Source organism: Plesiocystis pacifica SIR-1, from assembly GCF_000170895.1.
GTDB lineage: Bacteria > Myxococcota_A > Polyangia > Nannocystales > Nannocystaceae > Plesiocystis > Plesiocystis pacifica.
Map to the genome: position 1 here is coordinate 57,672 of NZ_ABCS01000011.1, position 57,671 is coordinate 115,342.

General features: G+C 71.3%; 33 protein-coding genes, 1 tRNA gene and 1 pseudogene (2 of these 35 cut by a window edge). 15 read left to right on the top strand and 20 right to left on the bottom strand.

Features of this window, described 5'->3' with window-relative positions; all coding sequences use genetic code 11:
• From PPSIR1_RS42100 to PPSIR1_RS07775, 7 genes are all read right to left on the bottom strand, one after another.
• Window positions 1–325: the start of an FHA domain-containing protein gene (locus PPSIR1_RS42100; RefSeq protein WP_157595306.1), read on the bottom strand. Its footprint begins 434 nt before the window's first position; 325 of the gene's 759 nt are visible here — the first part of the coding sequence; its start codon is at window positions 323–325; the stop codon falls past the left edge of the window.
• 247 nt (window positions 326–572) lie between these two features.
• On the bottom strand, window positions 573–3,968 hold the full coding sequence (locus PPSIR1_RS07750; protein ID WP_157595307.1) for a hypothetical protein: 3,396 nt from the start codon (window positions 3,966–3,968) through the stop codon (window positions 573–575).
• 56 nt (window positions 3,969–4,024) lie between these two features.
• Entirely contained in the window at window positions 4,025–5,674 is a 1,650-nt protein-coding gene (locus PPSIR1_RS07755) for a YncE family protein (protein ID WP_006970465.1), read from the bottom strand.
• 99 nt (window positions 5,675–5,773) lie between these two features.
• A complete protein-coding gene (gene recO, locus PPSIR1_RS07760) occupies window positions 5,774–6,580 on the bottom strand; it encodes a DNA repair protein RecO (RefSeq protein ID WP_006970466.1) in 807 nt (268 codons plus the stop codon).
• Window positions 6,581–6,603: 23 nt separating this feature from the next.
• Window positions 6,604–7,959, bottom strand: a complete 1,356-nt coding sequence (mgtE, locus tag PPSIR1_RS07765) for a magnesium transporter (RefSeq protein WP_006970467.1) — start codon at window positions 7,957–7,959, stop codon at window positions 6,604–6,606.
• A gap of 103 nt (window positions 7,960–8,062) precedes the next feature.
• Complete coding sequence (locus tag PPSIR1_RS07770) at window positions 8,063–8,887, bottom strand: helix-turn-helix domain-containing protein (protein WP_086001109.1); 825 nt, start codon at window positions 8,885–8,887, stop codon at window positions 8,063–8,065.
• A gap of 191 nt (window positions 8,888–9,078) precedes the next feature.
• Window positions 9,079–9,969 (bottom strand): tetratricopeptide repeat protein, encoded by an 891-nt coding sequence (locus PPSIR1_RS07775; protein ID WP_006970469.1) that lies wholly within the window; start codon window positions 9,967–9,969, stop codon window positions 9,079–9,081.
• A gap of 268 nt (window positions 9,970–10,237) precedes the next feature.
• Here PPSIR1_RS07775 and PPSIR1_RS47510 point away from each other — a divergent pair, with 268 nt between their 5' ends.
• The 6 genes from PPSIR1_RS47510 (at window position 10,238) to PPSIR1_RS07800 (ending at window position 15,512) form a co-directional block, all read left to right on the top strand.
• Window positions 10,238–11,209, top strand: a complete 972-nt coding sequence (locus tag PPSIR1_RS47510; protein ID WP_006970470.1) for a hypothetical protein — start codon at window positions 10,238–10,240, stop codon at window positions 11,207–11,209.
• A complete protein-coding gene (locus PPSIR1_RS42105; RefSeq protein WP_006970471.1) occupies window positions 11,206–11,757 on the top strand; it encodes a YkgJ family cysteine cluster protein in 552 nt (183 codons plus the stop codon). The genes PPSIR1_RS47510 and PPSIR1_RS42105 overlap by 4 nt, the downstream gene beginning before the upstream one ends.
• Window positions 11,758–12,059: 302 nt before the next feature.
• A tRNA-Met gene (locus tag PPSIR1_RS07790) sits at window positions 12,060–12,133 on the top strand.
• A gap of 207 nt (window positions 12,134–12,340) precedes the next feature.
• A complete protein-coding gene (locus tag PPSIR1_RS45780) occupies window positions 12,341–12,619 on the top strand; it encodes a 2Fe-2S iron-sulfur cluster-binding protein (RefSeq protein ID WP_086001111.1) in 279 nt (92 codons plus the stop codon).
• A gap of 121 nt (window positions 12,620–12,740) precedes the next feature.
• Entirely contained in the window at window positions 12,741–14,663 is a 1,923-nt protein-coding gene (locus PPSIR1_RS07795) for a fatty acyl-AMP ligase (protein ID WP_086001112.1), read from the top strand.
• A 210-nt stretch (window positions 14,664–14,873) separates the two neighbouring features.
• Window positions 14,874–15,512 (top strand): hypothetical protein, encoded by a 639-nt coding sequence (locus PPSIR1_RS07800; protein ID WP_006970474.1) that lies wholly within the window; start codon window positions 14,874–14,876, stop codon window positions 15,510–15,512.
• A 27-nt stretch (window positions 15,513–15,539) separates the two neighbouring features.
• On the opposite strand, the gene PPSIR1_RS07805 is transcribed toward PPSIR1_RS07800, so the two are convergent.
• Window positions 15,540–16,571 (bottom strand): mechanosensitive ion channel family protein, encoded by a 1,032-nt coding sequence (locus PPSIR1_RS07805; protein ID WP_006970475.1) that lies wholly within the window; start codon window positions 16,569–16,571, stop codon window positions 15,540–15,542.
• Complete coding sequence (locus PPSIR1_RS07810; RefSeq protein ID WP_157595309.1) at window positions 16,571–20,518, bottom strand: AAA family ATPase; 3,948 nt, start codon at window positions 20,516–20,518, stop codon at window positions 16,571–16,573. Before PPSIR1_RS07810 ends, PPSIR1_RS07805 begins: the two co-directional genes overlap by 1 nt.
• A 304-nt stretch (window positions 20,519–20,822) precedes the next feature.
• Between PPSIR1_RS07810 and PPSIR1_RS07815 the strand changes: the two genes are divergently transcribed.
• Both PPSIR1_RS07815 and PPSIR1_RS42115 read left to right on the top strand, forming a co-directional pair.
• Window positions 20,823–26,912, top strand: coding sequence for a translocation/assembly module TamB domain-containing protein (locus PPSIR1_RS07815; RefSeq protein WP_045115587.1), 6,090 nt, complete (start codon window positions 20,823–20,825; stop codon window positions 26,910–26,912).
• Between the two features lie 2,171 nt (window positions 26,913–29,083).
• Window positions 29,084–31,039, top strand: a complete 1,956-nt coding sequence (locus PPSIR1_RS42115; RefSeq protein WP_006970479.1) for a BamA/TamA family outer membrane protein — start codon at window positions 29,084–29,086, stop codon at window positions 31,037–31,039.
• Here PPSIR1_RS42115 and PPSIR1_RS07825 read toward each other — a convergent pair.
• Both PPSIR1_RS07825 and PPSIR1_RS51175 read right to left on the bottom strand, forming a co-directional pair.
• Window positions 31,029–31,382, bottom strand: a complete 354-nt coding sequence (locus tag PPSIR1_RS07825; protein ID WP_006970480.1) for a hypothetical protein — start codon at window positions 31,380–31,382, stop codon at window positions 31,029–31,031. The genes PPSIR1_RS42115 and PPSIR1_RS07825 overlap by 11 nt on opposite strands.
• Window positions 31,383–32,144: 762 nt before the next feature.
• Window positions 32,145–32,336 (bottom strand): annotated as a pseudogene (locus PPSIR1_RS51175) (FAD-dependent oxidoreductase); the annotation flags it as partial.
• Between the two features lie 170 nt (window positions 32,337–32,506).
• Here PPSIR1_RS51175 and PPSIR1_RS42120 point away from each other — a divergent pair.
• Complete coding sequence (locus PPSIR1_RS42120; protein WP_006970483.1) at window positions 32,507–33,223, top strand: glutaredoxin domain-containing protein; 717 nt, start codon at window positions 32,507–32,509, stop codon at window positions 33,221–33,223.
• A 42-nt stretch (window positions 33,224–33,265) separates the two neighbouring features.
• On the opposite strand, the gene PPSIR1_RS07835 is transcribed toward PPSIR1_RS42120, so the two are convergent.
• From PPSIR1_RS07835 to PPSIR1_RS07845, 3 genes are all read right to left on the bottom strand, one after another.
• Window positions 33,266–34,732, bottom strand: coding sequence for a DUF1254 domain-containing protein (locus PPSIR1_RS07835; protein WP_006970484.1), 1,467 nt, complete (start codon window positions 34,730–34,732; stop codon window positions 33,266–33,268).
• Between the two features lie 101 nt (window positions 34,733–34,833).
• Window positions 34,834–35,805: an AraC family transcriptional regulator gene (locus tag PPSIR1_RS07840; protein ID WP_006970485.1), complete on the bottom strand. Its 972-nt coding sequence runs from the start codon at window positions 35,803–35,805 to the stop codon at window positions 34,834–34,836.
• A gap of 64 nt (window positions 35,806–35,869) precedes the next feature.
• On the bottom strand, window positions 35,870–39,772 hold the full coding sequence (locus tag PPSIR1_RS07845; protein ID WP_086001115.1) for a serine/threonine-protein kinase: 3,903 nt from the start codon (window positions 39,770–39,772) through the stop codon (window positions 35,870–35,872).
• Between the two features lie 255 nt (window positions 39,773–40,027).
• On the opposite strand from PPSIR1_RS07845, the gene PPSIR1_RS07850 reads away from it, so the two are divergent.
• The 4 genes from PPSIR1_RS07850 (at window position 40,028) to PPSIR1_RS07865 (ending at window position 47,051) form a co-directional block, all read left to right on the top strand.
• Window positions 40,028–41,065, top strand: a complete 1,038-nt coding sequence (locus tag PPSIR1_RS07850; protein WP_006970487.1) for a DUF1365 family protein — start codon at window positions 40,028–40,030, stop codon at window positions 41,063–41,065.
• Between the two features lie 108 nt (window positions 41,066–41,173).
• Window positions 41,174–42,655: a proline-rich domain-containing protein gene (locus PPSIR1_RS07855; protein WP_006970488.1), complete on the top strand. Its 1,482-nt coding sequence runs from the start codon at window positions 41,174–41,176 to the stop codon at window positions 42,653–42,655.
• Between the two features lie 194 nt (window positions 42,656–42,849).
• On the top strand, window positions 42,850–44,571 hold the full coding sequence (locus PPSIR1_RS07860; RefSeq protein WP_006970489.1) for a C45 family autoproteolytic acyltransferase/hydrolase: 1,722 nt from the start codon (window positions 42,850–42,852) through the stop codon (window positions 44,569–44,571).
• A 314-nt stretch (window positions 44,572–44,885) separates the two neighbouring features.
• Window positions 44,886–47,051, top strand: coding sequence for a WD40 repeat domain-containing protein (locus PPSIR1_RS07865; RefSeq protein WP_006970490.1), 2,166 nt, complete (start codon window positions 44,886–44,888; stop codon window positions 47,049–47,051).
• Here PPSIR1_RS07865 and PPSIR1_RS07870 read toward each other — a convergent pair.
• The 3 genes from PPSIR1_RS07870 to PPSIR1_RS07880 are packed head-to-tail and all read right to left on the bottom strand — an operon-like array spanning window position 47,048 to window position 49,669.
• Window positions 47,048–47,314, bottom strand: a complete 267-nt coding sequence (locus tag PPSIR1_RS07870) for a hypothetical protein (RefSeq protein ID WP_006970491.1) — start codon at window positions 47,312–47,314, stop codon at window positions 47,048–47,050. The two genes, PPSIR1_RS07865 and PPSIR1_RS07870, sit on opposite strands and share 4 nt — an antisense overlap.
• A gap of 8 nt (window positions 47,315–47,322) precedes the next feature.
• A complete protein-coding gene (locus PPSIR1_RS07875) occupies window positions 47,323–48,117 on the bottom strand; it encodes a pyridoxine 5'-phosphate synthase (RefSeq protein ID WP_045115590.1) in 795 nt (264 codons plus the stop codon).
• Between the two features lie 10 nt (window positions 48,118–48,127).
• Window positions 48,128–49,669, bottom strand: a complete 1,542-nt coding sequence (locus tag PPSIR1_RS07880) for a replication-associated recombination protein A (protein ID WP_006970493.1) — start codon at window positions 49,667–49,669, stop codon at window positions 48,128–48,130.
• Window positions 49,670–49,807: 138 nt separating this feature from the next.
• Between PPSIR1_RS07880 and PPSIR1_RS07885 the strand changes: the two genes are divergently transcribed.
• Window positions 49,808–50,938: a hypothetical protein gene (locus tag PPSIR1_RS07885; protein ID WP_157595310.1), complete on the top strand. Its 1,131-nt coding sequence runs from the start codon at window positions 49,808–49,810 to the stop codon at window positions 50,936–50,938.
• Window positions 50,939–50,944: 6 nt separating this feature from the next.
• Here the strand turns inward: PPSIR1_RS07885 and PPSIR1_RS07890 are convergent, their stop codons facing one another.
• Window positions 50,945–54,304 (bottom strand): carboxypeptidase regulatory-like domain-containing protein, encoded by a 3,360-nt coding sequence (locus PPSIR1_RS07890; protein WP_006970495.1) that lies wholly within the window; start codon window positions 54,302–54,304, stop codon window positions 50,945–50,947.
• 81 nt (window positions 54,305–54,385) lie between these two features.
• A complete protein-coding gene (alr, locus tag PPSIR1_RS07895; RefSeq protein WP_006970496.1) occupies window positions 54,386–55,594 on the bottom strand; it encodes an alanine racemase in 1,209 nt (402 codons plus the stop codon).
• 184 nt (window positions 55,595–55,778) lie between these two features.
• On the opposite strand from alr, the gene PPSIR1_RS47515 reads away from it, so the two are divergent.
• Entirely contained in the window at window positions 55,779–56,927 is a 1,149-nt protein-coding gene (locus PPSIR1_RS47515) for a hypothetical protein (RefSeq protein WP_006970497.1), read from the top strand.
• A gap of 78 nt (window positions 56,928–57,005) precedes the next feature.
• Here the strand turns inward: PPSIR1_RS47515 and PPSIR1_RS42125 are convergent, their stop codons facing one another.
• Window positions 57,006–57,671, bottom strand: partial view of a Crp/Fnr family transcriptional regulator gene (locus tag PPSIR1_RS42125; RefSeq protein ID WP_157595311.1) — the 3' portion only. 57 nt of this gene lie beyond the right edge of the window; the window shows 666 of its 723 coding nt (coding positions 58–723); its start codon lies off the right edge, out of view; its stop codon occupies window positions 57,006–57,008.

The window sequence follows — 57,671 nt, forward strand, 5'->3', positions numbered from 1 at the left end:
TGGTCCGGCGCAGCTGGTCGACGGTGTCCTCGGTGAGGCTCTTCTCGACGTTCAGGCGCATGCGCTCCTTGCCCATGCGGATCGCATCCCCGTCGGAGAGATCGACCGAGCCGCGGACCTGGCGATCGTTGACGAAGGTGCCGTTGCGGCTGTCGAGGTCCTCGAGCACCACGCCCTCGCTGGTGACGTGAAAGCGAGCGTGCTGCCGGCTGATCTGGTCGTCGTTGAGGGTGAGCCAGCAGTCAGCGCCGCGGCCCACGTCGTGGCTTCCGGGGGACAGCTTGAGGGTCCGCCCCCCAAGCTCCAGGCGATACGACGGACTCACCGACGCCACTATAACCGACCTCTCCAGAACCCGTGAGCGAATCCATGCCCGCTGCCTCGGGGATCCTCGCCTCGAAGGTAGAGCGCGCCGCGACGGAACGAGCGCGTCACTCACCCGCCAGATGACGCCCCCGCGAGCGCGGGCGACCACACGCCCTCCGAGGTACGAACACCATTGCCCACCACGCAAAGCGGAGGAGCGGACAGCGACGAAGCGTCCCCGGTGCAAGCCCCCTGCGGGGGCATCATCACCGCACGCCGTCGAAGCTGATGTCGGGCTCGACGGTTTCGCCCAGCTCGACGCGGATGACCTGGCCGCGGACGTTCAGGGAGCCGCCCTGCCCGCTGCCGTCGACGATGTAGGCGCTGTTGAGCCCAGGGATCGGGACGATGCGCACCGGCAAGATGAGCGGCGCGCCGGCGAGGCCGGGGTTGTCCTCGAAGGGCACGAAGCCCGAGCTGATGCGGAAGGCCTCGCCGTAGCCGCGCGGGATGCGAGCGCGCACGAAGCCCGCCGCCGAGGCGGGCCAGTTGACCACCTCTTCCTCCTCGGGGATCGGCTCGAGCAGGCCCTGGATGCTGGTCAGATCGAGGATCAGCGAGAGCACCGGGTTCGAGAAGCGCAGCGCGCTGACCGACTCACCGAGGTAGGCGTGGTTGTGGTAGAGCGGCGCCTCGTCGCTGCGCGGCACCTCGATGCGGCAGGGGTTGGGGTCCGTGGGCAGGATGGTATTGCCCTCGGGGCACAGCGGGATCGCCGACCAGTCCGGGTCGCTCGGATCGTCGGTGGCCGGGAGCGGGATGCGGTTGGTCAGCAGCTGCGAGATCTCGGGGTCCTGCGTGGGCACGCACTCGAGGTCCGCGGTGACGTCCACGCGGTCACCGGCGAAGCTGACCGGCCCGGCCAAACGAAAGGCGTTGCGCATGTCGATGCGGTAGCGGACGAACTCGCCGAAGCAGGCCGGGCCAGGCAGGCGGCGCAGCAGGCACTCGTCCCCGTCCTCGCACAATCGCCGGCAATTGCCCTCGACGCACATCCAGCGGTCGTCGCGCTCGTCGTCGCTGATGACCCCGTTGTCGTCGAGGTCGTCGCTGAGCAGCTCGACGCACTCGCTGTCCAGGGTGCAGCCGTCGGCGGGCTGCTCGTCCGAGCACAGGAAGGAGCCCGAGACCTCGACGGCGTTGCCCTCGGCGTCCGTGGTCCAGTGCGACATCGGCGGGATGTCCATGCCCTGCAGCCACAGCTCGTCTTGGTAGGCGTGGGTGATGGTGAACTCGCGGTGCGCCTCTCCGCAGGGGTCGGAGATGAAGTTGGCGCAGATCTGGCGCAGCTCGGCGGCCCCGTAGGGCGCGAGGCCCTCGGCGACGGCGGCGTCGTCGAACACCACGCCGGGCACGCAGATGCCCGTGCTGTCCCCGCCCGCGGAGGTCTCGCGCAGGCACCGGCGGCCCTCGCCGCAGTTGCTGTCCTCGGTGCAGCCGACGATGACGAGCTTGTCGCCGGGCAGCACCCCCGCCTCGCAAAAGCTCGCCGACTCGTCGACCAGCCGGGAGTCGCCGGCCTCCGTGACCAGGCAGCTCGCGTCGTTCCAGCCGGGCTGCTCGCAGGCGAAGCGCCCGGTGGTCCGGTCGCCGACGAGGTTGCCCTCCCACTGCAGCTCCCACTGCGAGGGGAACCAGCTGCGGTAGTCCCGGGCGACGACCTTGGCGACGTGCTCGTCGTAGAGCGGGACCGTCGCGTTGGAGTCGAGGTTGAACTTGTAGATGGGGTTGTCGAGGCCGTCGAGGTCGCGCAGCAGGCCGAGGGCCTCGGTGAACCACTCCTTGTCCTCGTCGCCCTCGTCGAGATCGGGGTCGAAGAAGTAGGGCCCGTCGATGCGGCGCAGGGCCGGGCTGAGGAAGGCCGTGGGCCCCGAGTCGGTGGGCACGAGGCGGCTGGGCTCGGCGTCTTCCATCAGCGGCAGGCCTGCCGCGCTCTGGGCGTTGGGGTCGTTCCACAGCGTGTGCGGGCGCAGGGTGACGTCGAGGATGTCGTCGAGCACGTCCTCGGCGTCGGAGGGCACGCCGTCGCGGCCGCTGGCCGGCGTCCAGGCCTCGGTCACCAGCGGGTGGTCCATGGCCACGTAGATGACGTCCGCCCGGGTCGTCACGCCCACGGCGACGACGTTCTCGACGGCGAAGGGCGAGCGGTAGGAGACGTCGCCCGTCATCTCCTCCTCGCCGATCTCGATCTTGTTGAACATCCAGTCGGTGACCTCGCCCTCGGCGGGGCGGATCCCGGGCCCGCGGGCGAGGCCGCGGCGGTCGGCCGGGGGCGCGTCGCTGGGCACCTCGGTGATCGGCACGCAGCCCAGGGGCGAGTCGGTCAGCGAGACGTCGGGGTAGACGCTCGGATCGATCTGCGTGTCGCACTCGAAGCCGATGGTGTCGTCCTGGCCGGGGTACTCGCGGCCGACCACCCGGGTCGAGCCGTCGCCGGCGATGACGTAGATGAAGCGGCTGGTCTCGTTGAGGTCGATGGACAGGTCGACGGTCGGGCTGACGCGGATGCGCTTGATGCCGCTGGCGTCGGCGAGCTCGAGGGTGTTGGTGCCCGTCCACGCGCCCTGCTCGTCCATGCGGATCTCGACCAGCACGTCCGATCCGAGGCCGCCCACGAACAAGCTCCCGAGGCGATCGCTGTTGTCCTCGTTGTCCTCGTCGAGGTCCTCGTAGAGGAACTCGAGGGCCTGGGGGAAGGGCCCGTCGGGGTCGATGCCCTGGGTCGTGGGGATCTCGCCGAGCTCGGTGAACTGGGCCGGGCACTCGACCGGGCACTCGGGCGACACGCCGGTGTCGACGATGTCGAAGCCCCCCACCCCGTCGCTGACGAACTGGCGGCTCTGGAGGATGTAGCCGGTCTGCACGTCGAGCTCGGCGACGAGGTTGCAGCTGGGGAAGCTGACGTAGACGCTGCCGGGCTCGAGGGGGCTGCACAGCTCGCCCTCGGTGACCGTTCCGGGCGGGGCCGGCGGGGCCGTGCTCGCGCCCTCGGGGACGAACACGAGCTCGGACGGCCGCGCGCCCAGGGGCACCCACGCGCCGCTTTGGCTGCCGCCCTCGCCCCCGCCGTCCTCGATGAGGAAGCGCTGGGGGATCACGGTGCTGACCAGGGAGCTGGGCTCGTCGACGAGGGGCGAGAGCTTCTCGCCGTTGTCCTGCTCGAGCACGTAGTGGCTCAGGCCCTGGGCGTCGAGCAGGGTCATGTCGCAGCTGCCGACGTTGGCCGACATCACGCGGCAGCTGTCGGCGCTCGCGCTCAGCTTGGTCGGGAGCACGCCCGTGGGGATGAAGTTGTAGCCGGGGACCTCGGGGTTGAGGTCGACCAGGCCGCCCTCGCAGCGGGCGAACACGGCGATCTCGTTGCGCTCGGAGTTGGCGACGAAGCCGATGGAGTGGTTGCCGCTCGACCCGCAGGAGCCGGACTCGGCGCTGCACGCCGAGGGCGCGAGCATCTCGGCGGTGCAGTCCTCGCCGCAGGTGTCGGGCAAGTTGGCGCAGACCAGGGCCACGTCCGTGGGCCGATCGAGCACGCGGTTGGGGATGTCCTGCTGGTTGTCGTCCTGGCAGCCCGCGCCGAACAGCCCGAAGACCCCTACGACCATGGCGAGGGGGGCGAGGGACAGGGCCCTCCGGGGGGACGCGTTCGTCGGCGAGGTGCTCATTGGGTGTAGGGCTCCGACAGGCCGATGCGCCCGATCTCGGTGAAGCGCGAGGGGCTCGTCCGCGACATGTCGACGACGCTGACGGTCGCGTCGAGGGTGTTGGCCGCGTAGACGACCTCGCGGGCGTAGTCGAGCTCGAGCTGGTCCGGGCCGATGCCCAGGCGGACCACCGCGGCCACGGCCAGGCTGGACAGGTCGACGATGAACAGCTCCGCGCTGCGGTAGCAGGTGATCAGCCCGTACTTGCTCTCGCCGTCCTCGTACAGGCGCAGGGAGGTCGGCTGGCCGCAGACCTCGACCTGGCCCACGGTCACGTTGAGGGGGTCGCCGTCGACATCGAGGGAGGTATCGATGCGCAGCAGCGCCCCGGGCACGGACTGGATGGCGTAGAGCTCCTCGCCCTCGTCGGTGAAGGCGATGTCGGCGAGCACGGGGCTGCCGGTCTGGAGCAGGCCCTGGACGCCGAAGCGGCCGAGGTTCTCCACGCGGTAGTCGCAGATGATGCCGCCGGGGATGTCGAGCTCGTCGGGGCCGACGCAGGTCTGGGAGTAGCCGCCAGCGTCCAGGGGCTCGCGCTCGACGGCCGTGACCACCTGGATGGACTGCTCGTAGCGCAGGCTCGAGTAGATCATGGGCCGGGTGCACTCGAGGGTGGAGGTGGGCGCGTTGCCGGCCTCGGCGTCGCAGGCCCGCTCGGCCAGGCCAAAGCCCCCGGGCAGCGAGCTCGACTGGAAGATGTTGGCCTGGTGGACGATCGCCGGCCGCCCGTCGCCGCCGACGAGCAGACCCTCGAGGTTCATGATCGTCAGGTCGGTGTCGAGGTTGTGGGTGATGTAGGCCAGCGGCGTCGTGGGGTCCGAGCTGACCAGGACGCGGAAGGGCTCGCGGGAGATGCGGTTGGCCTCGGGGTCGTTGCGCAGGAAGCGGAGGCGGTGGAAGTCGCCGCAGTAGCGCCCGCCGTCGACGTCGCCGGCCTGATCGCACTCGAGGGTCGGGGCCCCCGAGCTGCCCTGCCCGCCCGACAGATCGAGGAAGGTGATGCTCGGATCGCCGCGCACGGGGATGAGGATCTTGGCCTCGTCGTCCTCGGTGTCCGGGTCCCAGCCCACGGCCGGCCCGGCGAAGTCGCCGAAGTGGACCGTGCTCCCGGTCGCCACGAAGGGCGCCTCGAGGCACTCGACCGACTGCGGGCGCCCTGCGATGCGTCGGCAGGGCTGGCTGGCGCTGGGGCGGTCGCCCGCGTCGAGCAGCCCGTCGGGGTTGGCGAAGGCGGCCTCCCAGTAGGCGTCGAGGTCAACGGCCATCATCCACCCGGCGTTGTAGCGGCGGTCGCTGTTGGCGTTGGTCACGAACAGCCAGCGCGCCGGCTCGCGGCAAAAGCCGCCGCCGCCGCAGACCTCGTCGGCGCCAGGGCAGTCCGCGTCCTCGAGGCAGGCCTCGCCAGCGGCCGCGGACACCCGCGGATCGAGGAGCACGCCCGAGGGGAAGAGGAAGCTGTCCGAGGGCGGGTCGATGCCCGGCACGCCCTCGCCGCAGGAGCTCGCCGCCAGGCTCAGCGCGCCGAGCAGACCCAGGCTGAACAGGCTCAGACCCCGTCCGAAGATGGACGGGGCGGCGTCGCCGAGGGGCTGGGAGCGCGCACGCATGGACCGGGACCCTATCAATTCCGCGGGGGAATTCCAGAGCGCAAAGCCTCGGGGGTGCGGCCCTTTCACCGGCGGGCCCGGCTTGAGCTCACCCCAGGCTCACTCGGAGACCGGCGGGGTCCGGGGAAGCTGGGCAAAAAAGGCGAGCGATCGCAGGGGCGAGCGCAGCTGGGCCTGGATGAGCTCTGAGCACAGGTCGCGGAGAGATCGCCGAATGGGCGGCTCGGCGTCGGCGTAGCGGGGCGCGCCCTCCCCTCCAGATCCCACGATCGAGGTCGCCAGCAGCCCCTCGGCCAGCTCGAGCACCGCCGGATCGACCCGCCCCGCCCCGCGACCGTGGGCGAGGCACAGCGCGCCGCCTCGACCGGTCGAGAAGGGCACGCCGTCGCGCCCGGCCAGCACGGGGTCACCGCACACCGAGCAAGACGCCAGCGCCGGGAGCAGCCCGAGGCTGTGCAGCAAGCTCAGCTCGAAGCGGCGCAGGGTCCCCGGGTCCCGCGCGTCTGGGTCCAGGGCGGTCTCGATGGCGTCGCACAGCAGCGCGAAGGAGGTCGGGTCGGCCGCGCTCCCGCCGAGCAGGCGATCGCTGAGCTCGCACAGGTAGTTCACGTAGGCGAAGGCCTCGAGGTCCCGGCCCAGGCGGCTGTGCTCGGTGGTCGGCGAGAAGCGATCGAGGGGGGTCAGCGAGCCGCGCCCGCGCCCGAGCACCGCCTCTCCCCTGCCCCCCACGGGCAATCCGCCGGGGAAGCGCTTGTGGCTGCGCCGCGCCGCGCGGGCGAAGGCGTCGACCTTGCCCAGGGTCGGCGTCAGCAGGATCACCACCAGGTCGGCCTCGCGGTAGGCCCGGGTGCGCAGGACCACCGCGGGCGTGACCGCGGCTCCCTGCTCTGAGCGCTCGCTGCCCATGACTCGAGGTTGGGGTCCTGGCTCTAGACGCTGACGTGCAACAGCACCGTCGCCAGCCAGAAGTAGAACATGAGCCCGAGGATGTCGACGGCGGTGGTCACGAAGGGCCCGGTCGACACGGCAGGGTCGATGTCGAGGCGGTCCATGACCAGGGGGATGCAGGTCCCGACGGCGGCCGCGATGGTCATCGAGCCCATCATGCCCAGGGTCAAGACGACCCCGAGGGCGACCAGGCTCTCGACCTCGATGCCCAGCAGCGGCGCGCACAGGGCGATGCCCACGCCGTAGAGCGCGCCCAGGCTCAGGCCCAGACCCACCTCCCGCAGGATCAGCCGGGAGATGCTCGCGGTCTCGACGTAGCCCACGGCCAGGCCGCGGACGACGATGGTCGAGCTCTGGGTGCCGACGTTTCCGCCCATCCCGGCGATCACCGGCATGAACAGGGCCAGGGCGGGGACCGACTCGAGCGCGCCCTCGAAGCCCGAGAGCGCCCCGGCCACGAGCACGCCGCCGCCCGCGGCGGCCGCCAGCCACGGCACCCGGGCCCGGAAGCTCGACCAAAAGGCGCGGTGATCGACGAGCTCTTCGCCGGCGCCGGCCATCTTGAGGATGTCCTCGGTGGCCTCTTCGCGGAGCACGTCGACGATGTCGTCGATGGTCACGATGCCGCACAGCCGGCGCTGGTCGTCGACCACGGGCACGGACACCAGGTCGTAGCGCGAGGCGATGTCCGCGACCTCCTCCTGGTCAGCCTCGCGGTCGACGTACTGGAGCTCGGCGTCCATGACCTCGCGGATCGAGTCGTCCCGGCGCGAGGTCAGCAGCACGCGCAGGGTGACCACGCCGACGAGGCGCTCGTCCTCGTCGACGACATAGACATAGAAGGCTTGATCCGGGGGGTCCTCGACCTCCTGGATGGTCCGCACCGCCTCGGCGACGGTGACGTTGTCGAACACGCGGATGTAGTCCAGCGACATGATGCCGCCGGCGGTGTCGTCGTCGTAGCCGAGGAGCTGCTCGACCTCGTCCGCGTCCTCGGGATCGAGGCGGGTCAGGATCTGGCGCAGCTGGGTCTCTTCGACGCGGCCGAGGATGTCCGCGACGTCGTCGGACTCGAGGTCGTCGAGCAGCACCGCGACCTCTTCCGGGGCCAGCCGGGCGACGATCTCGGCGGCCGTCTCGTCGCGCAGCTCGCCGAACACCCCCGCCCGGCGCTCGACGGACAGGGTCTGGAGGATGCGGTCTTGGTCCTCGGCCAGCAGGTTGTCGAGCTGGCTGGCGATCTGCACCTCGTCGAGGCGCTGCAGCGCGCGGGCGAGGCGGCGGTGCTCGCCCCGACGGACCAGGCGGCTCAGATCGATCTTGATGTTGACTGCCACGCCTCGCTCCCGCGTCGGGCATGGTACGTCAGCAGCGGCGCAGGTCCAGGTCGAGTCCAGCTCGAATCGACTCGAATTCGAATCGAGTTCGAGTCGGTCACGATCACAGCCCGCCGGTGCCGGGGCTCACCCCAGCTGCCTGACCGCTGGCGAGCGAGAAGGCCGCGAGGACGACCAGCGCGACGGCGAGGGCGACCACGACCCACAGCACGATCTGCGCCATGGGCAAGCGCGCGACCCAGTCCACGGCCCACTCCCGGACGCGCCGGCGCAGCCCGTCGAGGCTCTCGGCCAGAGCCGGCGGGAGCAGGGGCAAGTTGGCCACCTGGGCGTCGGCGAGGGAGCGCGGGGGCTTGCTGGCGCTGGGCTTGGGCTCGGCCAGGGCCGCGGGGCCGCGCCGCACGGGACGCTCCTCGGTGCGGGCCGGCCGAGCGAGGCTCGGGGCGCGGAGGCCGGGGCGGACGGGCTCGCTCGCCTTCTTGTTCTTGCTGCGCTCGAGCTTGGCGCGGGCCTGGTAGGCCCGGGGCGCTTTGGCGGCGCGGAGGTTGGACTCGGCGTCGGCGGCCTCGCGCCGGCGCGTCCGCAGCTGCTCGCGCTCTTGGTCGTAGAGCAGACCCTGGACCGTGTCCGGGTCGAGCTCGAGGGAGCGGGCGCAGCAGCGCAGGAAGCCCTTGATGAACACCATCCCGGGGAGCCCGTCGTGGCGGTCCTCCTCGAGCAGCTCGAGCTGGCGCCGGGGGATCTTGGTGGCGACGGCGAGCTGGTCCAGGCTCAGGCCCTGGCGCTTGCGGTGAGCTCGGATGTAGCTCCCGGCCGTGGTCGCATCATCGACGCTTGGCTCGAGCGCAGCTCCAGCGTCGTCGCTGGGCTGGAGGGCGGCCACCGGCTGAGCGGCGACGACCCGAAGACGACCGGTGTCGACTCGCATTGGGCGCAAGTGTGCAGCCACGTCCAGGGGGTGGGCAAGGCGCTGGCTTCGGCGAACGGCGTGAGCCTCCCCTGCGCGCGAACTGCAGGTTCATGGAATGTGAAAAGGCGCGCTGAGTGGCCCTCAGCGGCCCTTGAACGCACCTTCGGGCGCGTGTTTTTCGCGCCCAACGTCCCGGCACGGGGGGATCCTCAGGGCGATCCCGCCCGACTGGTCGTTTGCGCGCCAGCCGCAGCGACCGTTTGGAACTCCCGACAGGCGTCAGCGAGGCAACTGCGCGGGGCCAGGTCGAGGCACGCGCGGAAGCTCTGCCCGGCGGCGTCGCTGTGTCCCATCCGCATCTGCGCGATGCCGGCGACGCGGTGGACGTCCTGGATTGGGCAACGATCGTCGTTGACGACGGTCATCGCCTGCTCGAGGGCGGCCTCGGTCATGTCGTAGTCGAGGTAGACCTGCGCGAGGCGGTAGCGGCCCACGCAGTAGTCCGGGTTGATCAGCACGGCCTGGCGCAGCTCGGTCATCGCGGCGACCAGGTCGCCGGCCTCGTAGTAGGCCCAGCCGAGGTTGGCCAGGGCCGAGTACTTCTCGGTGTAGAACTGCGTGTCGAGGGCGTGCTCGAGCTCGCCCTTGGCCCGCTCGTAGTCGTGGAAGTAGAGCGAGACCACGGCCATGGAGTTGTAGGCCCGGCCCAGGCCCGGATCGTCCTCGGTGTAGGCCTGCGTGGCCAAATCGAAGGACTCGTGGGCCTGACGGTGCAGATCGTCGGCGCGCTCGCGCTGGGCCAGGGCGGCCTCGTCCGTCAGGCACATCTCGGACTCGATGAACTCGACGATGGTCCGCCCCTCGTGGAGCTGGAGCAGCCCCAATAGATAGAGGGAGTCGCCGTGGGTCGGGACGGCGTCGAGGGCCATCTCGATGTGCTTCTTGGCGTCGTCGTACGCGCCGTTTTGAGCCGAGCCCAGGGCGATCTCGTAATGGTCCGTGGCCGTCTCGAGCTGCTCCTCTGGACTCACGCGATCGTGGGCGCAGGCCAGCGTCGAGAGGCAGAGCGCGGTGGCGAGCACGACGATGCGACGATGCATGCCACTGCCATATCAAGGTGCCGTGAGCCGCCCAAAAAAGCGTCTCGACGCCGCCCAGAGGCCGACGAGCTCCTGCGCCGGGGTCGCCGCTGGAGCCTGGAGATCACCCCCTTCGACGCGCGCCCACGGTTCCAGTTTCAGCTTCTGTTCGGGCGCGAGTCCGGTGTAATTTCAAAGCCTTGGCCCTCGAATGGGGGCACCGGCGAAGGGCCTCCCCAGGCTCCCTGGACCCCGGCCTCCAGGCCCCCTACCCTCCCGCTCCTCGACCATGCGCGTCCACGTGCTCCACCATGCCCGCTGCTTCGATGGCGCTGCTTCGGCCGCGCTCTTCGCAGCCTTTGCCCGGGCTCGCCACGGCAAAGAGCGCCTCGACCTGCGCTTTTTGCCCAAGCAGCACCGCCAGGGTGACCCCTTTGACGACGGCGACTTCGAGGGCGCCGACGAGGCGGCGATCGTCGACTTTCGCTACTCCCAGCGCCCCGGGCTGAGCTGGTACTTCGACCACCACCGCTCGGCCTTTCAGCTCCCCGGCGACCGCGAGCACTTCGAGGCCGACACCAGCGGCCAAAAATTCCACGACCCGACCGCGCCGAGCTGCACTGGCTACCTCGCCCGCGTGGTCCACGAACAATTCGGGGTCGACCTGAGCGCCCACGCCGAGCTGATCCGCTGGGGCGAGATCATCGACTCCGCCGACTTCGCCACCCCCGAGGTCGCGGTGCTCTACGAGCAGCCCGCCATGCACCTCGCGGCTTGGATCCAGACGGCCTCGGACCCCGAGGCGATCGCGGGCTTCATCGAGGCCCTGCTGACCACGCCCTTCGAGCGCCTGGCCAAAGCCGACTGGGTCCGCGCCCTCGTCGAGCCCCGCCTCGCCTCCCACCGCGAGGACATCGAGCTGCTCCGGCGCCGGGTCGAAGTGGGCGCCGGGGTCTGCGTCTACGACCTCGTCGACGACGGCCCCCGGGTGCTGAGCCACTTCATCCCCTACTACCTCGACCCGAGCATCCGCTATAGCATCGGGGCGTACGCGCACCCCGACGGCGATCTGCGCCTGTCGGTGGGCTTCAACCCGTGGCTCGCGCCCGAGACCCGGCGCCATGACCTGGCCCAGCTGTGCGAAGCCCACGGCGGCGGCGGGCACCCCTTCGTCGCGGGGGCGGCCTTCGCCCTGAGCCAGCGGGCCGATCTCGATCGGGCCGTGCAGGGGATCGCCTCCGTGCTCCGGGGTCCGGCGTGACCGCCCCAGAGCCGCTCCGCGGGCACCTCGTGCAGCTGCGCGCCCGGGTCGACGCTCACTTCGAGGCGGCCGTGGCTCGAAGCCCCAGCTCGTTTCGCTGCGCCGAGGGCTGCGACGCCTGCTGCCACCAGCGCTTCTCCGTGTTCGAGGTCGAGGCCGCGCCGGTGCGCGAAGCCCTCGCTCGCCTCGCCGTCGACGACCCCGCCCTGCGCCAGCGCGTGGCCGATCAGGGCGCCGACGGGGGGCTCGAACACTGCGCGTTGCTCGTGGATGGGCGCTGCGCCGTCTACGAACAGCGCCCGATGATCTGCCGCTCCCACGGCTTGCCCGTGGCCGTGCCCGACCCCAACCCAGGGCCCGAGGACCCCCCGGGCACCCTCGTCGTCGACCACTGCCCGCTCAACTTCACCGACGCGCCGCCGCCCCGAGACAGCGTCCTGATCCTCGACGCGGTCAATCGGCCCCTGAGTGTCCTGGCCGAGCTGTGGAGTTCTGGGGCACAGCGGGTGGGGCTCGCTGCCCTGGCTCGCGCGACGCCAGAAAAATGAAAGCGATCGCCCCCTTGGTGCGATGTACCCAAGAGAGCCGAGAAGGAAAGCGAGGGTGCCGTGCGAGGAACGAGCTGGAAAATCTGGATGACCGTCGTGATGCTGGGTCTGCTGCAGGTGGTCATCACCGGCTGAGCCCGGCGCGACGAACCCGCGAAAGTCGTCTGCGGAGCTGCCAGCCACCTCGTTGGGGGCTGCGTTTCCCGCAGCGAAAAGAATCAAAAAAAGTCCTTGACCCGGTCGGGGCGACCGCCTAAATACCTGCTCCCACGGCAACGCCGAACGGCAACGCCGACGCTCGATGCGGGGTGGAGCAGCCAGGTAGCTCGCCGGGCTCATAACCCGGAGGCCACAGGTTCAAATCCTGTCCCCGCTACTCTCGAAGACCTTCAGACATCCGTCTGAAGGTCTTCTTCTTTTTGCCGCTCCGGCTGGCAAGGCCCAGGATGAGCTCCGACCGGGCGGGGTCGGGAACTCGGGTTCGGGCCTGATCGATCGCGCGCTCCACAACGCGTGCGCGCCGTCACGATCCGTGGATACTCGGGGGGTGACGCGTCTGCGCTTCGGTCGAGACTTTGGCGTGATGGATGTCCCACGTGGGACGACCCTGCTCGCCGCGGCCAGCCGAGCCGGCGCGCCCCTGGGCAACGCGTGCCGCGGACGCGGGGTGTGCCGAGCCTGCGCCGTCGTGCCGATCACGGGGGCCGAACACTTGAGCGCAGCAACGGACGAGGAACGTCGATTCGGTCTCGAGGCGCCGTGGCGCATGGCGTGCCTGACCCGCGTCGACGGCGACGGCGAGGTGGTGTTGTGGACACCAAACTGGGGCGGTTGGCCGGACGGTGAGGGCGGCCTGGGCTGAACCCCGCGCGGCGAGTTAACACCGCTCCGAATGGGATTGCGCGCACGCGCAGTCCGCTGCGCCCTTGACCTCGGGGACCGGCCTTGGGCATGGAAAGGCCCAGGCGGAGCCGGACTAGCCGATGTCGAGCGCAACCATGATGCAGCGGGATCCCAGCCAGACCCTCTCGAGCCCCAAGCCGACCGTGGCAGGGGACGCGGCCCTTCGGGCCCAGCTCGACGCGGCGACCACCCTCGTCGACGTGCTCCACATCCGGGCCCAGCTGCACCCCGAGACCCCGCTCTACCAGACCTACGTCGACGGGGAGATCCGCGAGACGCTGACCTACGCCGAGGCCGATCGCCGCGCCCGGGCCCTCGCCGTCGAGCTGCGCCGCATCCACCCGCAGCTACAGACCGGCGACCGCGTGCTGCTGCTCTACCCCTTCGGGCTCGAATACCCGGCGGTGTTCCTGGGCTGCCTCTACGCCGGGCTGACCGCGGTGCCGGCCTTTCCCCCGGACAAAAAGCGCGCGGTCAAGACCATGCCGCGGGTCAGCGCGATCATCCGGGACGCCGACGCGAGGCTGATCCTGACCAACCAGGAGCTGATCGAGACCGTCGAGTTCGCCCGCGCCGAGGCTGAAGACCCCGAGGCCCTGCTCATCGACGCGAGCGGCGGCCTCGGTCGCGCAGAGGCCGACGCCGACGCGTGGACCCGCCCCGACGCCCTCGCGGGGGAGCTGGCCTTCCTCCAGTACACCTCGGGCTCGACCGGCACCCCGCGGGGCGTGATGATCGGCCACGACAACCTCCTGGCCCACCAGCGCTTCGCCCACGAGAAGTTCGCCCAACCCGAGGGCTCGGTGACGGTGAGCTGGCTGCCCTTCTATCACGACATGGGGCTGATCGGCTCGCTGCTCTACCCGCTCTACTGCGGCGGGACCACGGCCCTGATGTCGCCCACGGCCTTCCTGCGCCGGCCCATGGCCTGGCTCGACGCCATCTCCAAGCTGCGCGCGCGGGTCAGCACCGGCCCCAACTTCGCCTACGAGCTGTGCGTGCAGCGGGTCGAGGAGGCCGACATCGAGGGCCTGGACCTGAGCCACTGGGAGCTGACGATCTCGGGCGCCGAGCCCCTGCGCCCCGCGACGATCCAGCGCTTTTGCGAGCGCTTCGCCCCGGCGGGCTTCAACCCCCAGACCTTCATGCCCTGCTTCGGCATGGCCGAGACCACGCTGATGGTCAGCGGCGCGCCCAAGCACGCCCTGCCCCGCTACGAGCGCTTCGACAAGGCCCAGCTGCTCGGGGGCCAGGCCGTGCTCGCCGCGGACGGGGCCCTGGAAGCCGACAGCCGCGTCTACGTGTCCTGCGGCACCCCGATGAGCGAGCACGAGGTCGCGATCGTCGACCCCGAGACCCACGCGCGCCGGCCCGAGGGGCGCCAGGGCGAGATCTGGGTCCGCGGCCCCTCCGTGGGTCGCGGCTACTGGGGCGACCCCGAGACCAGCACGCGCCGCTTCGCCGGGCGCATCCGCGGCGAGGAGCCCAGCCCCAGCTGGCCGTGGTTTCGCACCGACGACACCGGCTTCGTCCACGACGGCGAGCTCTACGGGACCGGGCGCCTCGCCGATCTGCTCGTCTCGGGCGGTCAGGTCCACCAGCCCCACGACCTCGAGCGCGACGTCAGCGAAGGCGACGCGCCCCTGGCCAAGGACGCCGTGGCCTTCATGGCGCGGGGCGAGCGGGGCGAGCCGCTGGTCTGCCTGGCCGCGACGGGGCGGCGCAGCATGGCCGCCCGCGACCGCGAGGCCGTGTGCGAGGCCATCTTCGAGCGCATCTTGGCCGAGCACGGCCTGGCCCTCGACCGGGTCCTGCTGATTCCGCCGCGGACCGTGGCCAAGACCACCAGCGGCAAGCTCCGGCGCTACCGCTACCGCCAGGCCATGAGCGAGGGCGAGCTCGAGCTGCTGTGCCTGCGCGAGCGCGGCCCGGCTCGAGGCAAGGGGGCTGATCCCCGCAGCAAAACGCTGAGTCAATGCGATCGAAAAAATGATCGACGCTGATCACCCGCCGCCAATCTTTACATGCACCGTCCCTGTTCGCAGCGTGTGTCGTAGCGTGCTACACGCGAGCGCGTGACCTCATCACGCATCCCATTTCTTCTTGCACTGCTGACGACTCTCGGCTGTGGGGAGACCTCTCCCGAAGCGTACCTGGACTCCAACCGCGACGCGCTCCAGCAGCGCGTCGACACGCTCGAGAAGATCGGCGAGATGGCGCGCGCGGCCGATCCGGTCGTGTCCTCGTCGAAGGGGGCCGAGCCCGGCTCGGGTCCGATCGCGCTATGCCCGTTCAACGGCAGCGGGATCACCGGGGGCTGCAACACCATCGTCGTCTACACCGACACCCTCACCACGCCCGAGGACTGGCGGGAGTACAGCAACCGATCCTCCGTGGGCATGGTTCGCTTCCGCCACTCCGGCGCGGTCGTCCGGCCCGCGCAGCTGCTGGCTCACGGGGCCTTCATGAGAGAGTCGATCGACACCCGAGACCTCGACGCGATCACCGTCGTCGAGAGCAAGGCGAAGCCCGCGCTCGATCAGATCAAGCAGGCCCAGCGCGATCTCGAGGCGGTGAAGTACGTCGTGGCGGTGCGGCCCAACAAGCCTGCGAGTCGCACGACGCAGCGGCTGTTCGACGTGGACCTGTTCGTCTACGAGGTCTCATCGAGCGCGCTGCTGGCCTCGATGCACATCGAGCACACCTGCACGGACGTCGACTACGTCTACGCCAGCGGCCCGCACGAGGGCGCCTACCACTCGACAGCCGACTGCCTCGACCAGGTGGTGAAGAACCAGATCGGTGCTGGGCTGATGACGCTCTTTCCGGGCATCAGCCTGGGGGCGTACTGAGCGCGATCTGCGGCTACGACTCGGTGCCTAGCCAGGCGGTCTCAGGCCGGACGAGACGGGCTGGGGCCGCGGGCCGCCCAGACCGAGCCCGAAGCCGCCCTTCCCCGCCGTCCGCGGCTGGGGGTGGAGGTCGGCGAGCTGGCGGTGGAGCACGGCCGGCGGCATGATCCCGCGCTCGCGGAAGGCCCCGAGCACGCGCAGGTTCACGTCGGTCTCGAAGGCCTTCTCGTACTTGGTGTCGAGCACGTAGGCCTTGAGGCGCAGGCGCACGGCGACGTAGCTGTCGGCGATGACCTGGCCGACGAGCACGACCACGGGCTCGGGCAGGTAGATGTAGCGGCTGGTCACCGCGGCCTCGTTGACGATGCTCCGGGCCAAGAGCACGTCCTGGTCGACGCCGATGTGGAAGTCCATCACGACCTGCATGTAGAGGGCGCCGTAGTTGCCGCAGGAGGTGATGTCGCTCAGGAATTTGTTGTTGGGGATGGTGACGACGTTGTCGTCGAGGGTGGTCATGCGCACCGATCGCAGGCCGATGGCCGTGATGTCGCCGTACTGGCCGCCGAAGGAGATGCGATCGCCGACCTGGAAGGGGCGGTCGACCATGATCATGATGCCGGCGATGAAGGACGCGACGACGTCCTTGACCGCGAAGCCCACGGACACCGCGACCGTGCCGCCGATGACCGCGAGGACCTTCTCGTCGACGCGGAAGCTGAGCAGGATCACCGCAAGGCCCGTGCTCACGTAGACGAAGAACTGGAAGAAGGTCTCGAACTTCTTGAACAGCAGGCGCCGGCTGGCGAACTGCTTGCCCAGGCGCTCGACGAGGTCGCGGGTGAAGCGGATCAGCAGCCACGCGCCGAACAAGACGGCGATGGAGGTCGCCACCCCGCTCCAGCGGATCATCCGGGCGAACTGGCCCATGACCTCGGCGTCCGCGACCGCGTCCTCGGGCCCGGCGAGGGCCCAGGCGGGCCACAGCGCCGCCCACAGGCCCGCGAGGACCGGCGCGGCTGCGGCGAGGATAGAGCGAGGGCGGGGCGCTTGCATGGGCATCACATGGTCAGCAGGTGCTGGCGGCGGAGCACGTTGGTGATGGCGCGGTACCAGTGCCAGGTCACGCGGTAGTAGCCCTCGAACTCCTCGACCCAGCCCTGCGCGAGGGCAAAGCGGATGGTGTCGGCGACCTCGGCGGGGGGCAGCTGGGTGCAGTCGACGACGGCGGGCTCGTCGGCGAGGGCGAGCTGGACGATGGCCCGGAGCACGAAGTGGACGTTGGCGCCGACCTCGTCCAGCTCCCGGGTGGGCGGCTCGCGGAACAGCCGGACCCGGACGGGGAGCGCGGCTTCGCCCTCGGCCTCGTCCGGGTCGTCGGCCCGGCGCGGGCCGAAGGTCTGGTGCGGGACCAGGGACTCGCGCCAGCACTGCAGGGCGATGGCCGGGTTGCCTTCGGTATAGTTGCGCAGCACTCGGTAGTAGCCCAGCTCGGCCCGCTCGAGCTCGCTGAGCTGGCGGTCGCCCTCCCCCACCCCGACCGTGGCCACGTCGAACTGCCGCGGGATCACGACCTCGTCGAACATCGGGGCGACCTTGGCGCTCTCGCAGCGGCGCTGGATCAGCTCGCCGATCTGCTCCTCGGTCCACGGCGCGAGCTCGCAGACCCGGTCGAAGAACACCCGCTCGCCCCGCGCCCGGGAGATGAAGCGCCACGAGGCCGCGCCCAGGCTGGCGACCCAAGAAGCGTGGCTGCGGACCTCGCGGGTGAACTCGGCCAGGCGATCGAGGTCCCCGAGGCCGCCGATCGCCGGCCGCACGAGGCGGTGGGCGTCATCGATGAGGAACACGACCGGGCGTTGGTCGGCGATGGCCTCGACCACGGCCGCGCGCGACGAACGGGGCGGCAGCCCGAGGGCCTCACCGAGGGCGCCCTCGAGAGCCGAGAAGCCCCCCGCCGGGCAGCGCAGGCGACGCACCGTCAACCGGCCGTACTCGGCGTGGGTCGGCGCGGACCCGTCGCTTTCGCGCGCGTCGGGGGGCAGCGGGGGCCCCTCGTCGGCGTGGGCCTCGAGGGCCTCCCCCACTCGAGTCAAGAACGCGCTCTTGCCCGCCCCGCGCTCACCGATGATGGCGCTGAGGCTGCCCTGGCGGGACAGGTTGAGGCCGACGATCGACTCGAGCGCGGCGCTGGCGATGGTGTCGAGGCGGACCTCTTCGGGGCCCTCGCGCCCCTTGGGCTCGAAGCGCGCGAAGATCGCGGGGTCGAGCACGGCGGTGTCGACGTCCTCGCGCCCCCGGGCGCTGGCCTGGCGCTCGACCTCGCGGCGGAACAGCCAGCCCTGGAGGTGGCGCGTGACCTCGAGGGCCTGGGCCTGGCGCAGGCCCCAGCGCCACAGCCCGCGGGTGAGCATGTAGCTCGCGCCCACGGCCGCGGCCGGGAAGCTCGTCCAGCCCTCGGTGTTGTTGCGGACCCAGCGGACCAGGACGTTGGCCGGGACGTCGCGCTCGTCGCCCACGCGCTTGAACACCGGCTCCCGCCACCAGCGGATCAAGACCACGAAGATCAGCACCGCGACCGCCCAGATCGAGCTGCCGACCCAGTAGAAGATGGCCCCGCGGCCGACGAGCTCCACCGTGAGGGAGAGGACGAGCCCCGCGGTGGCGGCGGTCATGCCGACCAGGCGCAGGGAGCGAAGGCGGAGCTCCGCGAGGGTCTTGGTCCGGGTCCGCTGGCGCTCGGCGTTGTCTCGGGTGGCGACGGCGTCGATGGTCAGGATCGCCGTGAGCCCGAGCAGCACCCACAGCGCGACCAACCACAGGATCTCGAACTCCTGGACTTCGCGCTCGGCGAGCAGCGCGAAGTAGACGAAGGCGATCAGCAGCAGCCACTCGAGCGGCCGCCGGATCCGGCCCAGGTACCACAGGCTCGCGTAGTAGAGGCCGCTCGCGTCGCGGCTCCCCTCCCGCGCGGCGGCCTCGACCTGCTCCTGGGCGTTGCGCAGCAAGGCCTCGGTGAGCTCGTCGCCGCGCCGCCGCCAGCTCCGGAACAGGGTCAGGGCGACGGCGACCTTGAGCAGGTCGAAGAGCACCGACATGGGCGCCCGCTCGAACTCCTCGAGCAGGTCCCGGCCGATGCGGGGCAGGCTGAGCAGGCGAAAGCGGAGCTCGAGGCCGATCTGGTCGATCTCCTTGCGGACCTGGGCGACCCCGTCGGCGCCGAAGCCGGTCATCCTCGCCCGGAGCTCGCGGCTGCCCATCTCGAGCAGCTCGAGGCGCGCGTCGTTGAGGCGCACGATGTCGTCGCGCTGCTCCTTGGCCGCGGACCACAGGGTCTCGCTCTCGAGCTCGCGCAGCTCCTCGACGGTGGCGACGAGCTCGCCGCGGAGCTCGTCGAGGTCGCCGAGCTCGACCCCCTCGGGCAGACCGTCGAGGGGGGCGCCGACGTCCTCGACCCCCGAGCGGCCATCACCGATGCGATCGAGGCTCGCGCGCAGGTCGTCCCGGGCCTCGACCAGGGCCTCGCGCAGCTCGCCGTAGAGCGGGTCGACCTCGGCGGCCAGGCCCTCGCGGTCGGCGGGGTCCGGGCTGCGGTAGCGCACCCCGAGGGCGTTGACCCGGCCGTCGAGCTCGAGCGCCACGTCGTGGGCCGCGATGGCCTCGAGCCGCTCGCGGTTGAGCTCGGCCCGGAACAGGGCGTGGGACTCCTTGATGCGCAGCAAGCGGGCGCGCTCGGAGGTCACCCTGCGCACGGCCTCGGAGCGCGCCTGCTCGGCCGCGGCCTCGGCCTGCTCCCGGGCGAGGCGCAGCTCGGCGGCCTCGCGCTCGGCCTCGCTGATCTCGTCCTCGACGGTCTCGGTCTCGACGTCGACGTCCGCGATGAGATCGGCCACCTCCGCGGCCTTCTCGGCTTCTTCTTTGCGGCGCAGGTGACTCTCGAGCCGCGCCCGACGGCCCTCGGGGCCGAGGTCCCAAAAGGCGAGGCGCTGGCGATCGAGCTCGGCGGCGGCCTGCTCGAGCTCGGCGGCGAGCTCCGGCTCCGGCGTCCACGCAGGCGGCTCCGCGGGCTCCGGCTCCGGCTCCGGCTGCTTTTTCTTGCTCTTGCGGCCCTTTTTCTCGGGCGCCGGCTCCGGCTCGGGAGGCGGGTCTGGGATCCCCAGGGCTTGACGCAGGCGCCGATCGTCCCCGGCGATCTCGCTGGGGTCGGCGAGGTTGATGCGCAGCAGCGCCGTCGGGTCGATGGCGACGTCGAGCTCCTCGTTGATCAACGCCTCGAGCTGCTCGGCCTGGGTCTTCATCCGCTCGAGGCGGGTGCGGGCGTTGGCCTCGGCCGCGCGGCCCTTGGACCAGCGGGCGCGGGCGGCTCGATGTTCGGCGACGCGGGCCGCTCGCTGGTCCGCGGGGAGGCTCAGGAAGTCGCGGTAGGCTCGCTCGAGCCGGGCCTCGGCCGCGACGAGGGCCGCGCGGGCGGCCTCCTCGGCGGACGGCGCTTCAGCAGGCTCGGGCTCCTGCTCCGGCGCTGCCGCAGGCTCCGTGGGCTCTCGCGTCGACTCCCCCTCGGGCGCGCCTTCCTCGGCGTTTGGCTCGGGCCGCGCGACGGCGTCGCTGAGCAAGCTGCGCAGATCGGGCCCCGCGTCGTCCTGGGACAGGTCGAGGACAAAGAGCGCGTCCAGGTCCCGGCTGGGGTCGAGCTGCCCGCGCATGAGCGCCTCGATGCCCTCGGCCCGCTCGCTCAGGGCCTTGGTCCGGGCGCGGAGCACCTCGGTGATCTCGAGGGTCGCGCCAGGGATCGGGTCTACCGCTTCGGCGGGACCGGGCTCTTGGTCGGAGCCCGGCGCGGGGTCGGGCCCCTCGGGCGTGCCTTCAGCCTCCTCCCCATCGACGGATCCCGACTCCGGCGAGTCCGCCTGCTCCCCGCCCGTCTCCGCGCCAGCGTCGCCCTCGCCGTCGAGCTCTGCGGGCGGCGGCCCAGCCAGGACCGGCACCCCCGCGAGGACCACGAAGACCACCAGCGCGAGCCCAGCCATCATAGCCGCCAACACCGCGACGCTCCGTGTCCGCGACGACGCCCTCTCGGCGCCCCCTCGGAGCGCGACGCGTAGGCCTCGGAGTCCGCCGAGCATGCTCCGCGAGTGTACCCTCCCCGCGGGGCAGGGAGGGCGTGGCGTCCACGACGGCTAAATAGTGCGTGTGTTCAGGTCTGGGGGTCCGGGTGACCGGGGAGATCCACCCGCGTGACCCCCGTGGCGATGCCCAGGGCCAGCGCCCGGCCCCGGTGCTACCCTCCCGTGCAGCGTCGAAGCGCGAGCCCTCGTGACCTCGAAGGACCTACAAGACGCCGTCTTGGCCAATTGGCAGGCCGAGGCGGACCTCCTCGCCGAGGGCCGGGAGGCCCTCGAGGGCATGTGCTCGACGACCCGCTACCGGCACCTGTTCCCGGAGGGTCCAAACCTCGCCCTGCTGTTCCGGGCCTACCAAGATCTCGAGCGCTGGCGGACGGTCACCCGCGCCGTCCGAGACACGCCCCGGGCCCGCCGCCGCTCCCGTCGACGCTTCCGCAAGCGGCTCAAAGCCTTGGTTCGCGAGGACGCCCTGGCGCGGGACCGCCGGCTGGTCTGGAACCATCCCCTGCCCCGGCCCCAGCGCCTGTCCGTGTCGCCGCCGCCCCTGGTGCTCGAGGCCCTGCTCGAGATCGATCCGGACACCCGGGCCGAGGTCGCGGCCCTGGTCCACGGCCGGCCCCTGCCCGCGCCGAGCACCGACCCCTCCCTGAGCTCGAGCACCAGCACGGCCGTCGGCGCCCGCTCGAGCCGCATCGAGGGCATCCAGCACCGCGGCCTCGAGCAGTTCCGCCACGCGCTGATCAACGCCGCCCTCGGCCACCCGCGCCAGGTCAGCCGCCTGCACCCCCAGTACCTCCAGTTCATGGCCTCGCCCATGCCCACGCGGAGGCGCTACCCCATCGCCACGGCGCTGTTCGTCAAGCTGCCGGTGCAGCTGCTGATGTTCCTCGTGCTGGTGTTCAACGTCGTCTACATGTCGGCGTACTACCTGCTCAACGACGAGCGCCTCGGGGGCCTGGTCACCGACGGCATCAGCGGAATGATCGACGGCGAGCTGGCGATCGAGAGCCTGCACTGGTCGCCGTGGCTGATCTTCGACCTGCTCACGGGCCAGCCCCACGAGGTCGTCGCCCACGAGGTCAGCGTCTACGAGCCCTTCAAGGTCGACGGCCAGCCCCGGGGGCGGCGCACGGCCTACGCCGAGCACCTCGAGGCCGAGCTGGTGCTCCACGAGGTCATCCCCTGGAACCGCCTGCACCTGCTGCCCAAGCTCGTCGAGATTCCCTGGGTGCTGCACTTTAGCGAGGTGCGCAACCGCGGCGACCTGTGGGTCGACGTGCGCGCCTACGAAAACGAGCACCGCGACGGCGAGTGGATGCTCAGCCTCATCGACGCCTTCGACGCCTTCGAGGAATTCCACCCGCCCCCCGACCTCAAGCGCATGTCCTACCGCATCGACGACGCCGACTTCGGCGGCTTGGTGCTGACCATCGACATGGAGAAGCGCTCGGGCTGGGCGACGCAGCTGATCCTCGACGAGGTCGAGGTCCACATGGACTTCGAGAACTGGGCGCCCCAGGACGGCCGCCCCGAGGTCTTCCCCCTGGCCTACTCCGTCGAGGCCGACGCGGGCTCGGGCACCTTCACCATCGCCCCGCTGCACGACGGGCCCATGGACATCCAGTCGATCCGCCACCTCGAGCTGGCCTCGGGGATGAACTACCGGCCGCTGGGCGATCTGTGGGTGGCCGGCGACGCCGACCTGGCCGGATCCCCGAGCGTGTTCCAGGGTCGCTTGCTCGACGTGTTCGGCGACCTGGGCTTCGACTTTCAGCTCGGGACCACGGATCTCGGGCCGCTGGCGAGCGAGCTGTGGCCGGCGGAGCCCGACGATCGCGGCGTGCCCCGCTCGATGATCTCGGGCCCGGGCGCTCCGGCGCGCATGGAGGTCAAAGGACCCCTCGACGAGATCGTGCTCGAGGCCGTGGGCCAGGGCCTGACCCTCGATCTCTTCCCCGATCCCGCCTGGGCCCTCGACGACGTCGACGTGTCCCTGGCGCTGGCCAGCGATCCGCTGCCCGAGATGTGGGGGGAGCTGACCCAGCACCCGGCCAACGTCGAGGCGGCCAAGCGCCGCTTGTGGCAAGACGCGATGGCTGCTCGGCTTCGCCAGCAGGCCGAAGCCGAGGCCAAGGCGGGCGGCCCTCCGCCCGCGGCCAAGGACGACGAGCCCCCGGCCCCCGAGTTCGACGACGAGCGCTGGATCCTCTACCTCGACACCTTCCGCGGCTCGGCCTTCGACGGCAGCGTGCGCCTGCACCGACGCGGCGGCGAGGACCACGTGGTGCTCCCGCGCGAGGGCGAGCCGCTGCTCGTGTCCATCTACCTCGACATGCTCGGGGTCAACCTCGGCCAGCTCGACGCGTCCAACGACAGCCTCCGCGACATGCTCGCTGGCGAGACCCGGGGCGGCCTGCAGGTCCACGAGGTGGTCATCCAAGACGGGGTCCAGCGCGTCGAGGCCGAGCTCCACCGGGTCACCATCGCCCGCGACCGCGGCCCCGAGGACGACAACCTGCCCCGGCGCATCGAGGCCGCCGGCGAGGCCATCTGGGACGCCCAGGAGGGCCTCGATCTCCGCGGCCTGCGGATCGGGGTCGACGGGGGATCGCTGCGGGTCAGCGGGGGCGTCGACGCAACCTTCACCGAGCTCGACCCGACCAGCGCGAGCGTGCGCGTGGACGACGGCGAGGCCTTCCTGGCTGCGTTTGGGCTCCCGCGCTGGTTCGACCGCCTCGGCGCGGGCTTCACCCTCGCCGGCCCCCTGAGCAACCCGACGGGCTCGGGCTCCCTCGACATCGCCGGCGCCGGCACGGGAGCCCTGGCCATCGACGACATCCAGGGCGCCAAGCTGAAGTTCGAGCGGGGGGCCCTGTCCGTGCGCAGCGAAGACGTCGGCATGCTCGGCGGCCACGGGCCCCTGGACCTCGAGCTCGGGCTGATGTCGCGGGGCAAGGCCCTCGACGATCCGCGCCTGCGCCTGGCCGTGCGCCTCGAGGACATCGACCGCGACGACATCCTCGGCAGCGGCATCGGGGCCCAGGGCGCGGCCATCGAGCTCAAGATCGACGACGGCGCGGGCAAGCCCGTGCGCCTGTCCAAGCTCCAGGCCCGCGGGGGCGCCTACGCGGACACCCTGCGCCTGGCCGGGGTCGACTACCGCGACGCCGAGGCCAGCTTCGCGTTCACCCGCGAGGGCCTCCAGATCGATCACATGACCCTCGCCTACCACCGCCCGATCAGCCCCGCGCTGATGGCCGGGGTCAGCGTCCCCGTGGGCCGGCTCCAGGCCAGCGGCACCGTCGGCTTCCAGGACGACCCCAAGCTCGATCTCGAGGTCGAGGCGCGCAACGTCCCGCTCTCGGCCCTGGCCCAGAGCGCGAGCCAGGACCTACCTTTGCGCGGTAAGATCGCCCGGGGCAGCAAGCTCGAGGTCACGGGCAGCCTGCGCCGGCCTCAGGTGGAAGGGGTGCTCAAGCTCCAGGGCCTCGGCGCCGCCGGGGTCCCCCTGGGCGCGGGCGAGCTGAACTTCACCAGCGAGGACGTCGGGGCCGCGCCGGCCGAGCTCGAGCTGGGCCGGGCCGCCACCATCAAGCACCGCCAGATCCGGGTCCGCGGCGCCCTCGAGGGGCCCCGGGGCCAGACCGCGGCCGAGGGCCAGCTCGACTGGAAGGTCGACGCGACCGTGGCCTTCGGCGGCGGGCCGACCAACCCCATCGAGGCCGCCGTCGACCTGCGCTTCGACACCCTGCCCCTCGACAACCTGCTGAGCCACCCCAGCCGCGAGCAGTGGCGCACGCACCTCGTCGGCGGCCTGCACGAGCTGGCCCTCGAGGCCCGCTACTGCCCCAGCCACGACGACGCGCTCAGCTCGGGCAAGGCCGGCAAGCCGATGCTCGAGCAGTGCGCCAAGATCGACCCCGACGATCCCCGCCACCTCGCCGGCGAGCCCGTGCGCATCGACCTGTCCCTGGCCAAGGTCTGGTACCGCGGGCGTCGGCCCAAGGACGCGTCCGTGGGCGGGGCCGACCCCTGCCTCGAGCCCGACACGACCTGCTCGATCACTCCCCTGCAGGCCCGCCTCGAAGGCACGACCTTGAGCCTGACCGACGCCTGGACCTTGCGCTCGGGGGGCAAGGGCGGGGCCGAGCTGACCATCGACGGGACCTTCGACCTGTCGAGCGCCGAGACCGACGAGGCCCGCCTCGCCGAGGCCGCCGACGCCGACGGGGGCAAGCGCTGCGTCCCGGGCATCCCCGACAACGCCAGCTTGCCCCCGGGCGAGACCTCGGCCCAGGTCACCGGCGACCTCGACCTGAGCGCCCTCGGCCCCCTGCTCAGCCCCTACGGCATCGCCAGCCCCGAGGGCCGCCTCGAGATCGGCCTCGACATCACCGGCGTGGTCAGCCGCCCGACGCTGATCGGCTACCTGCGCCTGCCCGAGGGCGAGCCCCTGGCGCTCAGCGTCGCCGGCCCCGACCCCGGCGAGGGCCGCCGCGCCCGGCCCATCCCCATCGAGCTCGGTAAGCTCGACCTCGAGATGCGCGGCGGCACCCTCTACATCGACGACGCCGCCATCGAGGTCTTCGACGAGGTCGTGCGCATCGGCGAGATCGCCAACCGCTCGACCTTCCTCGACCTCGCCGGCCCCTGCTCCGGGCGCTTCGCCGTCAACGCGGCCGGCTCCCTCGACGGCGCGCTCATCCAGCGGGTGCTGCCCTCCATGGTCGAGGCCTCCGGCGGGGCCGCGGAGGTCCAGCGCTTCCACGTCAGCGGCGACCTCGCTCGCTTCGCCGGCGAAGGCGGCGACAAAGAGGGCGAGCCCTCGGAGCCGGCCCCGCCCCTGCTCGACGGCCTCAGCGGGACCATCAGCTTTGGCCGCAAGAGCGTGCGCATGGGCGTCTACGGCCTCGGCGACGTGCGCGTGGCCTCGGGCCTCATCGAGCTGCGCCAGTGCACCCCGGCCCGCCCCTGCCGCGGCGTCGGGGGGGGCAAGCGGCGGAGCCGGCGGACCCGCGGGATCGCGCTGTGGGTCGGCGGGCAGCGGGTCGCCCTGTCGACCCTCCAGCCCTCGGACGCCCTCAACCTGCGCGTCGCCGACCGCGGCCAGGCGGCGCTGTGGGGCGAGGTCATCCTCGACGACACCTTCGCCGGCCTCGAGCGCGCCCGGCTCACGGCCTCGGCCGACATGTTCCCCCTCGAGCTGACCGACAACTCCGGCCGGCCCGAGCTCGAGGCCGCGCTCAGCTCCCGGGGCATCGCCTTCGAGACCGACGGCTCGACCGGGCGGATCTCCGGCAAGATCCTCGTCGAGCGCTCGAGCTGGCTCCGCGACGCTCGCCAGGGCGTGGCCGTGCTGTCCTTTGCAGATCCGGGCGCCGCCCCGCCCTCGCAGCTGCCCGCGTTCATCCGCAACCTCGAGCTCGACATGGAGCTCGAGACCGGCGCGCCCTTCCGCGTCGACAACAACATCGCCAAGCGCCTCGAGGCCAGCGCGGACCTGCGCCTGGGCGGGACCGTCGGCGATCCCGAGCTCGCCGGGACCATCGAGGTCGAGCGCGGGGTCGTCGACGTCGACATCCTCGGCGGGGCCTACGACGTCCAGGGCGGCAAGGTCGAGCTGGCCGAGAGCCTCGCCGACAGCGAGCTCGCCCTGCTCGCCACGCGCCAGGACCCGATCAAGATCAACAACCAGCTGCTGACCCTCAACCTGCGCCTGAGCGGGACCCTCGGGGCCATCCAGTGGGAGTGCAGCGCCCCCGGGGACACCTCGGGCGCCCTGGCGACCACCCGCGGCTGCGTCGACTACCTGATCTTCGACGCCGGCAATACGGACCTGGCCGGCTCGGACATCCGCGACAACCGCAACAACGACAACAACCTGCTGGGCACGCGCTTTTTGCCCCTGGCGGGCCGGCTGACCCAGGTCGAGGTCAACGAGGTGCTCGAGAAGGAGATCCCGCGGGTCGAGGCCTACCTGCCCTACGTGCGCTTCCGCGTCGATCAGCTCGGCGTGCTCATCGAGGCCGAGACGCGGCCGGAGTGGCTGGCGTGGGGTTGGGGCCGGCTGGGGCTCAACTTCAGCTACCTGCGCGGGTACCCTGGGATGGTGATCCGCGACAGCCGCTCGGTCTCTGGCATGCTCGAGATCCTCGAGAACACCGGCATCGAGGCCACCTTCGGCAACCGCAACTACTCCCGCCGCGTGTTCATCCTCGATCCGCCCAACTACCAGTCTCTGCAGTTCATCCAGCACTTCGAGCTGCCGAGCCTGCGCTGAGAGCTCGTGACGCCCCCCTCGCAGCAGCGCCTTTTTGGGACGAGCGCGTGGCCTCTGCTGGCGCTCGTGCTCGTGCTGCTGTGGCCGCTGTCGCGCCCGGCCGCCTCGGGCCCGCCGGGCGCCGAGGCGGACGCGGAGGCCAGCGCAGAGGCCACCGCGCCCGCGCCCGAGCCCGCTGTCGAGCCCGCTGTTGAGACCGATCCCGAGCCCGCGGCTCCCCTGGGGGTCGAGGTCGAAGGCGCCGGCCTCTCCGAGTCCGCCGGCGCCGACGGACCTGCCCCGGCGGCGAGCGGGGAGTCCAGGCGTCGCCGAGGTCGTCGGGGCCCCCGGCGCGACCTGGAGCTCGGCTCCCAGTCCGCCGACCTCCAGACCTTCGACTGCTCGATCGAAAACCCCGGCGATCCCCTGGCCCCGGCGATCGCGGTCCTCGACGCCCTCGACGGCGACGGCCTCGAGGTCGAGGGGTGCCGCCAGGTGTCGAGCTCCATGGGCCCGCGCCTGCTCGAGGCGACGGTGCGCGGCCGGGATCAGGCCCTGGTCCTGTACCGCCTCGAGGGCCTGGCCGCCGACGGCTTCGAGGTCTTCGTGGCCCCCCAGGGCACCCACGAGGTCCTGCTGGGCATCCGCCCGGCGATCGTCGGCGCGAGCGTCTACTACCTCAACGTCGACGCCATCAGCCTCCACGGCAGCTTCATGGACGGCGACGACCGGGCCCGGCTCGAGCTCGTCATCGGCCTGCAGCCGGGTAATTTTTACCCCTTCGAGTACGCCAGCCGCCTCGCCGAGCTGGGCTACCGCGCCGAGTTCCTGCCCGTGCGGGCCGGCGAGGTCGTCATCGAGGTCCGCCCCGGCCGCGCCATTCGACGGGTCCGGGTCCGCGGCCACGTGCCCCTGGCCAAGCGCGACGTGACCCGCCAGCTGAGCGTGCAGGCCCAGCCTGGGGCGCTGGCCCGGGGCGAGTGCATCGAGCCCTCGCGGCTGCGCGAGGCCCTGCGCGAGCGCGGCCGCGAGGCCAAGGCCAACGCGGGCGACCCTCTGCCCGACATCTGCGGATCCCAGGACAAGGCCTGCCAGGAGTGGCGCGACGACGAGGTCGAGCGCATCGACGCCTTCTTGTTCGACAGTGGTTACTTCAAGGGCCACGCCTCCCTCGCTCTGGTCTGCGGCCGCGAAGTCGGCGAGGCCGACCTCCACGTCATCCTCGACAAGGGCCCTGGCTTTCGCGTCGCGCGGCGCCGGGATGACAAGGAGCGCAGCCGCGGCGTCGTGGTCGAAGAGTTCGGCCTCGGCGACGGCCAGGAGCCCCTGGCCGAGGCCCGCGACCAGCGCTGGATCCGTCGCCAGTTCGTGCCCAAGATCCTCGGCCTGTTCCGCACCCGCATCACCCGCGAGTTCATGGACAAGGCCGTCGAGCGAGTCGAGCGGGCCTACGCCGAGCCGCGCTCGACCTGGGCGCGTTTTGGACCGAGGGCTCGCTCCCCTACCCCGAGGTCCAGGTCCGCTCGAGCTACGACGAGCTCACCCCCGAGACCGACTTTCGCGGCGAGCGGACCATCCCCGTCGACGTCGCCATCACCCGCGGGCCCGGGGTCCAGACCGAGTTCCGGGCCCAGCTGCCCACGCGCCCGAGCCGGGCCGCGGACGACGAAGGCGGCCGCGGCGAGGGCCTCGAGGCGCAGGCCGACCCGAGCGCCTCCGAGACCCCCAAGCTGCGCTTTAGCGACGCCCAGCTCCGCGCCCAGCTCCAGCTCTTCAACCGCCGCGAGCCCGCGACCCCGGCCGCGGCCCGGCGCGAGTCGGCCAACCTGCGCGCCTTTTACCAGAGCAAGGGCTACCTGTTCGCCTCCGTCGAGGGCTCCTACCTCGACTTCAAGAGCATCGACAAGCTGCGCTTCGACATCCGCGAGGGCCCCAAGGTCAAGGTCGCCGACCTCGAGCTCATCCGCCCGGCGCAGCTGCTCCCCGCCGCCGCCAAGCGCATCGAGAAGCGCTGGGACGACGAGCGGGCCCTGCGTCGGAGCGGGCGCTTCACCGAGGCCGACGCCCTCGCCGACATCCAGGCGCTGGTCGGGGCCTACAACGCCGAGGGCTACCTATGCGCCCGAGTCGAGATCGAGCTGGCCTTTTGGAAGGAGGCCCTCGACGCCAAGCCCGAGGAGCAGGTCAAGGCCGTGCTCAACGTGGCCAGCTTGCTCGACAACGGCGGCAGCCCGAGCTGGCTCGACGACTTCGACGCGGCCGGCCTCCAGGGCATCCTGGCCGAGGACAGCGCCAAGGTCTGGGTCCGCTTCCGCGTGCGCCCGGGCCCCCGCGTGGTCACCAGCGCGACCGAAGAGGTCCGCTACCTCGACCAGCGCATCCCCTTCTCGCGCAACGTCGAAGGCCTCGACCGCCGCGACCTCGAGTCCCAGGAGGTGTTCTGGGGGGCGCCGCGAATACTCCGCGGCGGGCCCCTGCGCCGCCCTGGAGACGAAAAGCCCGGCGGCGTCTCGGTCACCCCCAGCCTCGACCGCGAGGCTCGCAACGCCATCGTCCGCGGCTACCGCAACAGCGGCTTCGCGGTCGCCGACGCCGAGCTGACCTGGGGCTACACCGACCGCCGGGGCAACCGCTACGAGATCCGCGGCGCCCGCAACTTGCCCGCGCAGGTGTGCTCCGATCGCTCCCGCGACTCCGTGGCGACCGTCGATCCCATCGTCAACGTCTACGAGGGCCGCAAGGGCGAGTTCGGGGACATCCTGTTCCGCGGCAACTTCAAGACCCAGCCCTACGTGCTGCGCCGGGAGCTGAAGTTCGAGACCGGCCAGGCCTACAGCCAGGATCTCGCCGATCGCTCGGCCGCGTCCATCGAGGCCACCGGCGTCGCCCGGACGGTGACCATCACGCCCTACCCGGTCGGCTGCCACTGGGACGAGGCCGCGCCTTGCCAGGTCCACCAGCTCATCGCCATCGAGGAGGCCAAGGACGTGACCATGGCCGTCGACTTTGGCTTTGGCGCGGCGACCCTCAACCCCTTTTACGTGTTCGCCGAGCCCAGCTTCCCGAACATCGCGGGCACGGCCTGGGACCTCAACCTCGAGGGCCGCTACGGCTTCGACATCTCCGAGGGCATCGGCGACCTGTGCTCGGGGCAGGACTGCTACGAGCGCCTCGGCGCCGGCACCTTGACCCGCCGCCACGTGTTCGACACCGCGCTGGACCTGGACATCAACGGCCGCTTCCAGCAGCGCGCGACCCCGGCCCGCGGCGTGGTCTCGAGCATCGTCGGCTCGATCCGCCTGAGCCGCAGCTTCCAGGACTGGACCTTCTACGCCGGCTACCTCATCCAGTACGCCAACGTCAGCAAGGATCTGGTCAAGCCGCTCGCGGGCAGCAACGCCGGGTGGATCAACCGCGGCGGCGGCATCGTCTCCGACCTGACCGGTCTGATCGACACCGGCGTCGTGCTCCAGCGCGTCGACAACCCCTTCAACCCCTACGAGGGCTTCATGGCCACCATGGACATCAAGCTCGCCTCGCCCTGGCTCGGCGGCGACGACTGGTGGACGCGCATCGACCTGAGCTGGCAGCACTTCATCCCCATCCCGCGCACCCAAGAGCGGCTGAACTTCCGCTACACCCTGCGCTACGGCCAGCTCGTGCCCTTCTCCGGCCCCGGCTTTGGCGGCGAGACCGTCAACACCAAGACCGTGCCCGACGTGTGGCGCTACTACGCCGGCGGCACCACCGATCTGGGCCTGCGCGGCATCCTCCCGGAGACCATGCTCGTCGACCTCGAGGAGGTCGCCCTGCCCTACGGCGGCACGGTCATCCGCCCCCGGGCCCAGGGCGGCCACATCCGGGCGATCGGCTCCATCGCCCTGCAGGTCACCTCGGTCAAGGACATCTTCGGCGGCGCCCTGGCCCACTCGGTGTTCTACGACTTCGGCGTGCTGACGCAGTTTTGGGACAAGTTCGACCTGCGCCGGGACTTCCGGCACTCGGTCGGCGTCAACGCGATCAAGCTGGACATCAACATCGTGACGATGGCGCTGGGCTACGCCGTGCTGATCCCTGGCGTCTACAACGTGGGGCCCACCGATGACCGCAACGGCCGCTTCGTGTTCGACGTGGGGGTCACCTTTTAGCGCGCCGCTCCAGGCGATCCGCGAGGCCGGCGACGACGGCGTCGAAGCCCGGGTCGCGCATGCCCTGGTGGTCCAGCCCCTGGTCGAAGTAGTCTAGGTAGGTCACCGCCGCGGGCTCGGACACGCCCTCGGGCCACCGCTCGCGGGCCTCGGCCGCGCTGATCGTCCCCGCGATCAGCTCGCGCAGCAAGCTCGCCGCGCGCTGGTCGGGGCTGCCCAAGCCCGCTCCCGCTCCCCGACGCTCAGCGCTCGCGCGGGCGCGCCCGCGGTGTTGAAAGTAGGCGATGACGCCCCAGAGCACGGCTGCGGTGAACATCATGGCGATGGCGAATTCTGCGCGCATGGCAGGCACAGGATACCGTCCCGCGACCTGGACATCACGACCCTCGCTGACGCGGCCCTCGAGCTCCGACTGCTCGCGCCGTGCCCATTGACCGCAACATGACGAGCATTGCGGCAAGGATGTCCCCATTGAACGCGATGATGTGGCGGACTGAGTCCGATTGATATGTGCTCGTGCGATGTCAGTCGAGGCTGAGCGAGCATGACGATGTGAGGGGTGAGCGCCCGAATCGCTGCCTGTAGGCCGCGTTCACGCCTCCACGGATGGGCGGCAGGGTGCTTTTTAAAAGGCAACACATCATTAAAAGTGATTGCATTTAAACTGCGGGCGACTAGAGTGCTCTGCGAACCTAGAAGGAAGAAACCATGCCACAGTACAGCTGTGTGTTCTGCGCACGCTTTTGGTACTACCCCTGCCCGCTGTGCTCGGGCTTGGGGCTGTGTACCGTGGATCCCGACGACTTTCGGACCTCGCTCGCGGCCCGTGCGAAGGACAGAGGTGGGAGCGAGGCGCTCGGAGAAGAAGAGCGCCTGCAGGCCTACCTGCGCGTCGCCAAAGGATTAGGCCCAGCCCTCGAGGCCCGGAATGAGGATCTGGCCGACGCCGAGTCGCTTGGCCTCGCGGATGCCGCTGAGCATGACGCCGTGGACGGTCATGGGGTGGCCCTCGTGGGTGTGCTCGCCGACAAAGCCGATGCGCCCGACGGGGGCGGCGAGGGCCGCTAGCTCGGCGGCGCCGGTTCCAGGCGTGAAGCTGGCGCGGGCCCTCGCTCGCCCAAAACGCGGCCTCGAACACGAGCGCGACCTTCTCGAGGTTGCCCACGCCCATGGCCTCGATGGCCTCGCGCTTGGCCCGGGGCAGCGGCGGCTCGAAGGCGATGGTGCCGGCCTCGAGCACGCCCAGGGGCGCGGTGAGGATCAGGTGGGTCGCCGTCCGCGGGCCCTGGTTGGTTGCCGCCGCCGTACTCGTCGTCGCCGACGATGTAGCCGGCGATCCCCGTGTCCTTCGCCGGGCTGGCCCTGGTCGGGCGGATCGCCGCCAAGCACGGTGGCGAGCTGCGGGTCCGCCCCGTCGTCGCGCTCCGCTTGCCGCGAGCGCCGAACTAGCGCCATACTCCCTCGTTGATGCGACCCACGAGCCTCCGACTGCTCGCGCCCTTCGCCTTCGCCTTGTCCTGCGCCCTGGCCTGCGGCCCCGAGAAGCCTCCCCAGGCCTCCGAGGACGCCCCCAAGCCCGCCGATCGCCTGCTCGGAGAGGCCGAGCCCGCCGCCGACGACTCCCCCGCCTTCGACCCCGGCGCCGACCAGTTCGTGCTCACCTACGCCGGCGACCGGGGCGTGTTCGCCGACTGCAGCGCCGTCGAGGAGGTCCCCGAGAACGCCCGGGGCCTGGTCGCGGTCAACGTGTTCGGCCGCCGGGCGCCCGCGGGCAAGGTCTGGCTGTGCAACCTGTCCAAGCCCGACGGCGAGGGCAAGTTCGCCCTCGAGGCCGTGCCCCGCGAGCGCTTCGAGGAGCTCATCCTCGGCGACGGCCGCTCGTCCAAGGTCGAGCTGCCCGGCGATCTCGAGCTCCCCGACGTCCAGCCGGCGCCCAAGGGCGAGGTCATCCTCTACAAGACCGAGTGGTGCGGCGTCTGCTCCAAGGCCCAGGCCTACTTCGAGCGCGAGGGCATCGAGTACGTCGCCAAGGACATCGAGAAGGACCCGGGCGCCCAGGCCGAGCTCGCCGCGAAGGCCAAGGCCGCGGGGGTGCCGATGGGCTCGGTGCCCATGATCGACGTCGGCGGCGAGCTGCTGCGCGGCTTCGACATCAAACGCATCGAGGCGCTGCTGGGCAGCTGAGCTCTACCTTGCCCCCGCTGGCACAGGCGCGAGTACCCAGCGTCATGGGAGCGGCAGGACCGTGGGCGGCGTCCACGACCCGTCGATGATCGCCTCCGACGGCCAGTACGCGCGCAGCGTGAGCTCGAAGGGCCCCTCGGGCGCCGGCAGCCAGTTCGACGCGGCCGCGTCGAGGGGCGCCGTCGCCTGAATGCGGATGTCCAACGATCCGTCGGGGCCGAGCTCGAGGGCCTCGTGCGAGCCGACGACGTAGCGGTCGATCGGGTTGTCGACGAAGTAGCCCTCCGAGTCGTACATGGAGATGGACCAAAACGCGCCGACTGGCGGCAGCTCGCCGGGCTCGAAGTGGATCGAGTATTCGCGCTTCGAAGCGTCGAGTTGCCCGCCCAGCGGCCCCCGCGAGGCGTTGAAGTAGACGGCGTCCTCGCGGCGGTTCGCGCCCAGCCCGATCTGCGCGACCACGGCCCGGGTGAGGTACTCGGTCCCGTAGTCGCCGAGCGGGACGTCCGCCGAGGGGCTCCAGGGGCTGCCTGGCAGCCCCACGTCGGCCTTTGCCAGGTCGATGATGTTCTGCCCGGTCGGGAGCCCCTCCGCGAGCCCTTCGCGGATGTGTGGCGGGAGCGCGTCGTAGTCGAAGCCCCCGGGCTCGATGCCGATGGCGCGCAGCTCTTCCAGCAGGGGGGCGTCGTCGACGGACGGGCGCTGCGCGGCGAGGAGCTCGGCGAGCTCGCCGAAGAACTCCCTCGCGCTCATCGAGAGCACCTGCTCGAGGGGGGGCGTCTCCCGATCGATGGCGTCGTCAGGCACCCCCGGAGCCGGCGTGTACCCTCCGCCGTAGGCGCTGAGCGGCCGCAGGTCGATCTCGGCCTGGATGTCCGCCACGTTGGCCATGTCCAACTCGGAGAAGACCTCGATCCGGCCGATCATCCACACCAGGTCCGTCGGGGCGCGGATGGGGGTGAGCTCGTCGGGGATCGGGCCGTCGTAGTCGGGACCGACGATGGCGTAGGTCGTCGCCTGATTGTCGTTGGTGCGCGTCCCTGGGGCCGCGAAGGCGTTGGTCCACGCGTCGAGCATGGCGAAGAGCGTGAAGCGATCACCCTCGACGTCGGGGACGCTCAAGACCAGGGGCTCTGCCGAAAGGTCCAAATACGCCGAAGAGTAGACCGTGTCGCGGTTCGGCCGGACCACGGTCCGGAAGCTGGCGTCGGGGAGCCCAACGGCGTGAGAGAGCTGGTTCATCGGCGCGCCGTCTGGGCTCGGCTCGGGCACCGCGGTGAAGACCTGTCGCGTCCGCTCGTTCAAGACGAGCGGGAAGCCGTATACGTAGGCCTTGGCGGCGATGATCCGCGCCTGGGCGCGGGTCCCGACGAGGACCTCGCGCTCGTCCTCTTCACAGCTCGACGAGGGCTCCTCGTCGCCGGGCAGGCAGGGATCACAAGCGCTCAGGCCGAGCCCCGCGACGAGGTAGGCGGCGGCCGAGAGCGGGATACGAATGTTGATGGGCATCGTCTGATTCCTTTCGCGCCTCGTGGCGCTGAGGTCAGACTAGGGAGCCGATCGGGTCGCGGCATTGTGACAGCCGGCCAAGAAATTGACCGGACTGGCCATCATGGATTTCGTCGCTTGCGAAAGCGTCCGGGGGGCTCGCCGACCCAGCGCGCGAAGGCCCGGGAGAACGAGGGGCTGTCCGCGAAGCCCAGCCGTTCGGCGATGTCCGAGAGGCTGATCTCCGGCTGCTCGAGCAGCGCGATCGCCCGGCGCCGGAGCGCCGCGTCTCGCTGCTCCCGGAACGAGGTGCCCGCCTCGGCGAGTCGCCTCCGGAGCGCGCGCTCGGACACCCCGAGGGCTCTCGCCAGCTGCGCCGCGCTGCGCAGTCGGGGCTCGTCCTCGAGCAGCCTGCGCGAGCGCTCGGCCAACGACTGGCCCTCGGGGAGGCGCGCGAGCTGCTCTCGCACCTGCCCGACGATGAGGCGGTTGGCCACCGGCTCGGCCGAGACGACGGGGCGCTCCAGGTCCTCGGTGCGGAACACGACGCGGTGTTCGGGCGCGTCGAAGGTGCACCGCATGCCCTCGGGGAGCCCAACCTCCCGCCAGCCCTCGGGAGCCGCGACCGCGAGCTCGCCGACGATCGGGACGACGCGGCCGGTGAGGTGCGACGCGACCCCTTGGACTCCGACGATGCTCGCCACGAGCGCGATGTCCTGGCACCGCCCAAAGTCCCCCGGTACCGACAGGTAGAGCGTGGCCTGGCCCTCGCCGGAGACGAAGTCCAGGCGAAAGGCGTCGCTTTGGGCGGGCAACAGCTCGACCAACTGCCGGAGCGCGTCGCCCAGCGTCGCCGACGTCATCAGCGCGAAGCCCATGAGCCCGAGGATGGGGACCGGCGCCCGCGCGCCGAGCCGGATGCCGAGGCCGGGGTCCTTGGTCAGCTCGACCGCCCGCGCGAGCAGCTCTCCGGCCTGGGCGGCGGTGAGCCGGGCGCTCGGCGTCGCCAGTGCGTCGAGGGTCCACCCGAGCGGCCCAAACAGCTCCCCGGCTGCGATCCCATATTCGTCGTCGAGCAGCTGCCCGAGGCTCACCGCGTGCGCGGCTCGAATCGATGTTTCGCCCGCCTTCGCCATCGCCCGTTGTCACACGACCGAGCTATTTTTTAGTCAGCTTCGTCATCCGAGCTGGCGCGACGACGTTGAGGAAGCCGTCGAGCTTGTGCTCGTCGACCATGTCCTGGCTGTCGAAGTAGGCCGCGGCCTGGGCGAGCAGGCGCGGGCCGTCGCCCTGCTCGCCCAGCACCTGGGCCCGGCGCATGCGCGTGGCAGCGACGTGGCCGGCCATCTGGTGGCTCTCGAATAGCTTGGAGGCCTCGGACCAGCGCGCCATGGCCTCGTCCTGGTTGCCGCTCATGGACGCCAGCCCGGCCTCGATGTTGGCCACGTGGGCCGTGAGCACCGGGTTGTTGACGGCGCGCAGCTTGCCCGCCAGGCGCTTGCACTTGCGGGCGTAGGTGGAGCTGTTGCGCAGCAGCGCGCCGACGAGCAGGGCCCGGCAGTAGAGCTCCTGGACGTTGGTCCGGCACAGGGCGTTTTGGTCCAGGAAGGTCTTCTTCATCTGGGCCAGGGTGGTCGTCGACAGCTCGATGGCCTCCTCGGGCTCGCCGTCGAGCATGAGCGCGCGGACCTTGCCGTAGTAGGCCCACACGTCGCCAAACAGGTAGCGGCCCGGGTTCCAGTCGCGCATCGACTCGGCCAAGATGGCGTGGGCGCCCTCGGAGTCCCCCGTCAGCACCCGGACGATGGACTCGAAGGAGGACACCTCGATCATCGCCTGCATGTCGCCGGACTCGCGGGCGGCCTCGATGATGCCCCGCGAGCGCGCGCGGAACTCCTTGAACTCGCCCTTCATCACCATGGTGTAGAGGTGATGGATGGTCGCGGTGCGTCGCTGCCAGGCGGTCCCGGGCATGCCCTCGGAGCTCTCGAGCACCTTGGTGTGGAGCCGGGTGCTCATGGGGTAGCGGCGCTCGAACCAGTGCACGCTGGCCTCGCACACGTCGATGAAGGCGGTCAGCGAGGGGTCGTCGATGTTGGCGGCGAGGCGGCGGGCGACGGTCAGGTGCTCCTCGACCAGGCGCCAGTCTCGGCCGGCGACCTCGATGACGCACTGGTAGGCCAGCGCCCGCGCGACGCGGCTGGGCTCGCCCGTGTTGAGCGAGAGCCGGAGCATGCGCAGGTGGAACATCACGCTGAGCAGCACCTCCTGCGTGGACAGGCCGTTGACCACGGCCCAGCAGGTGTCGATCTGGTCGAGGGTGCGCGCGTCGACCTCGGCGGCGGACTTTTGGTTGAAGTCGAAGCCGCGCATCTTGACCCGGGTCTGCTCCCAGACCAGGCCCGAGATGGCCGCGGCCTTGCCCACGGGCATGCGCATGCCGACGGTGCGCAGCAGCGCGTCGAGCTCTTGCAGGCCCTCGTCGACGTGGCCGGTCTTGATGAGCTGGTCGGCCGCGACGCGCCGGAACTCGCGGGCCCGGGCGGGCTCCTCGCGCTCGGTGTGCTCGGCCAGGGTCAGCAGCAGCTGCGAGGCCTCGTGGGCCCGCCCGACGTTGATGAGCTGGTCGGCCAGGCCCTCGCGCAGGTCGGTGATGCGGTCCATCCCGCCGTCTTGCGCGGCGAGGCCCTCGGCCTCGAACAGCTCGACGGTCTTGCGGAACAAGCTGACGGCGCGCTCGAAGGCCAGAGAGTTCGCGGCCTGCTCGGCGGCGCGCTCGTAGTAGTCGACGGCCTTGGCCCGGGCGCCGCCGGCGTCGAAGTGGCCCGCGAGGCTCTCCGCGTCGGCGCCCGCGCGCTCGAGGGCCTGGGCCAGGCGCAGGTGAATCTCGCGCAGGCGGTCCGGATCGAGCTCGCCGACGGTCGCCTCGCGGATGCGGTCGTGGGCCGTCTCGAGCTTGGCCCGGCCGGCCGTGGACGAGCCGCGCATGCGCAGCAGCTCGGCGTCGCGCAGGGCCGGGAGGAGCTGGGCCGCGTTGGGGATGTCGGCGGCCTCGAACAGCACCGCGCGGGGCACCGGGCCGCCCGCGACGGCGACGAACTCGAGCAGCCGGCGGCTGTCCGCGTCGAGCTTGAGGATGCGGCGGACGACGAGCTGGTCGAGCTGCTCGGGGCTCGTGCCGTCGGCCGAGACCCCGTAGATCATCTGCTCGAAGTAGAACGGGTTGTTGGCCGAGCCCGCGGCGTAGGCCCGGGCCCGCTCCTCGTCGTAGTCCTCGCCCATGAGGGCGCGGGCGAGGTGCAGCGTGTCCTCCTCGGACATCGGCCCGATGAAGACTTCGCGGACGTCTCGACCCCACAGCGCGGTCGGGGCGTTGAGGGCCTGGAGGGTGTCGCTGGTCTGGAGCTCGTCGCGGTAGGAGACGATCATCAAGACCGGGGGGCCGCCCGGCGGGCGCAGGATCTCGTTGAGGAGCTTGGCGCTGTCGACGTTGCCCCAGTGGAAGTCGTCGATGAAGACGATGGTCGGGCGGCGCCGGCCCAGACCCGAGAACAGCTCGCGCAGCGCCGCAAAGGCCCGGTGGCGCAGCTCGTGGGGCTCGAGGCCCACGGTCCGCCCGTGGTCCGCGGCCCACAGGTCGCCGAGCACCGGGAACAGGCGCACGAGGGCCGCCGGGTGCTGGGGCTGGAGCTCGATGAGCGCCTCGCGGGGGAGCTGGCGCAGGTGCACGCTGAGCGCGTCGACCACGGCGTCCACGCCCTTGTAGGGCACGGACTCGCGCTCGAGGCAGCGCCCGCGCAAGAGCACGGCGGCGCTCCCCTCCTTATGGCGCACCTGGCTCATGAAGTGGCGGATGAGCGCCGACTTGCCGTAGCCGCTGCGGCCGCGGACGTGCACCGTGACGAGCTGGCTGTTGACCTTGCAGTCGGCCCAGGCCGTCCGCAGCATGGTCATCTCCGCCTTGCGCCCGACGAACTGGGTCTTGCCGAGCATGCTGCTCGACAGGCTCGCCGAGATGCTCATCGACATGCTCATCGACATGCTCGGGTCGAGCGCCTCGGGGTCGGCCCCGTCGAGGATGGCGAGGATCTCGGCGCCCCGGGGGCGGTCCTCGGGGAAGCGCGAGAGCAGCCGCCGGCACAGATCGGCGAGGTCCTCGGGGACCTCCTTGACGACCTCGGTGACGTCCGGCGGATCGAACTCGCGCTTGGCGAACAAGAGGTGCGTGAGCGTGCCGCGGAACGGTCGCTTGCCCGACAGGCACTCGAACAGCATCACGCCGACGGCGTAGTAGTCGGCCGCAGGGCCGGCGCGCTCGAGCCCCGCCTGCTCGGGGGACATGTAGGCCGGCGTCCCCATGATCTGGTCGTCGGGGTCGTCGGATTGCGCCTCCGAGTGATCCTGGACCAGGCCAAAGTCGAGGACGACCACCCGCCCGTCGGGGGTGACCAGCACGTTCGAGGGCTTGAGGTCCCGGTGGATGCACTCGTTTTGATGCAGGTGGCGCACGCCCAGCACCAGCTGGCGCAGCGCCCGGCGCAGGCGGGAGAGGTTGGGCAGCTCCCCGATCGGCGTCTTCCCGCGGACGTAGTCATCGAAGGACACGCCGTCGACGAGCTCCATGGTGAAGAAGGTCGCGCTGTCTGGGAGCACGACCAGCTCGCCGAGCTCGACCAGGTTCTGGTGCTGGACCCCGGCCAGCGCCCGGAATTCCTGCTTGAAGCGGTACAGCATGCTCGCGCTGGTCCGCTCGAGGTACTTCAGCGCGACGAGGTCGTGGGTCTCGAGGTTGATCGCGGCGAACACCTGGCCCATGCCGCCCGCGCCGAGCTGGCGCTCGACCCGGAATTTCCCCAGCGTCTCACCTGGAGACAGGGCGGGCTCGTCGGACATCCCGTGTGCCGCGATGGTGTCGAGCCCGGCCGGCGTCACGGGGCTGTTGGTGCGCAGCTGTCCCCCGAGCGCTCCCCGCGTGATCGTGAGCGTGTCCTGACGCAGAGCGTCACCCGTGTCGACCAGGTGGTGGTCGTCTGCCGCATCCGGGCCCCGAGCAGGCGCCATGGGGAGCACACTAACACGCCGACGGGCCACCCACCTCTGGTTTGGGGACGATGTTCCTCCCCCGGATCGACGGGCGCTCGCCTGGAGACACCGCGGCGGGCAGGCCAGGCCGGTGCAACTTGGTGGATCAAAGCTGCGAATGACGCATGCAACGGTGCCGCTGAGGCGGTCGCTATCGCCCCCTCATGGGCTTTCCTGCTAATGTTCCGCGCCGTGTCCGACCGATCATCCCTCCCGCCTGGACATCCAAGCGCCATGGGCGATCTCGTGGCCGAGCTCGTCGATGACGTCGGCCGATTCAAGAAGGTCCTCGATCGCGCCTTCCCGGGCGAACAGATCGACGAGGCCGATCTCGAGGCCCGCCGCGAAAAGATGCGTCGCAGCCGGGCCAAGGCCCGCTCGGACGAGGCCCGAGCCAAGGGCGATCAGCCCGTCGAGGCCGACTCGAAGGCCCTCGTCCCGACCGACGCCGAGACCGAGGTCGCGCGCCTGCAAGAGGAAGCCCGGGGCAAGCACACGCTCTACGCCGTGACCGCCCGGCACAACCGGACCAAGCCCTTCAGCTCGGACTTCGTCGGCCACGCTCAAGCGGTGCGCGTGACCTTGCCGCCCACCCTCGAGGCCGCGCAGCCCATCTGGACCCACTACGGCGTGGTCAAGAAGGACGACCACCTCGCCTTCTCGATCGAGGAGATCGTCGCCGGCCACGCCGAGCGCTTTGGCCGGCGGCCCAAGGTCGAGCGCGTCGACCTGATCACCGGCGCGCGCCACCACGACCTCGATCGCTTCGCGCCGCTGTCAGTGTTCCTCGCCTACGAGCACGCCGACGATGACGTGCCCATCTTCTACGTCTACGAGAGCGGCAGCGCCCAGGGCAACCCGGCCAAGCTCTACTGGGCCGAGGCCCTCGACGCGACCATCATCGACACGGCGGGGTTTTTGTTCACCCCCTTCGCCCGGGTGAACAACATCTACAAGGGCCGGCTGATCATGAACCGGGCCAAGACCGAGCCCAGCTTGCTGTCGATCAACATCGCCCTCGATGAGGACTTCGAGAAGCACTACATCCAGATCACGGCGAGCTACGCCGTGGTCGAGCCGGGGCCCGTCTACTGGCCGATCACCACGCAGATCGAGGCGGCCATGCGGGTGTTCGCCATCGCGCAAGGCATGGGCTGCGAGCTCGAGCTGTGGGAGCGGGGCTTCGCCCAGCTCGGGCGCTCGACCCTCGACTGGATCACCGAGCCGCCGCACCGAGGCAAGCCCCAGGGCTACTCGGGCTGCTCCCAGTAGCTCCAAATCCCCGGGAGAGAAGTAGCCGGGCGGTCACGCCGACGATAACGCTGCGCGTACACTCGAGCCTGCTCGGTGTGCGCGTTTTGCGATAAAACCGTCGGGACGATGGCTACCGAGCTCGACCTCACCGATCCCGAACACCTCGCGCTCTTGCTGCGCCACGCCCTGCCCGGCTTCGAGGACACGACGGCCGCCGAGGTGGCGCCGCACATCGACGCCCTGCGCCAGAGTGACAACGACGCCTTCTCGCACGTCGGCGTGGGCAAGAAGGTCGAGGAGAAGTCGCCCTGGGACGACCCGCAGATTCCGGACCCGAACCAGGACCCTGCTCAGAACCCCAAGCAGGACGAGCCCAGCCCGGACGAGCCCGTTCAAAACGACCCCGTCGAAGACAAACCGCTCCCTGGGGTCCCGCCCAAGCAAGAACAAGAGCAGCAGGACGACCCCTTCCAGGGCGACCCGCCCAAGCAAGAGCAAGCGCAGCAGGACGACCCCTTCCAGGGCGACCCGCCCAAGCAAGAGCCGCTCGAGAAGACCGACGAGGAGGCCAGCAAGCTCGACGCGGAGAGCATCAAGGCCAAGCTGAAGGCGCCCAAGCTCACCCCCTCCAAGCTCGAAGCCCCCGGCAAAGAGGCCACAGACCTGCCCCTCGATCTGGGCGGCGTCGGCGAGCTGCTCCAAGAGCCCTGGGAAGTCACCACCGAGTCCGCGGGGCCGCCGATCCTCGCCCGGCGCGGCTGGACCGAGATCGATCGCTGGCACGCCAAGGGCAAGCACGTCATCTACGCCATCGAGGCGGAGCACGACCGCACCGAGCCGATCCACTCGAAGTTCACCGGCCGCTGCCAGGCCGTGCGCGTGACCCTGCCGCAGCGCAAGCCGAGCGCTTCGGCCTTCATCGGCACCTGGCTGGGCACCATCGAGGCCAAGGACCACCTGCTGTTCTCCGTGGAGGAGGTGGTCAACGCCTACGATGACGAGTTCGGCAGCGAGCCCACGGTCGGGCACGTCGAGCTGATTAGCGGAGCGCGCTTTCGCGGCCGCCGCTTCGTGCCCGTGGCCATCTTCCTGGCCTACGAGCACGCGGGCGACCAAAAGCCGCTGTTTTACATCCTCGAAGGCGGCAGCGCCCAGGGCCAGCCCAAGGCCCTCTACGTCTCGCGGGCCATGGACGCCGAGATCCAGCACACCGCGGACTTTTCGTTCACGCCCTTCGCCTGCAAGTCCAACTGGTACGACGGCGGCCTGGCCATGGACAGCTCCGGGAGCGAGCCGGCGTGCGTGTACCTGACCGTCGCCCAGCAACGGGACGGGCGCTACGGCTACCTGCGGCTGTCGGCCCAGTACGCCCGGGACGACAAGCTGCGCCGGGTCATCCACCCCTTCGAGGTGCAGATCGAGGCGGCCATGCGGGTCCTGGCCATCGCCGAGGTCATCGGCTGCGCGCTGCGGACCAAAGCTGGCGCCGATTTGACGCCGGTGCTCGGGCCCGTGACCAAGGCCCTGCTGCCCTGGGACGAGCGCCCCAACGGCGACGCGAACTCCCTCGATCGCGCGCGCTACTGCGGCTGCCCGAAGACCCGCTAGAGCCCGCGGATTCGCAGCTCGCGCAAGCGCCGTGGGACACGCCCGCGCCGCAGACGACTCGAGCGCTGGCCCGGATGACCATCATCACGGGCGAGCGCGAACATCCCGTCGCGCTCACCCGTAGGGCGCTCTAGAGAGGCTCCCCTGCCCCGCCCCTTCGCCGCCTCGCCCCCAGAGGCTATAACTCGCCGCCGATGGCTACCCGCCCATCCTTCAGTCAGGCCTCCGAGGGCCGCAGCGTGCTCGCGCTGCTGCGGGTCCTGGTCGTGGTTGGGGGCATCTTCTCGATCATCGCCGCCCTCGCCTACTCGGGCTACGTCGGCTACACGGACCTCGAGCCCGCGGAGATCGAGCTGCAAGAGCAGGAGCTGGTCGTCGACGAGACCGGGCGCCGGGTCGACTACGGGCGCTCGTGGCTGGCCCGTCGCGGCGGGTTGTGGGTGCTGCACCTCGAGGGCTCCCCGGAGGACATGGGCGACGCCCACGGGCGCCTCGCCGGGAGGCTGTTTCGGGCCATCGACGACCGCGTGCGCGGGACCCTCGACGGGCGCTACCACGGGTGGATCGAGAGCTGGGCCGAGCTCATGCTGCTGCGCTGGGACTACCGCGGCGCCGACGCGGCCCTGCCCCACCGCACGCGCACGGAGCTCTCGGCCCTCGCCGCCGCCCTGCCCGAGGACGAGGACAGCGAGCTCGAGCCCTACCACCGCCTGTTCCTCTACCAGTGCTTCTTCGACCTGACCCAGCGCCTCCAGGACGTGGTCGTCGAGGGCAGCATGTTCGCCGTCACCCCCCGGGCGACCAACTCCGGGGTCGAGGCCGGCAACCTGGTCATCGGGCGCACGCTGAGCGTCGACTTTGGCCCGGACTTCGAGCCCGACCGGGTCGTCGCCTTCCACTACCCCGACGGCAAGTACCCCTTCGTGTCCGTGGGCTGGGCGGGCCTGGTCGGGGTGGTCACGGGCATCAACGCCCGCGGGGTGTTCGTCGCCGCCAACCCGGCGCGCACCGACGACGCCAGCGAGGCCAACTCCGTGCCCCTGCCCCTGGTCCTGCGCCAGGTCCTCGAAGAGGCCGACACCCTCGAGCAGGCCGTCACCATCCTCGAGGAGGCCGAGCTGCGCACCGCGGGCATCGTGCTCATCGGCGACGGGGTCCAGCGCAAGGCGGTCATCCTCGAGGCCTCGGCCCGGGCCGAGCGCGACGAGGCGCGGGTGCTCCGGGGCGACGACGAGCAGGCCATCTGGGCCACGGACCACATGATCCGCGAGGTCTTCGAGGCCGACGCGCACAACGACCGGATCCGGCGCACGACCTCGAGCGGCTACCGCTTCGAGCGGCTGACCGAGCTGCTCAAGGCCCCGGGCACCTTCGAGCCCGAGGACGCCGTGTCGATCCTCCGCGACCGCCGGGGCCTCGACAACGCCGAGCTCGGCCTGGGCAACCGCAACGCCCTCGAGAACCTGCACACCACCCAGTCGGTGGTCGTCGACGCCACCTCCATGGTCCTGTGGGTCGCCGAGGGGCCGTCCAACCTCGGGCGCTACCGGGCCTTCGACCTGCGCCACCTGCTCGCGCGCCAGGGCAGCCGGCCCGCCGCGCTCGCGGACTTTGGCGCCGACCGCCTGCTCTACTCCGAGGAGTACCGCGACTACGGCGAGGCCCTCGAGGGCATCGACTACGCCCGCGAGCTCCTCGGCCTGGGCCGGCCCGAGGAGGCCCTCGCCGCGGCCCAGGTGTCTTTGGCCCTGGCCCCGGACATCGGCGAGCTGCATCGTTTGTTGGGCGACATCGAGCGCGAGCTCGAGCACCCCGACGAGGCCAAGGTCCACTACCGCCGCTACCTCGAGCTCGTCCCCGGGCGCCAGCGGGACCAAGAGCGCGTCAAGGGCATCATCGACGAGCTGGGCGGCTGAGCGCTGCTTTGCCCCCGCGGGCGTCTCGGACCGGGGGCGCTTCGTCGCTCCGCTCCTCCGCTTTGGCTTGGTCGGCAATGGGGTTCGTGCCTCTGCGGGGGCTTTCTTCGCCCCCTGAAGGGGGCGAGGGGTCGTTCACAGCCCTGGAGTCGGGGGGGCGTGGGGAGGAAGCACTGCGCGCTCCTTGTCGGCGGCTATCATGGGTCGTGAGCCGCAATCGACTGGCACTGCTCGCTGGCCTCGGCCTGGTCGCGTGCGCGACGAAGCCGGCACGGTCCACGCCTGAACCTGCCCCTGCCGACACCTCGAACGAGGTGAGCGCGGAGGACGAGGGCGAGATCACCGACACCCCCGCGAGCACCGAGGGCGTCGTCCACTACGCCCACCCCGAATTCGGCGCGAAGGTCGAGACCTGGCTGGCCCTCGGCGAGGGCGCCCCCGGCGAGGCGCCCCTCGTGGTCGCCTACGCCGACGGCTCCGTGCGTTTGTGGGACGTCGCTGCCGCCCGAGCCTCCGACCCGGTCGAGCCTTTCCCGGGCGCCAGCCCCTTCATGGCGACCTCTGTCAGCGCCATGTGCGAGAGCGCCGCGGGCGTCGTCGTGGCCAGCTACGACGGCGCGCTCACCCGGCTGCGCGTCGACGGGGACAGCCTCGCCCTCGAAGCCCCGCGGATCGCCAACGATTGGTGCGGGGAGGAGGCGTGCGAGATCGACGAGCTGGTCTGCAACCGGGGCTCCGAGCGCGTCGCCGTGCTGCTCTACGAGGGCGGCGCGCGGGTCTTCGACGGCCTCGAGCGCGTCGAGGATGCGCGCAGCGTGGACGATGTTGGCGGCGTGGCGCTCTCGCCCACCCGAGACGAGCTCGTCCTCGCTCGCAGGCGGAAAGGAGACGACGACCACGCCTACGACTTCGTGCGCGTCGCCGCGCCCATGGACCCCAAGACCGCCCTCGCCCGCGACGGCCAGCGCCTCGACTGCGAGCTGTCCGACGCCGTCTACGGCGGGGCCGTGCTGGCCTTTTCGAGCGACGGGGCCCAGCTCGTCGTGGGCCGCAATACGGACGGCTTCCCGGGCAAGCTGTGCGCCTTTGGCTTCGACGGCGCGGGCAAGCTGACGAAGCGGCGCGAGCTCGCGGTCAGCATCCCCGACGCCGACTGCGACTACTGCTCGTTCACCACGATCGACGCCCTGCGCTTCGTCGACGGGCCCAAAGGCGCTCCCGCGCTCGAGGCGGAGGTCGACGGCGGCTGGTCGGGCAAGGACGACTACGTCGAGTACGAGGGCGTGCTGACCTGGCGACTCGACGCCGCGGGGACGACCAAGGCGCCCCTCGAGCCCGCGCTGCGCGAGGCCGAGGACGCCCACCCTTCCCCCTACGTCAGCGAGGGCTCGCGCGTCCTGGTCACGCCCAAGGGCGCGTCGACGCAGAGCCTCCCGAACTGGGGGTCCGAGGACGCGCGAGCCTACTCCTGGATCCACGCGATGAGCCTGAGCGAGGGCGCCGAGGGTCCCGTCCTCTACCTCAGCCGCGGCGCGGACGAGCTCGTCGAGTACGGCGCCAGCGACCCCAAGCCGCGCCAACGCTGGGCCTTCGACTACGGCACCGAGCTCGCCCCGGACGCCCTGGCCGTGTCCAGCGACGGCGCCCACGCGCTGATCGGCGTCCCGCCTCTGTTCGAAGAAGGCCACGACGAGTGCGGGCCCCACGACGCCGCCCCCGGGGCCTTCTTCCACGCGCGCCTGAGCCCCGAGTCCGAGCTGCGCGAGCTCGACCGGCACCTCGAGCGTGGACACGTCCCGCTGGCTTTTGTCCCCGACACCCACACCGCCGTGGTCTGCTCCGCCACCTACGACCTGAGCGAGCACTGGTCCAACTGCAGCGATCCTTCGCCGCCGCGGACCAGCGAGCTCGCGTACATGGACCTCGACGAAGGCACCCGCGAGCTGCTCCCGGTCCGCCTCGGCACCTGCCCCCACCGCAACGCCCTCGCCCTCGACGCTGGCGAGAGCGGCCCCCGGCTCGCCGTGCTCCACCTGAGCGACGACGACGAGGACCACGACTGGGGGTGGGGGCCGTTCTCGGTCGAGGTCGTGGCCATCGACACGGGCGCGCCGATCTACCGTCAGGACCCCAAGGACGCCCGCGAGCTCGACGACTACGCCCTGTCCGAGGACGGCCGCCGCCTCGCCCTGCTCAGCGATGGGCGCGTGACGGTGATCGAGGTCGACACGGGCGAGAGCCTCGGGGTCATCGAGCCCGGGGGCTTCCGCGTCCTGGGCGTGTCCGTGGCCCCCGACGGTTCGCGGATCCTTGGCAGCGGTCCGGGCGGACTACTGCTCCAGGCCACCGTCGGCGAGGCGAGCTTTGGCGCGCCCGCGAAGCTGCACCGAGGTACGGTCCTCGACACGCGCTTCGCCTCAGACGGCAGCTACTTCGCCGCGAGCAGGGACCGATCGGCCTCACACTGGCCGGCGCCCTAGCAGTAGTGCTCTGGGTAGTGAATCGAGAAGTCGTCGCCGAAGATGACCGCCCGCGGCAGGTAGGTGCCGGCGTAACTGAAGCCGCCCTCCCACACCTGCGCCGTCGCGTAGGGGCTGGACGTCCCCGAAAGATCGATCGAGACGGCCTGGTTTCGCTTGGGCGCCAGCGCGGTCAACAGCGCCTCGAAGGCAGGCAGCGAGGCCTGCAGTTCGGTCTGGACCGCGCCGTAGGGCGCGTCGCTCGGATAGTAAACGCGGGCCATGGCCGTGCCTACCTTGAGCCGTCGTGGACGACGCCACGCCCTCCCTGCCCCACGTCCACGACTCCGCGCCCTTCGAGGATCGCCAGGTACTCGCGGACGACGGGGTCGAGGCCCTCGAAGATCGCCCGGGAGATCAGCGCGTGGCCGATCGAGACCTCGTCGAGGTGCGGCAGCGTGGCGAACAGGCCGAGGTTGGCCAGGTCGAGGTCGTGGCCCGCGTTGACCCCCAGCCCCCGCTGGTGGGCGTGCTCGGCCGCGCGCACGTAGCGGGCGAAGCTGGCCCTGGCCGCCTCTTCGCCGGCCTCGAAGGCGCGGGCGTAGGGCTCGGTGTAGAGCTCGACGCGGTCAGCCCCGAGCTCGGCGGCCCAGTCGATGGCGGCGCTCTCGGCCTCGACGAACAGGCTCACGCGGATGCCCGCGCCCTTGAGCTGGGCGATGACCGGCTCGAGCAGCTCGCGGTCGCGCTGGGGGATCCAGCCGGCCTCGCTGGTGATCTCGCCGGGGCGCACCGGGACCAGCGTGCACTGGTCGGGCTCGACCTCGAGCACCCGCTTCATGAGCGCCGGCCGGGGGTCGCCCTCGATGTTGAACTCGACGCGGTCGCGGTGCGGCGCGAGGAAGCTGGCGACGTCGCCGATGTCCGCGGCGGTGATGTGGCGCTCGTCTTCCCGCGGGTGGATCGTGATGCCCGGCGCGCCCGCTTCGACGCACACCCGGCAGGCTTCGACCACGCTTGGCACGCTTCCTCCCCGGGAATTGCGGACGGTAGCGACCTTGTTGACGTTGACGCTCAGGCGAACCACGAGGGACTTCTTACCCGCTCTCGGCCTCGCCGTCATCGCCACGCCCGGGCTGCGATTGCGGTGTGTTCGAGTTGTCCGGTTCGGACTGGGGAGTCTCGACTTCGGGCTTGGGAGTCTCGACTTCGGGCTCGGGCCTCGCCTTGGGGTCGACTCCGCTGTCACCGGGGGGCGGCTCGCCGCGGAGCCGGGCCAGGCGCTGCTCCGCCCGCCCCTCCCAGCCGTAGCGCGTCGAGTGGACGTAGCGGCGGCCGTCACCCCGCCCCAGGTGATCGCGGAGCCGCTCGGGCAAGTGGCTGCGGTGGCGCGGATCGACGTTGCCCTCGAGGTCGTGGGGGTAGCGGTAGCCGCTGCCGTAGCCAGCCTGCTTCATCAGCTTGGTGACCGCGTTGCGGATCTCCATGGGCACGGGCAGCGGCCCCCGGCGGCGGACCTCCTTGCGCGCGGCGAAGTAGGCCTTGATGGTCGCGTTGCTCTTGGGCGCGAGCGAGAGGAATACGGCCGCCTGGCTCAGGGGCAAGACGGCCTCGGGCATGCCGACGAAGCGGGCCGCGTCGGCGCAGGACTGGGCGACGACGATGGCCTGGGGCTCGGCGTTGCCGACGTCCTCGGCCGCGAAGATCACCAGGCGGCGGGCGACGAACTCGAGGGGCTCGCCGGCCTCGAGCATGCGCGCCATCCAGTACACGGCCGCGTCGGGATCGCTGGCGCGCATGCTCTTGATGAACGCAGACGCAATGTTGTAGTGCTCCTCGCCGTCCCGGTCGTAGCGCAGGTGCGACTGGCCGAGGGCCTCGGCGACGAGCTCGGGGCTCAGCTCCCGGGCGGTCCCTTCCTCCCCTTCCCCAGCGTCTGGGTCGGCGTCCGGGACCAGATCGACGGCGAGCTCGAGGCTGTTGAGGGCCCGCCGCGCGTCGCCCTGAGACGCCAGCGCGATGGCCCCGAGCAAGCGGTCGCTGGCCTGGACCTGGCGCCGGCCGAGGCCGCGCTCGTCGTGCTCGAGGGCCGCCCGCAAGATGTCCACGAGCTGCGGGATGCCCAGAGCGCGCAGCTGCACGACCCGCGCGCGGCTGAGCAAGGCCGCGTTGACCTCGAAGCTCGGGTTCTCCGTGGTCGCGCCGATCAGCGTGCACACGCCGGCCTCGACGTGGGGCAGCAGGGCGTCTTGCTGGGCTTTGTTAAAGCGGTGGATCTCATCGACGAAGAGCAGGGTCGCCCGGCCCTGGTAGTCCCGGCGCTCGCGGGCTCGCTCGACGGCCTTGCGCAGGTCCTTGACCCCCGCGTCGGTGGCCGAGAGGGTGTCGAAGTGGGCGCCGGTGCGCGACGCGATGATCCGCGCCAGCGTCGTCTTGCCCGTGCCCGGCGGGCCCCAGAAGATCATGCTCGGGATGCGGTCGCTCTCGACGACGCGTCGGAGCAGGCGCCCGGGTCCCGTGAGGTGCTCTTGGCCCACGTAGCCGTCGAGGTCCCGGGGCCGCATGCGCTCGGCCAGGGGCACCAGCGCCGGGTCGCTGCGGCGGGCGTGGCTGAACAGGTCCTCGTCGCGGGCGGACATCGGCGCCCGGAGGCTACTCTGCGCGCTGGGAGGGAGCCAAGTGAGCGACAACGGGGCGCGAAGAGCCCGCTTTCAGACCTGCCTCACGCACCCCAGACGCGCTTGTAAGCGCCCAGTTGCGCCGCTACGCTGCGCGCCATGCTCCGCTCTCGCCTCCTCCGGGGTCTTCGTCTCGCGCTCCCCATGGCCGCTCTGTTGTTCGTGGCCCCCCCGATGTCCGGGTGCAAGAAGGCCAACCTCGTCGAGCTCGAGGTCCCCGCCAGCGGCGTCGAGCTGCGCTACGACCTCCAGCCCGGGGCCACCTTCGACGGCAAGATCCTGCGGCGGGAGACCCTCTCGTCTCGCGGCCAGCAGCTCAACCGCTCCCTGAGCTTCACGGTCCAGCTGGTCGTCCGCGGCCTCGACGAGAAGGGCAACGCCCTGGTCGCGGCGACCATCGCCAACATCGACATCGACTGGGTCGTGCCCGGCATGCCGATGTCCATGGACGAGTTCGCCCAAAAGTCCAAGCAGCGCCTCGAGGGGGCGACGATCCGCTTCTTCGTCGAGCCCAGCGGCCGCGTGTTCGACGTGCCCTCCGCCCCTCCGGAGCTGTCCGACCCCGAGGCCCAGGTGCTCGACTCCGTGCTCGAGGGCCTGACCTCTGCGTTTTTTGTCGTCCCGGAGGAGAAGCTCGCCGGCGGCGGCACCTGGGAGAACAGCGACACCCGCGGGCGCGAGGGCAAGCTCGGCAAGTACATCGTCGAGACCAACCGCGGCGCCCTCGAGGGCATGTTCGAGGACACCGAGGCCAACTTCTCCTTCGCCCAGCTGGGCATCGAGCGCGACCGCACCGAGACGACCACGACCAAGGACGGGTCCAGCGAGATCCGCGTGCGCGAGACGACCACGGTGCAGTTCGACACCGGCGCCAACTACCTGCGCTCGCTCGAGAGCAAGATGACCCGGACCCAGGGTCCCACGGTGACCACGGTGCGCTTCCAGGCCGACTGGGAGCGCGGAGCCTCCTCGCCGGTGGCCGCGGACATGGGCGGCGGCGACGCGCCCCCGGCCGACGCGGGTGCGGGGGACGCCGCGGCCAACGGCGACGCCAGCGTCCAGCGCATCGACGACCCCTGCAGCGACGACTACGTCGGCCCCGACGACTGCCTGGACCCCTGCAGCGTCAACTACATGGGCGAAGAGGCGTGCGAGAAGGCCGAGGACGGAGCCGGCGAGGCGCCTGCCGAGGGAGCCCCGGCCGAAGACGCCGCGGCGCCGGCCGAGTAGCCCTCGCTAGCCCTGCTCGCCTTCGGGAGCCGCCTCTGCGGCTCCCTTTTTTTCGTCCTTGGCCCGGGCCTTCACGCTCAGATCGAGGCGCTCGCCGTCCCGGCGCAGCTCCAGGCGGACGCTCTGCCCCGCGCGCACGCGGCTGTTCGAGAGCTTCTGGGCCGCCGTGCCGGCGCCGAGGCTGGCCACGGACTCGCCGTCGATGGTCAGGACCTCGTCCCCGGGCACGACCCCGGCGTCCTCGGCCGCGCCGCCCACGTCGATGGAGCGGACCCACAGACGCACCGGCGCGGGCTTGCCCGGCTCGGCCGGCTCCGGATCGGGCTCCTCGTCGCTCGCCTCGAGGTCCGTCCCCGGCGGCCGCGGGCGCTCGTCCCAGGTCGCCGTGGTCACGCGCATGCCCAGGTCGCCGCGCTCGTCCCGGGGCACGGACTCGGTCTGCGTGCCCTTGACGGTGCCCAGGTCGAGGGTCTCCCCAGGCTCGAGCTCGAAGTCGACGACGGCCACGGCCGCGGCGCTGCCCAGGTCGATGTCCGGGTCCATGAAGGTCAGCGTGCCCTTGCCCGGCGGCACCTCGTCGATGACGAAGCGCCCGTCGTAGCCGGTCTTGGGCCCCTGCCCCGTCAGCAGGCCCATGCCCCCCTGCCCCCGCGAGGCGTTGCTCTCGGTGGTCATCAGCACGGCCATGCCGCGCAGGGCCTCGCCGTCGGCGGCGTTGATGAGCTCGCCCTCGAGGCTGCCCCAGGCGTCGAGCTGGAGCTCCACGCGCTCCCGGGAGCTCTCGCCGAGCTCGACCAGTGTCGTGGCCGAGCCGCCGTCGGCGGTGACGACGATCTCGTACTTGCCCGGGTCGAGGCGGTCGAAGCTGAACTCGCCCGAAGGATCGTTGACCCGGGTCGTGCGCGAGACCGAGCCGCTGAGCGCGACGGTGTACTTGGGCACGGCCTTGCCCTTGGCGAGCACCTTGCCGTCGAGGCCGCCGAGGGTCTCGAGGGTCAGGGTCACCCGCGTGCCCACGCCGACGCCGGGCGAGACCCCGTCCTGCGTGGCCCGGGCGCCGCCCCGCTCGCCCTCGGCGACGAGGTTGTAGGCGCGATCGCGGCGCAGCTCGGTGATCACGAAGAAGCCGTTTTCGTCGGTCAGCACCGGCGGCTCGGCGAAGTAGGCCGACTGCGTCCAGTCCCGGCGATCGGCCCGCTCCTTCTCGGGGGTCACGCCCTCGACGGTCTCGGTCTCCTCTTGGCCCGGGCGCATGGCGGCCATGAAGGCGTCGGAGCTGACGTCGAGGGCCGCGGTCACGAAGGCGTCGGGCACCGGGACGCCGTCGGCGTCGACGACCTGGCCCTCGATGAGCCCGTCCCGGGGCGACACGCGCAGCTCGAGGAAGGTGTCGTTGACGGTGTCCTCGATGTTCAGCTCGAGGGGCTGGACCTCCTCGTCCTCGCCGCTGCCCTTGGGCTCGGGGCCGGCCCCGGGCGCCCAGCTCATCGCCCGGCCCTTGCTGTCCTTGACGATGACCAGGTGCTTGCCCGGGTCGAGGCCGCGCACGGAGTAGCGCCCGTCCTCGCCCGTGGGCGCAGCGCCCGTCTCCGGACCGCCGAAGTTCATCTGGATGTCGCCGGGGCCCTCGGGGTCCGCCGGGGTCACCGAGACCGTCACGCCGGCCTGGGGCGCGCCGGTGGAGTCGAGCACCGTCCCGGCCACCGTGGCGCCCTTTTCCATGGCCACGGTCACGCCCTCGAGGTCCTCGCCGCCGAGTTTGACCTCGAGCTCGCCCTTGTAGCCGTCGTCGCTCTCGGCGGTCAGGGTCAGGGGGCGGCCGCCGCTGAGGCCCCCGCCCGGGGTCAGCGGCCCGAGCTCGAACTCGCCGTTTTCGTCGGCGATGGCCCAGGCCATGCCGTCGGCCATCATCCCGCCGAGGTTGCCCAAGCTGGCCTCCTCGGGGTTGGGGCGCAACGCGATGCGGGCCTGCCGAGGCGGCTCCACACGACCCCGGATGCGCACGCCGGTGTCGAGCTCGATGAGCAGATCGGTGATGTCCGAGTCCTGGACCACGGCCGTCGCCCCGGTCAGGGTCAGCAGGTTCTCCTCCCCGACCGCGCCGACTTGGAAGGTGCCCGTGGGCACGCCGAGGATCTCGAAGTAGCCGTCGCTGCTCGTCGGCGCCGTGGCCACGAGCAGCGCGGGCGGCTGGAGCTGCCACGCCCCCACGAGCACGCCCTCGATGGCGCCCTCGGGGTCGCCATCGGGGACCACGAAGCCCGAGAGGGTGTAGGCGCGGTCGACCCACAGCTCGACGCCGGACACGGGCTCGCCGATGCCCACGGCGACCTCGACGGGGCTGGTCGTCGCGTAGCCGGCCGCCGCCGCCGAGATCTTGACCACCCCCGAGCGCAGGCCCCGGAGGCGGAAGCGGCCGGCGTCGTCGGTCACGACCACCGAGCCGTCGAGGCTGATGTTGGTCGTGAACCCGCCCATGCCGCCCATGCGCGAGTCGGCGAAGGTCACCCGCGCGCCGGCGACGGGCTTGCCCCCTTCGGCGCCCTCGGCCCGGGCGAGCACGACCCCCTCGATGGTCCCGCCGGGGACCAGGCGGAAGTCCTCGGTCCGCGCGGCGTCGAGGACCTCCGTCAGCCGGACGTCGCCGACATAGTCCGCGTGCAGCGTGGACATGGCGTAGCGGCCGTTGGCCACGGACACGGAGTAGCGCCCCTCCTCGTCGCTGATGACGGCCAGGGGCACCTGGCGAAAGCCAAAGTTGGCCCCGCCGGCCTCTTGGATCTGCACGAGCACGCCCTCGATGGGGCCGCCGTCGATGTCCGAGATGGTCCCCGAGATCGGGTTGCCGCCCGCGCGCAGGGCCAGGTCGAAGGTGCGCGCGGCGTCCTTGGCCTTGGGCCCGAACACCTGCACGTCCGCGCGCTGTCCGGGCAGGAAGCCGTCAGCCGTGGCAGAGAGCAGGTAGCGCCCGGGCAGCACGGCGTCGAGCTGCCAGCCGCCGTTGGCGTCCGTCACGACCATGAGCGGCTGCGAGGGCTCACCGGCCTCGGGCGCCTGGCCGCGGAACACCCCCTTGCGCGAGAGCAGGACCACCGCGCCCTCGATGCCCTCGCCGTCGTCGGCCCGGGTCACGCGGCCGCCGATGCTCGCTGGCGCCTCGAAGTCGAGGCCATCGGCGGACGAGCGAAGCGCCCGCTTGCGGCGCAGGGCCTCCGCGGGATCCACGGTCTGCGCGACCTCCTCGTCGGCGTCCTCGGGGCCCTCACTGCCCCTTTGCTTCCACAGCAGGGCCGCCGCGATCACCACGGCCAGGACAATCCCGCCGATCACGGCCCACTTCATCGTCGAGGAGTTGCGCTCGGTCATCCTTCGCTCGCAGCAGCGCCATCCTCGCATGTCACGAGGACGCGGCGCTCCCTAGAGCGTGTCGCTCGGCTGCGTTTTGTCTCAGAGGGGTCGTCGAGGAACGCGCTTGGACAGGCCGCAGGTGACCTCGTAGGGGATCAGCTGGGCCCAATCGGCGAGCTCGTAGAGGTCGATGCGTTCCCGCCCCTGGGTCCCCATCAAGGTCACCCGCTCGCCTTCCCGGGCGTCCGGCAGCTCGGTGACGTCGACCATGGACAGGTCCATGGTGATGTTGCCGACGACGGGGCAGCGATGCCCGCGGATCAGCATCTGCGCCCGGCCGCTCATGGTCCGCGGGTAGCCGTCGCCGTAGCCCACGGGCACGATGCCGAGGCGAGAGGGCCGATCGAGGACCTGGCGGTGGCCGTAGGACACGGCCGTGCCCGCCGGCAGCTCGCGGATCCCCAGCAAGCGCGAGTGCACCCCCATGGCCATGCGCAGCTCGGGGAGCTCGACCGCCCGACTCGAGCCCGCGCCGTAGAGCGCGATGCCGGGTCGGACCATGTCGAGGTGGGCCTCGCTAAAGCGGACCAGGCCGGCGCTGTTGCACACGTGGCGGATCGAAGGGTGGATGCGCCGCTCGCCGAGGACGCGCAGGCAGGCCTGGAAGCGCTCGAGCTGGCGCGCGCTGGTCAGGGCGTCCTCCGCATCGTCGGCGCAGGCGAAGTGGGTCATGACCCCCTCGATGCGCAGCTCGCTGGCGGCGTGGGCCTGGTACCAGTCCAAGAGCGCGCCGAGGTCTTCCGGCAGCACGCCCAGGCGAGACATGCCCGTGTCGATCTTGATGTGCACCGGCAAGGTCGCCGCGCCGCTGCGGCGGACGGCCGAGGTGAGCAGCTGAAAGTGCTGCGGCGACCAGACCACCGGGGTCAGGGCGCCGTGGACGATGACGTCCTCCGAGCCCGGGTGGACGCCGCTGAGCACGAGCACCGGCGCCCGGACGCCGTGCTGGCGCAGCTCGACGCCCTCTTCCACCAAGGACACCGCCAGGCCCCAGGCGCCGGCGTCGACGAAGGCCCGGGCGCTCTCGACGGCCCCGTGGCCGTAGCCGTCAGCCTTGACCACCGCGAGCACCCGGCAGCGCTCCCCGACGTGGGCCTGGACCGTGCGCAGGTTGTGGGCCAGGGCGCCCTCGTCCACGGACGCCCAGGTCGGGCGGACCTCGACGCTGCGTGGTTGGCGACGCTCCCGAGAGCGGCGCTCGGGGCCGGTGTAGGCCAGGGCCTTGGGCTGGGGCTGAGAGTTGCTCACGGGCGGCTGACCGGGACAGAGTAAACAATCGTTGGTCTCGGTACAGGAGTCCGGAGACGAGCGGAGGGAGTTCACGCCGAAGGGCACGGCGCCCGGACGCACCGGGCCCTGCGATGCTTCCCACCGCGCGGACCTTGGCGGACCTGTGCGACACTCGCCGTTGGCCACTTGGGGTCCTTGGGCGATGTCGAACACCAGCACTTTCCGTTGTCTCGGGCCCCTCGCCCTGCCCCTGCTCCTCGCTCTCGGCGCGTGCCCTGCGGGCTCCGGCGACGACGGTGGATCCGAAGACGCCGCGGACGAGGCCGGCGAGACGGGCACGACCTTGCCGGACGGGACCCACTGCGCCGCCGGCTACACCTGCTGGCCCGACCCCGCCGAGGAGGTCGTGTGGGTCATGAAGGACGACGGCAACGTCAACGGGCCGACCTGCAAGTCCGTGTGCGAGGGCGCCCTCGGGGAGAACTGTGCCTTCAACGCTTGCGACGCCGGGCGCCCCGTCGCCTACCCCGACATGGCCAGCTTCACCCCCGTCGCCGAGGGCCTCGGCTTCGCCTGCAAGCCCGGGGGCTGCTGGGACTCCGTCGCGCCCTCCGAGGGCCTCTACCTGGTCTCGATCGACACCGACGAAGAGGGCGCGAAGAGCTGCTACTTCCCGACCGAGACCGAGCAGCGCTGCGACACCCACCCCGGCAACGCCAACTGCTTTGGCGAGCGCTACTCGGCCGTGTGCCCCTGCGTCCCCAAGCCCCTCGACGAGGCCTGCGAGTGGGAGTGCCCGCCCAACCACACCACGCAGGCGACCTGGAAGACCGAGGGCAGCAGCTGCGTCGAGCGCATCAACTACTGGCGCAAGCGGGCCTGCGAGGAGGGCTGGGTCGAGTGCCCGCCCGCCGGCCTCCCGCCCATGGTCGAGTGCACCGCTTGCCACGAGTGCGCCAACTCGGAGGCCCAGTACGACTCGCAAAACGGCGCCCACGCGTCCTTTGGCCGGTGCGGCGAGCACGTCCAGGGTGAGGGCGGCGGGGCGACCTGCGCGGACGTCATCGACGCCTTCATCAGCGAGCGCGCCCCCGACGAGAACGGGGTCATGCGCTGCCAGGGCCACTGCGGGCCGATCGTCGCCGCGGGCTGCCAGACCTTCTTTTGGGGCAAGGCCCAGGACTCCAACTTCCACACCCTCAACTGGCGCTCGTGCAACGTGGACACCTGCCAGAGCTACTGCGACGAGCACCCCGGGGAGTGCTTCACCCACGAGAGCTCGCCCGCGCTGACCTGCGACGACCCGGGCGTGGACGCCGAGCCCAACCCGGACATCGCCGCCTGCGGCTGACTCGACCTGACTCAACCAATTCAAACGACGGCCAGCGCGGACGCGGACCGTCGAGTGCGGTGGAGGGCCAGGCTCAGCTCAGGGCGCGGCGCTGTTGCCCATCAGGGTCTCGCCGAGGATCATCCGGCGACCGCTCGAGCTGAGCAGGCCGTTGCGAGCCATGGCGCTGAGGGTGCGCGACACGGTCTCGCGGCACGAGCCGACCATGCGGGCGAGCTCGGACTGGGTCGGGACCGGGGCGAGGATCCAGCCCTCGTCCGCCGGCGAGTGCCGGCCCTGGCGCTTGGCGAGGCGGACGAGGGTCCGGCGCAGGCGCTCTTCGACGTCGCACAGGGCCAGGCCGCTGGCCACGGACTCGACCTCGCTGAGCTTCTCGCTCATCAGCTTCATCAAGCGCACGAGGGTGTTGGAGTCCCGGCGCAGGTGGGCCGAGAGCACGTCGGCGGGGATGCGGGCGATGTCCGTGGCGACCGCGGTCACGGCGGTGGTCGAAGCGCCGACGCCCTCGACGGCGCAGGACTCGCCGAACACGTCACCCGGCCCGAGGGAGGTCAGGATCAGGTCGCGGCCTCCGTCGGCGGCGCGGACCAGGTTCACCCGGCCGCGGAGCACGACGTAGAGCCCGTCGGGCTGCTGGCTCTCTCGAATGATGACCGTCTGGCTGGGCTTGCGGGAGCGCACGACGCTCCGGGCGAGGACCTCGATCTCCTCGTTGCGCGCGGCGGTGAACGGCTCGATGCAGGC

What these genes read in the sequence shown, in the direction of transcription:
- PPSIR1_RS07750 (WP_157595307.1), bottom strand. Translation starts at nt 3,968, where the DNA reads ATGGTCGTAGGGGTCTTCGGGCTGTTCGGCGCGGGCTGCCAGGACGAC.
- PPSIR1_RS07755 (WP_006970465.1), bottom strand. Translation starts at nt 5,674, where the DNA reads ATGCGTGCGCGCTCCCAGCCCCTCGGCGACGCCGCCCCGTCCATCTTC.
- recO (WP_006970466.1), bottom strand. Translation starts at nt 6,580, where the DNA reads ATGGGCAGCGAGCGCTCAGAGCAGGGAGCCGCGGTCACGCCCGCGGTG.
- PPSIR1_RS07770 (WP_086001109.1), bottom strand. Translation starts at nt 8,887, where the DNA reads ATGCGAGTCGACACCGGTCGTCTTCGGGTCGTCGCCGCTCAGCCGGTG.
- PPSIR1_RS07775 (WP_006970469.1), bottom strand. Translation starts at nt 9,969, where the DNA reads ATGCATCGTCGCATCGTCGTGCTCGCCACCGCGCTCTGCCTCTCGACG.
- PPSIR1_RS47510 (WP_006970470.1), top strand. Translation starts at nt 10,238, where the DNA reads ATGCGCGTCCACGTGCTCCACCATGCCCGCTGCTTCGATGGCGCTGCT.
- PPSIR1_RS45780 (WP_086001111.1), top strand. Translation starts at nt 12,341, where the DNA reads ATGGATGTCCCACGTGGGACGACCCTGCTCGCCGCGGCCAGCCGAGCC.
- PPSIR1_RS07795 (WP_086001112.1), top strand. Translation starts at nt 12,741, where the DNA reads ATGTCGAGCGCAACCATGATGCAGCGGGATCCCAGCCAGACCCTCTCG.
- PPSIR1_RS07800 (WP_006970474.1), top strand. Translation starts at nt 14,874, where the DNA reads ATGGCGCGCGCGGCCGATCCGGTCGTGTCCTCGTCGAAGGGGGCCGAG.
- PPSIR1_RS07805 (WP_006970475.1), bottom strand. Translation starts at nt 16,571, where the DNA reads ATGCCCATGCAAGCGCCCCGCCCTCGCTCTATCCTCGCCGCAGCCGCG.
- PPSIR1_RS07825 (WP_006970480.1), bottom strand. Translation starts at nt 31,382, where the DNA reads ATGCGCGCAGAATTCGCCATCGCCATGATGTTCACCGCAGCCGTGCTC.
- PPSIR1_RS42120 (WP_006970483.1), top strand. Translation starts at nt 32,507, where the DNA reads ATGCGACCCACGAGCCTCCGACTGCTCGCGCCCTTCGCCTTCGCCTTG.
- PPSIR1_RS07835 (WP_006970484.1), bottom strand. Translation starts at nt 34,732, where the DNA reads ATGCCCATCAACATTCGTATCCCGCTCTCGGCCGCCGCCTACCTCGTC.
- PPSIR1_RS07845 (WP_086001115.1), bottom strand. Translation starts at nt 39,772, where the DNA reads ATGGCGCCTGCTCGGGGCCCGGATGCGGCAGACGACCACCACCTGGTC.
- PPSIR1_RS07850 (WP_006970487.1), top strand. Translation starts at nt 40,028, where the DNA reads ATGGGCGATCTCGTGGCCGAGCTCGTCGATGACGTCGGCCGATTCAAG.
- PPSIR1_RS07855 (WP_006970488.1), top strand. Translation starts at nt 41,174, where the DNA reads ATGGCTACCGAGCTCGACCTCACCGATCCCGAACACCTCGCGCTCTTG.
- PPSIR1_RS07860 (WP_006970489.1), top strand. Translation starts at nt 42,850, where the DNA reads ATGGCTACCCGCCCATCCTTCAGTCAGGCCTCCGAGGGCCGCAGCGTG.
- PPSIR1_RS07870 (WP_006970491.1), bottom strand. Translation starts at nt 47,314, where the DNA reads ATGGCCCGCGTTTACTATCCGAGCGACGCGCCCTACGGCGCGGTCCAG.
- PPSIR1_RS07880 (WP_006970493.1), bottom strand. Translation starts at nt 49,669, where the DNA reads ATGTCCGCCCGCGACGAGGACCTGTTCAGCCACGCCCGCCGCAGCGAC.
- PPSIR1_RS07885 (WP_157595310.1), top strand. Translation starts at nt 49,808, where the DNA reads ATGCTCCGCTCTCGCCTCCTCCGGGGTCTTCGTCTCGCGCTCCCCATG.
- PPSIR1_RS07890 (WP_006970495.1), bottom strand. Translation starts at nt 54,304, where the DNA reads ATGACCGAGCGCAACTCCTCGACGATGAAGTGGGCCGTGATCGGCGGG.
- PPSIR1_RS47515 (WP_006970497.1), top strand. Translation starts at nt 55,779, where the DNA reads ATGTCGAACACCAGCACTTTCCGTTGTCTCGGGCCCCTCGCCCTGCCC.